The organism is Tsukamurella pseudospumae (assembly GCF_001575205.1).
GTDB lineage: Bacteria > Actinomycetota > Actinomycetes > Mycobacteriales > Mycobacteriaceae > Tsukamurella > Tsukamurella pseudospumae.
The window spans coordinates 1-56,905 of sequence record NZ_LSRE01000005.1 but is presented as its reverse complement, the minus strand read 5'-3'; the positions used below and the strand labels follow the sequence as shown (position 1 = coordinate 56,905).

General features: G+C 70.2%; 55 protein-coding genes. 19 read left to right on the top strand and 36 right to left on the bottom strand.

The genetic code is table 11. The features are described 5' to 3' along the window. Positions 1-45 precede the first annotated feature (45 nt). Genes AXK61_RS04610 through AXK61_RS04600 form a run of 3 tightly spaced genes read left to right on the top strand, consistent with a single transcriptional unit; the run spans position 46 to position 2,128 of the window. A complete protein-coding gene (locus tag AXK61_RS04610; RefSeq protein ID WP_082789220.1) occupies positions 46-777 on the top strand; it encodes an ABC transporter ATP-binding protein in 732 nt (243 codons plus the stop codon). Next, entirely contained in the window at positions 774-1,532 is a 759-nt protein-coding gene (locus tag AXK61_RS04605) for an ABC transporter permease (protein ID WP_068569988.1), read from the top strand. Before AXK61_RS04610 ends, AXK61_RS04605 begins: the two co-directional genes overlap by 4 nt. Further along, positions 1,529-2,128: a TetR/AcrR family transcriptional regulator gene (locus AXK61_RS04600; protein WP_068569989.1), complete on the top strand. Its 600-nt coding sequence runs from the start codon at positions 1,529-1,531 to the stop codon at positions 2,126-2,128. The genes AXK61_RS04605 and AXK61_RS04600 overlap by 4 nt, the downstream gene beginning before the upstream one ends. Positions 2,129-2,186: 58 nt before the next feature. Here the strand turns inward: AXK61_RS04600 and argH are convergent, their stop codons facing one another. The 12 genes from argH to AXK61_RS25860 all read right to left on the bottom strand — a co-directional run bounded on the left by argH (position 2,187) and on the right by AXK61_RS25860 (position 14,545). Further along, a complete protein-coding gene (gene argH / locus AXK61_RS04595; RefSeq protein WP_231855431.1) occupies positions 2,187-3,635 on the bottom strand; it encodes an argininosuccinate lyase in 1,449 nt (482 codons plus the stop codon). A gap of 33 nt (positions 3,636-3,668) precedes the next feature. After that, positions 3,669-5,090 (bottom strand): argininosuccinate synthase, encoded by a 1,422-nt coding sequence (argG, locus tag AXK61_RS04590; RefSeq protein ID WP_068569990.1) that lies wholly within the window; start codon positions 5,088-5,090, stop codon positions 3,669-3,671. A gap of 35 nt (positions 5,091-5,125) precedes the next feature. Further along, a complete protein-coding gene (locus AXK61_RS04585) occupies positions 5,126-5,611 on the bottom strand; it encodes an arginine repressor (protein ID WP_068569991.1) in 486 nt (161 codons plus the stop codon). Between the two features lie 13 nt (positions 5,612-5,624). Further along, positions 5,625-6,575 (bottom strand): ornithine carbamoyltransferase, encoded by a 951-nt coding sequence (gene argF / locus AXK61_RS04580; protein WP_068569992.1) that lies wholly within the window; start codon positions 6,573-6,575, stop codon positions 5,625-5,627. Further along, positions 6,572-7,774 carry an acetylornithine transaminase gene (locus tag AXK61_RS04575; RefSeq protein WP_414929987.1) on the bottom strand — a complete coding sequence of 401 codons (1,203 nt, stop codon included), beginning with the start codon at positions 7,772-7,774 and terminating at the stop codon, positions 6,572-6,574. Before AXK61_RS04575 ends, argF begins: the two co-directional genes overlap by 4 nt. Next, positions 7,771-8,688, bottom strand: coding sequence for an acetylglutamate kinase (argB, locus tag AXK61_RS04570; RefSeq protein WP_068569994.1), 918 nt, complete (start codon positions 8,686-8,688; stop codon positions 7,771-7,773). Before argB ends, AXK61_RS04575 begins: the two co-directional genes overlap by 4 nt. After that, positions 8,685-9,893 (bottom strand): bifunctional glutamate N-acetyltransferase/amino-acid acetyltransferase ArgJ, encoded by a 1,209-nt coding sequence (argJ, locus tag AXK61_RS04565; protein WP_068569995.1) that lies wholly within the window; start codon positions 9,891-9,893, stop codon positions 8,685-8,687. Before argJ ends, argB begins: the two co-directional genes overlap by 4 nt. Next, a complete protein-coding gene (argC, locus tag AXK61_RS04560; protein WP_068569996.1) occupies positions 9,890-10,924 on the bottom strand; it encodes an N-acetyl-gamma-glutamyl-phosphate reductase in 1,035 nt (344 codons plus the stop codon). Before argC ends, argJ begins: the two co-directional genes overlap by 4 nt. A 93-nt stretch (positions 10,925-11,017) precedes the next feature. Continuing rightward, entirely contained in the window at positions 11,018-12,547 is a 1,530-nt protein-coding gene (locus tag AXK61_RS04555) for an SLC13 family permease (RefSeq protein WP_231855430.1), read from the bottom strand. Positions 12,548-12,552: 5 nt separating this feature from the next. Then, positions 12,553-13,227, bottom strand: coding sequence for a GAP family protein (locus AXK61_RS04550; RefSeq protein ID WP_068569997.1), 675 nt, complete (start codon positions 13,225-13,227; stop codon positions 12,553-12,555). Beyond that, a complete protein-coding gene (locus AXK61_RS25865; RefSeq protein ID WP_269451154.1) occupies positions 13,227-13,688 on the bottom strand; it encodes an amidohydrolase family protein in 462 nt (153 codons plus the stop codon). Before AXK61_RS25865 ends, AXK61_RS04550 begins: the two co-directional genes overlap by 1 nt. 11 nt (positions 13,689-13,699) lie before the next feature. Then, positions 13,700-14,545: an amidohydrolase family protein gene (locus tag AXK61_RS25860; protein ID WP_269451153.1), complete on the bottom strand. Its 846-nt coding sequence runs from the start codon at positions 14,543-14,545 to the stop codon at positions 13,700-13,702. Positions 14,546-14,733: 188 nt separating this feature from the next. Here AXK61_RS25860 and AXK61_RS04540 point away from each other — a divergent pair, with 188 nt between their 5' ends. Together AXK61_RS04540 and AXK61_RS04535 are read left to right on the top strand one after the other, a co-directional pair. Further along, on the top strand, positions 14,734-16,269 hold the full coding sequence (locus AXK61_RS04540; protein WP_068569999.1) for a helix-turn-helix domain-containing protein: 1,536 nt from the start codon (positions 14,734-14,736) through the stop codon (positions 16,267-16,269). A gap of 112 nt (positions 16,270-16,381) precedes the next feature. After that, positions 16,382-16,603, top strand: coding sequence for a hypothetical protein (locus AXK61_RS04535; RefSeq protein WP_068744080.1), 222 nt, complete (start codon positions 16,382-16,384; stop codon positions 16,601-16,603). Between the two features lie 27 nt (positions 16,604-16,630). Here the strand turns inward: AXK61_RS04535 and AXK61_RS04530 are convergent, their stop codons facing one another. From AXK61_RS04530 to AXK61_RS04515, 4 genes are all read right to left on the bottom strand, one after another. Beyond that, positions 16,631-17,407 (bottom strand): enoyl-CoA hydratase/isomerase family protein, encoded by a 777-nt coding sequence (locus AXK61_RS04530; RefSeq protein WP_231855429.1) that lies wholly within the window; start codon positions 17,405-17,407, stop codon positions 16,631-16,633. Positions 17,408-17,503: 96 nt separating this feature from the next. After that, positions 17,504-18,178 (bottom strand): PIG-L deacetylase family protein, encoded by a 675-nt coding sequence (locus AXK61_RS04525; protein ID WP_068570001.1) that lies wholly within the window; start codon positions 18,176-18,178, stop codon positions 17,504-17,506. Positions 18,179-18,204: 26 nt separating this feature from the next. After that, positions 18,205-19,407, bottom strand: coding sequence for a helix-turn-helix domain-containing protein (locus AXK61_RS04520; protein WP_231855428.1), 1,203 nt, complete (start codon positions 19,405-19,407; stop codon positions 18,205-18,207). Positions 19,408-19,452: 45 nt separating this feature from the next. Then, positions 19,453-20,241 carry an acetoin reductase gene (locus AXK61_RS04515; RefSeq protein WP_068570003.1) on the bottom strand — a complete coding sequence of 263 codons (789 nt, stop codon included), beginning with the start codon at positions 20,239-20,241 and terminating at the stop codon, positions 19,453-19,455. 164 nt (positions 20,242-20,405) lie between these two features. On the opposite strand from AXK61_RS04515, the gene AXK61_RS04510 reads away from it, so the two are divergent. After that, complete coding sequence (locus tag AXK61_RS04510; RefSeq protein WP_068744078.1) at positions 20,406-21,608, top strand: hypothetical protein; 1,203 nt, start codon at positions 20,406-20,408, stop codon at positions 21,606-21,608. On the opposite strand, the gene AXK61_RS04505 is transcribed toward AXK61_RS04510, so the two are convergent. Continuing rightward, positions 21,550-22,752 (bottom strand): helix-turn-helix domain-containing protein, encoded by a 1,203-nt coding sequence (locus AXK61_RS04505; RefSeq protein ID WP_068570004.1) that lies wholly within the window; start codon positions 22,750-22,752, stop codon positions 21,550-21,552. The genes AXK61_RS04510 and AXK61_RS04505 overlap by 59 nt on opposite strands. A 163-nt stretch (positions 22,753-22,915) precedes the next feature. Between AXK61_RS04505 and AXK61_RS04500 the strand changes: the two genes are divergently transcribed. Next, positions 22,916-24,748 carry an NAD(P)/FAD-dependent oxidoreductase gene (locus AXK61_RS04500; RefSeq protein ID WP_068570005.1) on the top strand — a complete coding sequence of 611 codons (1,833 nt, stop codon included), beginning with the start codon at positions 22,916-22,918 and terminating at the stop codon, positions 24,746-24,748. Between the two features lie 70 nt (positions 24,749-24,818). Here the strand turns inward: AXK61_RS04500 and pheT are convergent, their stop codons facing one another. The 8 genes from pheT to infC form a co-directional block, all read right to left on the bottom strand. After that, complete coding sequence (gene pheT, locus AXK61_RS04495) at positions 24,819-27,287, bottom strand: phenylalanine--tRNA ligase subunit beta (protein WP_068744076.1); 2,469 nt, start codon at positions 27,285-27,287, stop codon at positions 24,819-24,821. Positions 27,288-27,337: 50 nt separating this feature from the next. Beyond that, entirely contained in the window at positions 27,338-28,393 is a 1,056-nt protein-coding gene (gene pheS / locus AXK61_RS04490) for a phenylalanine--tRNA ligase subunit alpha (protein WP_068570007.1), read from the bottom strand. A 103-nt stretch (positions 28,394-28,496) separates the two neighbouring features. Continuing rightward, positions 28,497-28,901: an MmcQ/YjbR family DNA-binding protein gene (locus tag AXK61_RS04485; RefSeq protein WP_068570008.1), complete on the bottom strand. Its 405-nt coding sequence runs from the start codon at positions 28,899-28,901 to the stop codon at positions 28,497-28,499. A 31-nt stretch (positions 28,902-28,932) separates the two neighbouring features. Continuing rightward, positions 28,933-30,282: an acyltransferase family protein gene (locus AXK61_RS04480; RefSeq protein ID WP_068744075.1), complete on the bottom strand. Its 1,350-nt coding sequence runs from the start codon at positions 30,280-30,282 to the stop codon at positions 28,933-28,935. A gap of 35 nt (positions 30,283-30,317) precedes the next feature. Beyond that, entirely contained in the window at positions 30,318-31,136 is an 819-nt protein-coding gene (locus AXK61_RS04475) for a TrmH family RNA methyltransferase (protein WP_068744073.1), read from the bottom strand. 1 nt (position 31,137) lies between these two features. Then, positions 31,138-31,518, bottom strand: a complete 381-nt coding sequence (gene rplT / locus AXK61_RS04470; RefSeq protein WP_068520470.1) for a 50S ribosomal protein L20 — start codon at positions 31,516-31,518, stop codon at positions 31,138-31,140. 55 nt (positions 31,519-31,573) lie between these two features. Beyond that, positions 31,574-31,768 (bottom strand): 50S ribosomal protein L35, encoded by a 195-nt coding sequence (gene rpmI, locus AXK61_RS04465; protein ID WP_068744071.1) that lies wholly within the window; start codon positions 31,766-31,768, stop codon positions 31,574-31,576. Positions 31,769-31,810: 42 nt separating this feature from the next. Then, positions 31,811-32,449, bottom strand: a complete 639-nt coding sequence (infC, locus tag AXK61_RS04460) for a translation initiation factor IF-3 (RefSeq protein WP_082789218.1) — start codon at positions 32,447-32,449, stop codon at positions 31,811-31,813. Positions 32,450-32,729: 280 nt separating this feature from the next. Here infC and AXK61_RS04455 point away from each other — a divergent pair, with 280 nt between their 5' ends. The 7 genes from AXK61_RS04455 to AXK61_RS04420 all read left to right on the top strand — a co-directional run bounded on the left by AXK61_RS04455 (position 32,730) and on the right by AXK61_RS04420 (position 39,092). Beyond that, the gene (locus AXK61_RS04455) at positions 32,730-33,170 is read left to right on the top strand and encodes a recombinase RecA (RefSeq protein WP_414929986.1); all 441 of its coding nucleotides are present in this window, start codon (positions 32,730-32,732) and stop codon (positions 33,168-33,170) included. An 83-nt stretch (positions 33,171-33,253) separates the two neighbouring features. Then, positions 33,254-33,595 carry a hypothetical protein gene (locus tag AXK61_RS04450; protein ID WP_156485569.1) on the top strand — a complete coding sequence of 114 codons (342 nt, stop codon included), beginning with the start codon at positions 33,254-33,256 and terminating at the stop codon, positions 33,593-33,595. A 455-nt stretch (positions 33,596-34,050) separates the two neighbouring features. Further along, complete coding sequence (locus AXK61_RS04440) at positions 34,051-34,797, top strand: hypothetical protein (RefSeq protein WP_068744064.1); 747 nt, start codon at positions 34,051-34,053, stop codon at positions 34,795-34,797. Between the two features lie 281 nt (positions 34,798-35,078). Next, a complete protein-coding gene (locus AXK61_RS04435; RefSeq protein ID WP_082789217.1) occupies positions 35,079-35,483 on the top strand; it encodes a pyridoxamine 5'-phosphate oxidase family protein in 405 nt (134 codons plus the stop codon). A 150-nt stretch (positions 35,484-35,633) separates the two neighbouring features. Then, a complete protein-coding gene (locus tag AXK61_RS04430) occupies positions 35,634-36,542 on the top strand; it encodes a universal stress protein (RefSeq protein ID WP_068744061.1) in 909 nt (302 codons plus the stop codon). Positions 36,543-36,611: 69 nt separating this feature from the next. Beyond that, the gene (locus AXK61_RS04425) at positions 36,612-37,304 is read left to right on the top strand and encodes a response regulator transcription factor (protein ID WP_082789221.1); all 693 of its coding nucleotides are present in this window, start codon (positions 36,612-36,614) and stop codon (positions 37,302-37,304) included. Positions 37,305-37,346: 42 nt separating this feature from the next. After that, entirely contained in the window at positions 37,347-39,092 is a 1,746-nt protein-coding gene (locus tag AXK61_RS04420; RefSeq protein ID WP_068744059.1) for a GAF domain-containing sensor histidine kinase, read from the top strand. 33 nt (positions 39,093-39,125) lie between these two features. On the opposite strand, the gene nrdH is transcribed toward AXK61_RS04420, so the two are convergent. Together nrdH and uvrA are read right to left on the bottom strand one after the other, a co-directional pair. Continuing rightward, complete coding sequence (nrdH, locus tag AXK61_RS04415; RefSeq protein WP_068744057.1) at positions 39,126-39,359, bottom strand: glutaredoxin-like protein NrdH; 234 nt, start codon at positions 39,357-39,359, stop codon at positions 39,126-39,128. Positions 39,360-39,485: 126 nt separating this feature from the next. Further along, positions 39,486-42,344 (bottom strand): excinuclease ABC subunit UvrA, encoded by a 2,859-nt coding sequence (gene uvrA, locus AXK61_RS04410; RefSeq protein ID WP_068744055.1) that lies wholly within the window; start codon positions 42,342-42,344, stop codon positions 39,486-39,488. A gap of 48 nt (positions 42,345-42,392) precedes the next feature. On the opposite strand from uvrA, the gene AXK61_RS04405 reads away from it, so the two are divergent. Beyond that, positions 42,393-43,049 carry an MBL fold metallo-hydrolase gene (locus AXK61_RS04405; protein WP_068744053.1) on the top strand — a complete coding sequence of 219 codons (657 nt, stop codon included), beginning with the start codon at positions 42,393-42,395 and terminating at the stop codon, positions 43,047-43,049. Positions 43,050-43,054: 5 nt separating this feature from the next. On the opposite strand, the gene AXK61_RS24815 is transcribed toward AXK61_RS04405, so the two are convergent. Continuing rightward, complete coding sequence (locus tag AXK61_RS24815; protein WP_156485567.1) at positions 43,055-43,231, bottom strand: hypothetical protein; 177 nt, start codon at positions 43,229-43,231, stop codon at positions 43,055-43,057. Positions 43,232-43,289: 58 nt separating this feature from the next. On the opposite strand from AXK61_RS24815, the gene AXK61_RS04400 reads away from it, so the two are divergent. Continuing rightward, complete coding sequence (locus tag AXK61_RS04400; RefSeq protein ID WP_068744051.1) at positions 43,290-43,784, top strand: MarR family winged helix-turn-helix transcriptional regulator; 495 nt, start codon at positions 43,290-43,292, stop codon at positions 43,782-43,784. A 144-nt stretch (positions 43,785-43,928) separates the two neighbouring features. Here AXK61_RS04400 and AXK61_RS04395 read toward each other — a convergent pair whose 3' ends face one another. Together AXK61_RS04395 and AXK61_RS04390 are read right to left on the bottom strand one after the other, a co-directional pair. Continuing rightward, positions 43,929-44,696, bottom strand: a complete 768-nt coding sequence (locus tag AXK61_RS04395) for an alpha/beta fold hydrolase (protein WP_156485566.1) — start codon at positions 44,694-44,696, stop codon at positions 43,929-43,931. A 202-nt stretch (positions 44,697-44,898) separates the two neighbouring features. Beyond that, positions 44,899-46,035: an AI-2E family transporter gene (locus AXK61_RS04390; protein ID WP_068744047.1), complete on the bottom strand. Its 1,137-nt coding sequence runs from the start codon at positions 46,033-46,035 to the stop codon at positions 44,899-44,901. A 135-nt stretch (positions 46,036-46,170) separates the two neighbouring features. Between AXK61_RS04390 and AXK61_RS04385 the strand changes: the two genes are divergently transcribed. Next, on the top strand, positions 46,171-47,376 hold the full coding sequence (locus tag AXK61_RS04385; RefSeq protein ID WP_068744045.1) for an FAD-dependent monooxygenase: 1,206 nt from the start codon (positions 46,171-46,173) through the stop codon (positions 47,374-47,376). Here the strand turns inward: AXK61_RS04385 and AXK61_RS04380 are convergent. Beyond that, positions 47,344-47,976, bottom strand: coding sequence for a TetR/AcrR family transcriptional regulator (locus tag AXK61_RS04380; protein ID WP_068744044.1), 633 nt, complete (start codon positions 47,974-47,976; stop codon positions 47,344-47,346). The genes AXK61_RS04385 and AXK61_RS04380 overlap by 33 nt on opposite strands. Positions 47,977-48,046: 70 nt before the next feature. Between AXK61_RS04380 and AXK61_RS04375 the strand changes: the two genes are divergently transcribed. Both AXK61_RS04375 and AXK61_RS04370 read left to right on the top strand, forming a co-directional pair. Beyond that, positions 48,047-49,282, top strand: a complete 1,236-nt coding sequence (locus tag AXK61_RS04375) for an alcohol dehydrogenase catalytic domain-containing protein (RefSeq protein WP_082789214.1) — start codon at positions 48,047-48,049, stop codon at positions 49,280-49,282. 222 nt (positions 49,283-49,504) lie between these two features. Beyond that, on the top strand, positions 49,505-51,850 hold the full coding sequence (locus AXK61_RS04370) for a HelD family protein (RefSeq protein ID WP_068744042.1): 2,346 nt from the start codon (positions 49,505-49,507) through the stop codon (positions 51,848-51,850). A gap of 12 nt (positions 51,851-51,862) precedes the next feature. On the opposite strand, the gene AXK61_RS04365 is transcribed toward AXK61_RS04370, so the two are convergent. The 5 genes from AXK61_RS04365 to AXK61_RS04345 form a co-directional block, all read right to left on the bottom strand. Next, complete coding sequence (locus AXK61_RS04365) at positions 51,863-52,309, bottom strand: universal stress protein (protein ID WP_068744040.1); 447 nt, start codon at positions 52,307-52,309, stop codon at positions 51,863-51,865. A 151-nt stretch (positions 52,310-52,460) separates the two neighbouring features. Further along, complete coding sequence (gene uvrB, locus AXK61_RS04360; protein WP_068744038.1) at positions 52,461-54,623, bottom strand: excinuclease ABC subunit UvrB; 2,163 nt, start codon at positions 54,621-54,623, stop codon at positions 52,461-52,463. A gap of 47 nt (positions 54,624-54,670) precedes the next feature. Further along, the gene (locus AXK61_RS04355) at positions 54,671-55,423 is read right to left on the bottom strand and encodes an amino acid ABC transporter ATP-binding protein (protein WP_068744086.1); all 753 of its coding nucleotides are present in this window, start codon (positions 55,421-55,423) and stop codon (positions 54,671-54,673) included. A gap of 32 nt (positions 55,424-55,455) precedes the next feature. Next, a complete protein-coding gene (locus tag AXK61_RS04350) occupies positions 55,456-56,373 on the bottom strand; it encodes an amino acid ABC transporter permease (protein ID WP_068744036.1) in 918 nt (305 codons plus the stop codon). Positions 56,374-56,380: 7 nt separating this feature from the next. Then, a partial coding sequence (locus AXK61_RS04345) for an IS5 family transposase (protein ID WP_156485565.1) occupies positions 56,381-56,905 on the bottom strand: 525 nt, incomplete at its 5' end.

The window sequence follows — 56,905 nt, the reverse complement described above, 5'->3', positions numbered from 1 at the left end:
CACTCATCGATGAATTCATCCATCAGTGAATTACTTGGAGGCTCGATGACCAGCGCGATCACCCTGTCCGGGCTCACCGTGGCCCGCTCGGGCACCACCGTTCTCGACCACCTCGATGCCGAAATCCCCGCGGGCGCCATCACCGGCCTGCTCGGTCCCTCGGGGTCCGGCAAGACCACCCTGATGCGGGTGATCGTGGGCGCACAGCGGATCACCGGCGGCACGGCGACGGTGCTCGGCCGACCCGCGGGAGACCCGGACCTGCGCGCCCGCGTCGGCTACACGACGCAGTCCCCCGCGGTGTACGGCGACCTCACCGTCGCGCAGAACGTCGAGTACTTCGGCGCGCTGTACCCCGGGCGGCGCGCCTCGGCGCGGGCCGACGCGGCGGAGGCCATCGACGCCGTCGGACTCGGCGCGTTCGCCGGCCGTCGGGCCGACGCGCTGTCGGGCGGGCAGCGCTCGCGGGTGAGCATCGCATGCGCGCTGGTCGCGCACCCCGAGCTGCTCATTCTCGACGAGCCCACCGTCGGCCTCGACCCGCTGCTGCGCGCCGAGCTGTGGGAGCGCTTCGCCGTCATGGCCGCTGCCGGCACCACGCTGCTGGTCTCCAGTCATGTCATGGACGAGGCCGCCCACTGCGCCCGCCTGATCCTGCTCCGCGAGGGTCGGCTGGTGGCCGAGCTCGCACCGTCGGACCTGCTGACCCGCACCGGAGCACCCACCCTGGACGACGCCTTCCTCGCGCTCGTCCGCGACCAGGAGGCAGCGGCATGAGCACCGTCCTCAACCCGAGCATCACCCGGGCGACCGCGGTCCGCGTGGTGCGACAGCTGCGCGCGGACCCGCGCACCGTCGCGATGATCGTCGTGGTCCCGACGGCACTGCTGGCGCTGCTCTTCTTCCTCTACCGCGACTCCCCGGGCGGCTCGGCGGTCTTCAGCCGCATCGCTCTAGTGCTCCTCGGCGTGCTCCCCTTCGCGTTGATGTTCATCGTGACCTCGATCGCGATGCAGCGCGAGCGCGTCTCCGGCACGCTCGAGCGTCTGCTCACCACGCCGCTCGCCAAGGCCGATCTGCTGCTGGGCTACGCCGCTGCGTTCTCCCTCGCGGCGACGGCGCAGGCGGCGGTCGCGACGGCGGTCGCGAGGTACCTGCTCGGCATGGACACCGCGGGCAGCGTGTGGCTGGTGGTGCTCATCGCCGTGGTCGACGCCTGGCTCGGCGTCGCGCTCGGGCTGCTGTTCAGCGCGTTCGCGCGCACGGAGTTCCAGGCGGTCCAGTTCATGCCGATCGTCGTGGTGCCGCAACTGTTCCTGTGCGGACTGTTCGTCCCGCACGACGCGATGCCCGGCTGGCTGCAGGGCATCGCCGACGTCCTCCCCATGACCTACGCCGTCAAGGCCCTGCAGGAGGTGGGTGCCCACACGGCCGCGACCGGGACCATGTGGACGTCCCTCGCCGTGGTCGCCGGCTTCGCCGTCGCGGCGCTCGCCCTCGCGGCGGCGACGCTGCAGCGCAGGGTCGCGTGAGCGCGGGCCGCTCGGGGCGACGGTCCGGAAGCCCGGACACCCGCGCGCAGATCCTCGACGCCGCCCGGGCGGGGTTCGCGCGTGGCGGCCTGGCGGGGACGACGGTGCGCTCGATCGCCGAGGCGGCCGGCGTGGATTCCGCGCTGGTGCACCACTACTTCGGCACGAAGCAGCAGCTCTACCTCGCGGCACTGGAGATCCCCGTCGACCCGGAGTTCGTGCGCGCGCCGCTCCGGGACGCGCCGCTCGACGATGCCGCCCGGGCACTGCTGCGCGCCCTGCTGACGATGTGGGACGGGCCCTTGCGCGACGTGGGCGTCGCGGTGATCCGCACCAATCTCGGCAACGGCGGCGACCCCGCGATCGTGCGCGGCTTCCTGCTCGAGATCGCGCTGGCCGAGCTCATCGGCCGCATGGACGCGGGCCCCGGCGACGGGGCCCTCCGCGCGAATCTCGTGGCGGCCCAGGTGTTCGGCCTGCTCGTGGCGCGCTACGTCGTGGGCTTCGAGCCCCTCGCCTCGCTCACCGTCGACGAGGTGGTCGACCTCGCCGCGCCCCCGCTCCAGCAGGTGATCACCGGCCCTCTCCCCAATTGAACACCGTTATGGAGAGAAAACCCGCAGGTCGGATTCTCCATAACGGTGTTCAATTCGATCAGGCGGTGGCCCAGGTACGCAGGGCGGGGAGGGCGGCGGTCACGCGGTCGAGTTGCGCCGCCACGGCCGACGGTGCCGTGCCGCCCCGGGCGCTGCGCGAGGCGACGGAGCCGCGCACCGTCAGGACCTCGCGGACCTGCGGGGTGAGCGCGGGATGGATCGCGGCGAACTCCTCGTCGGTGAGACCGTCGAGACCGACGCCGCGCGACTCGGCGGCGCGGACGCACTCCCCCGCCGCCTCGTGCGCGACACGGAACGGGATGCCCTGCCGCACCATCCACTCCGCGACGTCGGTCGCGAGCGTGAACCCCGCAGGGGCCAGCTGCCCCATGCGGTCCGCGTGGAAGGTGAGCGTGGCGGTGAGCCCGGCGACGGCCGGCAGGAGCTGCCGCAGCTGCTCCACCGAGTCGAACACCGGCTCCTTGTCCTCCTGCAGGTCGCGGTTGTACGCGAGCGGCTGCGCCTTGAGCGTCGCGAGGAGGCCGGACAGGTTGCCGATGAGGCGGCCGGCCTTACCTCGCGAGAGCTCCGCGACGTCCGGGTTCTTCTTCTGCGGCATGATCGAGCTGCCGGTGGACCACGCGTCCGCGAGGGTCACGTAGCCGAACTCGGCGGTGCTCCACAGGATCACGTCCTCCGACCAGCGGGACAGGTCGACGGCGATCTGCGCGAAGACGTACGCCGCCTCGGCCGCGAAATCCCGCGACGCGGTGGCGTCGAGGCTGTTGTCCGCCGCGGAGTCGAAGCCGAGATCGGCCGCGATCGCGTCGGGGTCGAGCCCCAGCGACGATCCGGCGAGCGCACCGGATCCGTACGGCGAGACCGCGATCCGCTTGTCCAGGTCCTGCAGCCGCTGCACGTCCCGCAGCAGCGGGTGCGTGTAGGCGAGCAGGTGGTGGCTGAGCAGGATCGGCTGCGCCGCCTGCAGGTGCGTCTTGCCCGGCAGGATCGTCTCGGGGTTGGCCTGCGCCTGCGCGACGAAGGCGTCCACCACGTCGAGCACGCCGACCGCGACGAGCCGCACCGCGTCGCGCAGCCACATCCGGAACAGCGTGGCCACCTGGTCGTTCCGCGACCGGCCGGCGCGCAGACGCCCGCCGACCTCGGCGCCCGCGCGCTCGATCAGCCCGCGCTCCAGCGCGCCGTGCACGTCCTCATCGGACTCCGCCGGCCCGAATGCGCCGGACGCCACGTCGGCCCCGAGCTGATCCAGTGCCGCGAGCATCGAGGCCAGATCCTCGTCGGACAGCAGTCCGGCGCGGTTCAACACGCGGGCGTGCGCCTTCGAGGCCCGCACGTCGTACGGGGCGAGCGCCCAGTCGAAATGGGTGGACTTGCTCAGCGCGGCCATCGCCTCGGCGGGGCCGGACGCGAACCGTCCGCCCCACAGGCTGCCCTCGTTGGTGCCGTGCTTGATGGCCGGCTCGCCGGCGTGCTTCTCGCTCACTGGCGTTGCACTCTCTTCCGCGGTCTGGGTGGACTAGTCGGTGCCGAGGTCGAACGCGGCGTGGTTGCTGGCCTCGTCGAGAGCCGACGGGATCTGCTCGCCGCCGGAGACGATGGCCTCCGCGCCGCCCCGTTCCAGCTCGCCGACCAGCGCGGCGGTCTCGCCTGCGACGATGCCCTGCGCGGCGTACTGCTCCAGCCGCGAACGGGAATCGGCGATGTCGAGGTTGCGCATGGTGAGCTGGCCGATGCGCTCGTCGGGGCCGAAGGCAGCGTCGCCCACGCGCTCCATCGAGAGCTTCTCCGGGTGGTAGCTCAGGTTGGGTCCGGTGGTGTCGATGATCGAGTAGTCGTCGCCGCGACGCAGGCGCAGCGTGACGGAGCCGGTGACGGCGGACGCGACCCAGCGGATGATGGCCTCGCGCTGCATCAGCGACTGAGGATCGAGCCAACGGCCCTCGTACATCAGGCGGCCCAGGCGGCGGCCCTCGTTGTGGTACGTGGCGATGGTGTCCTCGTTGTGGATCGCGTTCACCAGGCGCTCGTAGGTCGCGTGCAGCAGCGCCATGCCGGGCGCCTCGTAGATGCCGCGCGACTTGGCCTCGATGATGCGGTTCTCGATCTGGTCGGAGATGCCCAGGCCGTGGCGGCCGCCGATGCGGTTCGCCTCGCGGACCAGCTCGACCGGGTCGGAGTACTCCACACCGTTGATCGCGACCGGCACGCCGGCCTCGAAGGTGACGGTGACGTCCTCGGTCGCGATCTCCACCGACTCGTCCCACGGGGCGACGCCCATGATCGGGTCGACGATGAGCACGCCGGTGTTGAGGAACTCCAGGTCCTTGGCCTCGTGCGTGGCGCCCCAGATGTTGGCGTCGGTGGAGTAGGCCTTCTCGGTGGAGTCGCGGTACGGGAAGCCGTGCGCGACGAGCCACTCGCTCATCTCCTTGCGGCCGCCGAGCTCGGTGACGAACTGCGAGTCCAGCCACGGCTTGTAGATCCGCAGCGCGGGGTTCGCCATGAGGCCGTAGCGGTAGAACCGCTCGATGTCGTTGCCCTTGTAGGTGGAGCCGTCGCCCCAGATGTCGACGCCGTCCTCCTTCATGGCCCGCACCAGCATGGTGCCGGTCACGACGCGGCCGATCGGGGTGGTGTTGAAGTAGGTCTTGCCGCCCGAGCGGATGTGGAAGGCGCCGGTCTGCAGGGCGGCGATGCCCTCCTGCACCAACAGCGGCTGCACGTCGACGAGGCGCGCGATCTCGGCGCCGTACTCCTTCGCGCGGTCCGGCACGGCGTCGATGTCCGGCTCGTCGGGCTGGCCGATGTTCGCCGTGTACGTGCAGGGCACGGCGCCCTTGTCGCGCATCCAGGCGACGGCCACGGAGGTGTCGAGGCCGCCGGAGAAGGCGATGCCGACGCGCTCGCCGACGGGCAGGGTGGAGAGGACCTTAGACATGGTCGATAAGCCTATCTGGTGGAGGGTGTTCGGATTCAGGCGAGCGCCACGAGCCGCTCGGCGAGGTCCTTGCCGGTCAGGGGCTCGCGCGCGACGACGAGCACGGTGTCGTCGCCGGCGACGGTGCCCACGACCTCCGGCAGCGACGACCGGTCGAGCGCACTGGCGAGGAAGTTCGCCGCGCCCGGCGGGGTGCGCAGGACGCAGATGTTGCCGCTGTGGTCGGTGGAGACGAGGAGCTCGCCCAGCAGGCGGGAGAGCCGCTCGGTGCCGCCGGACACGCCGCGCACGGGCGAACCGTCCTCGGGGACCACGTACACGCCCGTGCCGCCGTCGGCACCGCGCAGCTTCACGGCGCCGAGCTCGTCGAGGTCGCGCGAGATGGTGGCCTGCGTCGCCTCGTAGCCGCCGCGCACGAGGAGCGCCTGCAGCTCGGCCTGGCTGCGGACCTGGTGGTTGGCGAGGATCTCGACGATGGCCGCCTGCCGCCCCGCGCGCGTGGCCAGCGGCTGATCGGTCATGACGCCGCGCCGGTCACGAGTGCTCCAGCAGCCAGGCGAGCAGCGCCTTCTGGGCGTGCAGGCGGTTCTCGGCCTCGTCGAAGACGGCGGACTGCGGGCCGTCGATCACCTCGTCGGTGATCTCGTCCCCGCGGTGCGCGGGCAGGCAGTGCAGCACGATCGCGTCGGGGTCCGCGTGCGCGAGCAGTTCGGCGTTGATCTGGTACGGCCGGAAGGGCGCGTTGCGGTCGATGCCGTCGTCCTCCTGCCCCATCGACACCCAGGTGTCGGTGACGACCACGTCGACACCCGCCACCGCGAGGACGGGATCGGAGATGACGCTGACCTCGGCCCCCGTCTCCTTGGCCCGGGCCCGGGCCGCCTCCACGAACCTCTCGTCCGGCTGGAAGCCCGACGGTGCGCTGATGGTCACGTCCATCCCGGCGGTCACGCCGCCGAGCATGTAGCTGTGCGCCATGTTGTTCGCGCCGTCGCCGAGGTAGGTCAGCTTCAGGCCGGCGACCGACGCTCCACTGCCATCGGCCCGCGCCTCCCCTTTTCGCTCGGCGATCGTCTGCAGGTCCGCGAGGATCTGGCACGGGTGGAAGTCGTCGGAGAGGGCGTTGACGACGGGCACCGTCGAGTACTCGGCGAGCTCCTCGAGACCCTCCTGCGCGTAGGTGCGCCAGACGATGGCGTCGACGAACCGGGACAGCACCCGGGCGGTGTCCGGGAGGGACTCGTCGCGGCCCATCTGCGTGGACTTGGTGTCGACGACCACGGCGTGGCCACCGAGCTGCGCGACACCCACGTCGAAGCTGAACCGCGTGCGGGTGGAGTTCTTGTCGAACAGCACCGCCACGCCCTTGGGGCCCTCCAGCGGGCGCCGCGAGAACGGCGCCGCCTTCAGCTCGGCGGCCAGCGCGAGCACCTCGCGCTGCTCGGCGGGGCTGAGATCGTCGTCGCGGAGGAAGTGGCGGATCATGAGTTCTCCTGGGCTGCATCGAGAAGCGCGGGAAGCGCGGTGAGGAAGCGGTCCGTCTGCTCGTCGGTGAGGACCAGCGGCGGGGCGAGCCGGATCACGTCGGGCTGCGCGGCGTTGAGCAGGAAGCCCGCGTCGCGGGCGCCGGTCTCGATCGCCTTCGCGACCGGCTCTGCGAGCGTGATCCCCAGCAGCAGACCGGAACCGCGGACCCCGGTCACCAACGGGTGGCCGAATCCCTCGACGGTGGCGGCGATGTGCTTGCCGAGGGCGTCCGCGCGCTCCGCGAGGCCCTCGGACTCGATCACGTCGAGGACGGCGTTCGCCGCTGCGGCCGCGACCGGATTGCCACCGAAGGTGGTGCCGTGCTGGCCCGGGGTGAGCAGCTCGCCCGCGGCGCCGACGGCCACCGTCGCCCCGATCGGCAGCCCGCCGCCGAGCCCCTTGGCGAGCGTGAAGACGTCCGGGGTCACGCCGGCACGCTGGTACGCGAACAGCGTTCCCGTGCGGGCGATCCCGGTCTGCACCTCGTCGAGCACGAGGAGTGCGCCCGCGTCGGTCGCGGCGGCGCGGGCCTCCGCGAGGTAGCCCTCGGGCGGGACCACGACGCCGTACTCCCCCATGATCGGCTCGAGGAAGACCGCGGCCACCTCGCCGCCCTCCGGGGCGGTCGCGGACCGCAGTGCGGCGGCGTCGCCGTAGGGCACGTGCGTCACCGACGCGATGAGCGGTTCGAAGGGCTCCCGCTTCCCGGGCTGGCCGGTCAGTGCCAGCGAACCCATGGTCCGGCCGTGGAAGGCGCCCTCGGCGGCGATCATCCGCGTCCGGCCGGTGCGCCGGCCGATCTTGATGGCGGCCTCGTTGGCCTCGGCGCCCGAGTTGCTGAAGAACACCCGCGTGCCCGGGACGCCCACCGCCTCGGTGAGCCGCTCGGCGAGGCGGACGACGGGCTCGCTGATGTACAGGTTCGAGACGTGCCCCAGGGTCGAGACCTGCTGCGTCACCGCCTCGATGATCTTCGGATGCGCGTGGCCGAGCGCGTTGACGGCGATGCCGCCGAGCAGGTCGACGTACTCCTTGCCGTCGGCGTCGGTCACCGCTGCGCCACGGCCGGACACCAGCGCGACGGGTGGGGTGCCGTAGGTGTTCATCAGCGCGGCGTTCCACCGCTGCTGCATCGTTTCGTTCGTCATGTGTGTCAGATCCAGGTCTTCTCAGGGTGATTCGGGCCGGCCTTCGGAGCGGTCACCATCGTGCCGATGCCCTTGGTCGTGAACAGTTCGAGAAGCACGGAGTGCGGCACCCGCCCGTCGATGACGTGCGCGGTGGGGACGCCCCCGTGCACGGCTCGCAGACACGCCTCCATCTTCGGCACCATTCCGGAGTCGAGGCTCGGCAGCAGGGCGGTCAGCGCGTCGGTGTCGATCTCCGAGGTCAGCGAGGACCGGTCGGGCCAGTTCGTGTACAGGCCCTCGACATCGGTGAGCACCACCAGCTTCTGCGCGCCCAGCGCCTCTGCCACGGCGGCCGCGGCCGTGTCGGCGTTGATGTTGTGCACCACCCCGTCGGCGTCCGGCGCGATCGTCGAGATCACCGGGATGCGGCCGGCGGCGATGAGGTCGTTCACCGCCTCGGGGTTGACCTCCGTGACATCGCCCACGAGCCCGATGTCGGTCGGGGCACCGTCGACCACGACCTCCCGCCGGGTGGCTGTGAACAGGTGCGCGTCCTCGCCGGACATACCGACGGCGAAGGGACCGTGGGAATTGATGAGCCCGACGAGCTCCCGGCCGACCTGGCCGAAGAGCACCATCCGCACGACGTCCATCACCTCGGGCGTGGTCACCCGGAAGCCGCCCCTGAACTCGCCCTCCATGCCGAGCCGCTTCAACATCGCGTTGATCTGCGGGCCGCCGCCGTGCACGACGACGGGGTGCAGGCCGCAGGTGCGCAGGAACACCATGTCCTGGGCGAACGAGCGCTTGAGGTCGTCGTCGACCATGGCGTTGCCGCCGTACTTGACCACCACGGTCTTGCCGTGGAAGTCGAGCAGCCACGGCAGCGCCTCGGCGAGCACGCCCGCCTTGTCGAGCGGGGTGAGATCTGGTGCGCTCATGAGGAGTACGCCGAGTTCTCTTCGACGTACGCGTGCGAGAGGTCGGTGGTGCGGATCGTCGCGGTGCCGCGTCCGAGACCCAGGTCGACGGTGACGTCGATCTCCGGCCCGGAGAGGTCCACCTCGCGCGCACCCGGTACGCCGCAGCCCTTCTCGGCGATGGGCTGCCCGTTGAACGAGACGGTCAGCCGGTCGTGGATCAGCTCGATCGGGGCGATGCCGATCGCCGCCATCACCCGGCCCCAGTTCGGATCGCTGCCGAACAGCGCGGTCTTGACCAGGCTGTCGCGGGCGATGGCCCGGGCACCGATCAGGGCCTCCTCCTCGGAGACGGCGCCGGTCACGGTGATGAGGATCCGCTTGGTCACCCCCTCGGCGTCGCCCTGCAGCTGCGCGGCGAGATCGTCGCAGACCTCACGCACCGCGGCGTTGAGTTCCTCCTGGGTGCAGGTCTTCTCGCTCGCCCCGCTGCTGAGCAGCAGGACGGTGTCGTTGGTGGAGGTGGCACCGTCCACGTCGAGCCGGTCGAAGGTGTAGCCCGTGGCGTACCGGAGGGCCTCGTCGAGCTGCTCCGGCGTGGCGTGCACGTCGGTGGTGAGCACCACCAGCATCGTGGCGAGCGACGGGGCCATCATGCCCGCTCCCTTGGCCATGCCGCCCACGTTCCAGCCACCGGAGTGGTGCAGCGCCGTCTCCTTGGGGACGGTGTCGGTGGTCATGATCGCGTGCGCCGCGTCGGTGCCGCCCGTGAGGCCGCCGCCCATCTCGTGCACGATCTCGGTGACGCCGGCGAGCACCTTGTCCATGGGCAGCCGGTCGCCGATGAGGCCGGTCGAGCAGACCGCCACCTCACCCGCGCCGGTCTCGGTCCCCCAGTGGCTCAGGACCTCCGCGACCTTCTCCGCCGTGGCGTGCGTGTCCTGGAAACCCCCGGGGCCGGTGCAGGCGTTGGCGCCGCCGGAGTTGAGGATCACGGCCCGCAGGTGGCCGTCCCGGAGCACCTGCTCGCTCCACAGCACGGGCGCGGCGCGGACCTTGTTGCGCGTGAAGACGCCCGCCGCGGCGTAGTGCGGGCCCTCGTTGAAGACCAGCGCGAGATCGGGCTTGCCCGACACCTTGATCCCCGCCGCGATGCCCGCGGCCTTGAAGCCCAACGGCGCTGTGACGCCCTGGTTCCGGACGAGTTTGAAGCTCCCAGCGGTCACGGTGCGACTCCTACGATGCTCAGGCCCGCGGTCTCGGGGAAACCGAGCGCGAGGTTCATGGACTGGACGGCAGCGCCGCCGGTGCCCTTCGTGAGGTTGTCGATCGCAGCGGTGGCGATGAGCCGTCCCGCGCGCTCGTCGACCGCCACCTGCACCTGGACGGCATTGCTGCCGAGCACCGACTTCGTCTGCGGCTGCGCCCCTTCGGGGAGCAGGTGCACGAAGGGCTCGTCGGCGTACGCCTTCGCGTAGACCTCCCGGGCCTGCGCGGCGGTCACCGTCGTCGGCGCGGAGACGGTGGCGAGGATGCCCCGCGCCATCGGCACCAGGACCGGTGTGAACGACACGGTGACGGGCGAATCCGCCACGGCCGAGAGGTTCTGGGTGATCTCGGGGGTGTGCCGATGTGTTGTCACGCCGTACGCCCGCGCCGAACCGATCGCCTCGGAGGCGAGAAGGTCCGTCCGCAGGGACTTCCCGGCGCCCGACGTGCCGCTCACGGCGACGACGGTGACCTCGGGCGCCACGATGCCGGCCGCGACGGCGGGCAGGAAGGCGAGGGTGGACACCGTCGGGTAGCAGCCCGGGACGGCGATGCGCGACGCCCCGGAGAGCACCTCCCGGTTGCCCGGGAGCTCCGGCAGGCCGTAGGGCCAGGTTCCGGCGTGCTTGCTGCCGTAGTAGTGCTCCCACTCGCCCGCGTCCTTGAGGCGGTAGTCGGCGCCGCAGTCGATGATGAGGGTCGACGGGGGCAGCGCCTCCGCGATCTCGGCGGACTTGCCGTGCGGCAGGCCGAGGAAGACGACGTCGTGGCCGCGCAGCGTGTCCGGCGTGGTCTCCTGCAGGATGCGGTCGGCGAGCGGCAGCAGGTGCGGGTGGTGCTCGAAGAGCGTGCTGCCGGCGTTGCCGCCGGCGGTGAGCGCACCGATCGTGAGCTCACCGGAGGTGTACTGCGGGTGGCTGCACAGCAGCCGGAGGATCTCTCCCCCGGCGTAGCCGCTGGCACCCGCGATCGCCACGGAAACAGTCATGCGATGATTATGCACCATCATGCAAGCCTATTCATAGAACCGTGCGTATCCGCCACGCCGTGCCGAGGAGGAACGCGCGTCAGAACGGCCAGATCAGCGGAACGAGCCCGATCGCGACGGCGGCGAACAGCACCAGGCACGCAGCCCCAGCCGCCAGAAATCGCCGAACCGGTAGGCACCCGGGTCCTGGACCATGAGGTTACCCGTGGTGGCCACCGGCGTGAGGAAGGCCGCCGCGCCCGCCACCGTGATCGCCATCAGCATCGGCAGCGGCGAGACGTGCGCGGTCTCGGCCACCGAGACCGCGATCGGAGCGACGATCAGCACCGTGGCGAGGTTGCTGATGAACTGCCCCATCGCGAGCACGGTGACCACGATCCCCGCCAGCAGGAGCACCGGTGAGCCGCCGCCGAGCCGTTCCACCAGGGCCCGGGACACGGCGTCGGCGATACCGCTCGACTGGATCGCGGTCGACATCGGCAGCATGCCCGCCACCACCAGCAGCGTCGGCACCGAGATGGACCGCTCCGCCTGCGCCATCGTGATCACCCGCAGCGCGACGAGCGCCGCCGCCGCGACGAGCACCACGATCGCGGGCGGCTGCAGGTCGAGCGCCAGCGCCGCGCACATCAGCGCGAGCACCGCTCCCGCGGCGACGGCACGCGGTCCGGGACGGGCGGGCTGCCGACGCACGCGGTCCGGATCGTCGACGGGGAGCACGCCGGCGCCGGCCCGCCGCTCCAGGGCGTCCCAGGTACCGCGCAGCAGGATGACATCGCCGACCCGCAGGTCCGCGTGCTCGACGGGGCGGTCGGCCCGCCGGACCGCCACGACGATCAGGTCCCCGTCGTCGGTGAGCATGCCCGGGTACACGTGGTCACCGAGGAACGGCGATCGCGGCGGGATCACGAACTCGGTGACCCCGTCGGCGGCGCCCAGCGCCGTCGCCGACTCCTCGATCGCGTACTCCCGTGCCAGCGTCGCGGCGTGCGCGCTGAAGTCGCGCGGAGCACCGTCGGCCGTGCGCTCCGGGAGGACGCGCGGCCCCAGCACCACGGCGAGCGCGACGACGCCGACCACGAGCGGCACGCCGACCAGCGCGAACTCGAGGAACCCGAACGGACGCGCGCCCGCGTCGACGGCGAGCTCGGAGACCAGGACGTTGATCGGCGTGCCCAGCATGGTCAGCATGGACCCCGCGTGCGCGGCGAAGGCGAGCGGGAGCAGGACCTGCGACGGCGCGATCCGCGCCCGCGTCGCCATGATCACCGCGACCGGCACGAGCGCCGCAATGGCGCCGTTCACGCTGATCAAGGCGGTGAGCGCAGCCGAGAGCAGCATGAGAGCCACCACGATCGCGGTGCGGCCACTACCGACCCGCGCCGCGATCAGCTGCCCGATCCACGCGGTCAGGCCGGTGGCGTCGAGCGCCTCGCTGACCACGAACAACCCGGCGAGGTAGATGACGATCGGATCACCGAAGCCCGCGATCGCCTGCGCGAACGTGACCGTGCCCGTGAGGAACAGCGCCAGCGCGACGCCGAGCGCGGTGATCGCGGCCGGTACGGCGTTCCACACGAAGGACACGACCGCGACCAGCAGGATCGTGGCCGTGATCGCCATCGGACTCATCCGAGGACGCCGAGACCCTGGCCGAGGAAGTAGGAGCCCAGCAGCACCAGGACCGTGACCGTGATGGCGCTGAGGTTCGCCTCGAGCCAGTCCCGCGTGCGGGCCAGCGGCTCCGCGAGGCGCGACCCGCCCACGACCGCGACGGTCAGCGGCGCGACGATGCCCGCGCTCGCGACCACGGCGAACACGGCGATCGCACCGATCGCGGCGCCGCCGTGCAGGCCCGCGACGCCGAACCGGACGCCCGCACCGACCGCGAGCGGGATGTTCTTGATCACCACGAATCCCTGCGCCAGGCCCAGGCCGAGGGCGCCGAGCACCCCGATCCCGTCGAGCCGGGCGAGCGTCGCGTTCCGCGGCACGGGCTCCCCCGGCGCGGGGCGCTTGCGCCACGCGAGGACCGCGAGGCCGAGGAACAGCGCGGCGAAAGCGAGCTGGACGAGGTCGACGCCCGTCTCGGTGGCGTCGTGATCGGCCTCGTCCGCGGCCTCGACGACGAGGAACGCGACGGTCGCGATGACGAGGATCGCGACGAACCACCCCAGGCCGAAGGCGGCCGTCTTGACGACCCCGCCGCGTCCCAGCAGCAGGACCACCGCCGTGACCACGGCGAACGGGCTCAGCGCGAGCCCTGTGGCGAGCGGGAGCGAGTCACCCAGTGCGGTCCACATCAGAACTCGTCGAGCAGTGCGTCGATCTCGGGGAAGGTCGTCACCGACGGCGCGTCGATCAGCTCGCCGCGCACCACGACGGCGACGGGGCTCGCGAGGGTCCGGACGTCGTCGAGGGGGTTCGCGGCGGTGACGAGCAGGTCCGCGGACTTGCCGGGCTCGATCGAGCCGGTCTCGCCGTCGATGCCGAGGATGCGGGCGTTGGCCCCCGTCGCCGCGTGCAGCGCTCGCGCGGCCGGGACGCCGCCGTACCGGATCACGAAGTCGATCTCGCGCCAGGTGTTGTAGTGGGTCACGAAGGTCAGCGCCGAGTCGGTCCCCATGCCCAGCTCGATGTCGTGTTCCAGCGCGACGCGGATTCCGGCGAGCATCTCGTCGAGCACCATCACGGCGTTCGCCCGGCTGACCTCGTTGGCGCCCGTCACCGACGGCTCGAGCTTGACCAGGGGCAGGCACGCCATGAGCGTCGGGATCAGGACGAGTGTCCGCGCAGCGAGTTCGGGTTGTCCTTGAACAACGCGATCACCTCCTCGCTCATCGCCGCGCCGTGCTCGATCGTGTCGACACCCGCGCGCAGCGCCGCCAGGATGCCGTCCTCGCTCTGCGCGTGCGCGGCGACGAGGATTCCCGCCGCGTGCGCCTCCTCGCAGACGATGCGCATGTTCGTCTCGGACATCTCGGGCGTTCCGGCGTGGCCGATCGCCTTGGCGTCGGTCACGCCGCCCGTCGCCGAGATCTTCATCGCCCGGACCCCGTTGTCCAGGTTCTGGCGCGTGTTGCGGCGCGTGGCGTCGGCATCGGCGCAGATCAGAGCTATCTGTGGGGCGCCGTGCCCCTCCGGAATCGCCAGCAGCGGCCCCGACGGGATCAGCCGCGGCCCGAGGTAGTCACCGCGCTCGATCGCCGCGGCGGCGCGCACCACCTCGTAGCCGGGCTCGCCGAGGCTGCGGATCGTGGTGACGCCGGTGTTCATCTGGGTCAGGATGGCGCGCTTGGTGCGCCCGTCGAGCCAGCGGTGCCCGAAGGGGCTGTGCGCGAACAGGGCGACGAGCTTCTCGGCGCGCTCGCTGGTGAGGATCTTCGGGATCGGCCGACCGTCCGAGAACAGGTGCGCGTGGGCGTTGATCAGCCCCGGCATGACGAATCGGCCGCGCGCGTCGACGACGCGGGCACCGTCGGGCACGGACGTCTCGACGGCGGGCCCGACGGTGGCGATCCGTCCGTCGACGCCGACGATGACTGTGCGATCGTGAAGGACCGTCCCGTCGCGGTCACCCGTGATCAAAGTTGCGTTCGTGAAGGCGAGCGGCTGGCTCATGGCGAGGAATCCTCCTGTGGTCGAACAGAAGTATGACGCCGCCGGGCATCACGCGCGCAGCCCTTCACCGGTGACATCACCCGCGGTTTCACCCTCCGGTCGATGTCGGGTCGACCGTCCGGCGGGGCCGCGGACTTGCGTTATCGTGAACTCCGATGCCGCCGCGCGCGGCGACGACGAGGGGGGCGATGAAGGCCGAGCAGGACAGCGGCGGACCGTCGGAACTCCTCGCGGAGGCCGTGCGCTCGGGCGACCCGGATCGCATCGCGGCGGTCGCCACCCGACACATCTGGCCGCTCTTCAACACCGCCTACCCCGCGCTGCTCGCCGCGATCACGCCGCTGCCCGGCGGGACGGTCGGCCGGCACCCCGTCCTGCAACTGGTCCACCCGCTCGCGCCGGTGTTCGCGAGGTCGACGAGGCCCTTCACGGTGCACTCCCTCAACCGGTACCGGCGCGTGGGGTACGAGGAGTCGCTCATCCTCACGATGCAGATGATCGGGAGCCGGATGAGCGGCGATATCGGTGCCGCGCTCGGCTACGCGCAGCAGCTGGTCGCCCGCCTGCGCACCGAGGGTCCCTTCGACGTTCCCGCCGCCGACGATCCTTCGTGGTTCTTCCGCCACCAGATCGGCACGACCCACCTCATGGCCGGCCAGACGGTGGCGGCCCTGCGCGAGTTCGGCACGGCGCGCCAGATCGGCGAGGTCATCGGCTCCGCCGACGCCGTCCGGTCGGCCGCCGGCCGGGCAGCTCTCACCCATGCGGTCCGGGGCGCCGTCGACGATGCGCAACGCGCCCTGGACACCGCCACGGCCCTCCCGCTACCCGGCCCCGCCTATGCGGACGCCGCGCTGGGAACGGAGCGGACCGCGGCCGCCCTCATCGACATCGCTCGCATGCGGCCGGAGCGGGACCGCTCCGTCGCACTGCTGGAAGCGCTCGACACCGCGGACGTGGTGTGGCCGTTCGTGATGTACGCAAGGGCGTCCCACGCGCTCGCGGACGGACGCGCGGGCGACGCCCTCGACGCGATCGCGATGAGCACCGTGAGCCACGACGTCCGGGCGGGCACGTTCGCGTCCGACGCGGCGACCGCTCTCCGGATCACGGCGCACCTCGCGCTCGGCGAGGTGAACGCCGCCCGGCGCGCGCTCGAGGCTGCGACGGTACACGGCACGCTCACCAGGACGGCGGAGATCCGCTTGGCCCTGCACGAAGCCGACCCGGTCCGGGCCCACGCCCGCCAGGCCGCGCTGACCGCCGCCGAGCTCAGCCCCGCCCAGTGGGCCGAGGTCACCCTGCTGGCGGCGTGGCGGGAGAGCCTCGCGGGAGACGTGTCCGACGAGCTGGCGCACCGCACGGCCGACCTCGCCGCGAACCCCGGCAACCGACGCGCGTTCACCGGCGTGCCGGTCACCGTCGTGGACGCCGTCCGCGACCGGCTCCCGGAGTCCGCGCGGTCGGCCTTCACGGCTCGGCTCGACGGCCTGCCGCTCGGCGCACCGTCGACGCCGCGGCCGCGACTGACCCCGCGCGAGTACCAGGTCCTCCGCGCGCTGATCGACCACGACAACCGCGCCGACATGGCCGCGGCGCTCGGGGTGTCGACCAACACGGTGAAGACCCAGCTGCGATCGCTCTACCGGAAGTTGGGCGCCACGTCGAAGGACGAGGCCCTCATGTCCGCGGCCCGGCTGGCGCTCCTGCCGCGCGGCCGCTGACGCATCGTCGCTTTCCTTGGAACTCCCACAGGATCCCGCCAGCCCGGGAACAGGCATCGTCGGCATCCTCGGTAGCAGTAACGAACCGCATCGCCGACCCGAAAGACCTCACATGCGCAACGATCACCGGAACGACCCCACGGCCCTGACGCAGCCGCTGTCCCTGCCGCGCCGCCAGGGCGGCGTGCGCGGCACCGTCAACCGCGTCCTCGACGGCTTCGCGCCGCGCGTGGAGAACCGCACCATGCTCGTGAAGATGGGGCGCGGCCGCCCCAGCCTGGTGGGAGACCACCGGCGCGGCAACCACATCACGCAGGCCTTCCACCTCGGCTGAGCCGCGCCCGCCGGGAGCGGGGACGGCTCAGGCGAATCGGGCGAGCCGCGAGGCCGCGGCCTCGGTGCCGCCCATCCGCGCGATGGTCCGCCGCTCGTCGTCGAGCTGGTCCGCGTAGCCCCGGGCGTACGACGCCCGCACCAGCCGCCGCGCCTCACCGAGCCCGGGGTGCGGGCCCGCGAGCATCCGCTCCACCTCCGCGGTCACGGCGGACTCCAGTCCGTCCGCCGGCACCGCCAGGTCGATCAGACCCCAGTCCGCCGCGGTCGCGGCGTCGATCCGGTCGCCGTGCAGGAGCATCCGCATCGCCCGCCGGAAGCCCACGGCCTTCGGCAGCAGCGCCGAGACCCCGCAGTCCGGGCTGAGTCCGACACCGGTGTACGCGGTCGAGAAGTGCGCCGAGTCGGCCGCGATCGCGATGTCGGCAGCGAGTACCAGCCCCAGTCCACCGCCCGCGACCGGTCCCTGGATCGCCGCCACCACGGGCACCGCGAGCCCGTCCAGCACCGCGAGCGACCGATGGATCGTGTCCGCCAGGTGATCGAGCATCGCGGGGCGGTCGTCGGCCGCCACCATCGCCTTGACATCGCCGCCCGCGCAGAAGAACCGCCCCTCGGCGCGCAGCACGACGACCCGCACGTCCGGATCCGCGGCGATCCGCGCGGTCACCGTCACCAGCGCATCGGCGAGGGGCTGGTCCAGCGCGTTCGCGGCGTCCGGTCGCCGCAGCACGATCGTCGCCACCCCGCGCTCGTCGCGCTCGAAGCCCAGGCCCGAGCCGTCACCCACTGCATCGTCGTTCACGCAGAACCTCTTCCACTTCTCGAGCCGGATCACGGACGAGCCTTGCACAGCGCCGGGGCGCACCGGCCACCGCCCGCTGGAGCACGCCCCGCGCACTCAGCCCAGCGGCCGGAAGCCCACCGCGTGCCGGAAACCGCCGCGCGGCTCGGTGGCAGAGGCGACCTGCGCCCGGGCCTGCTCGATGACGGGCGTCGTCGGGTCGAGAACGGACAGGTACTGACGGTGCTCGGCGAGCGACTCCACCGCGCGCTCGACGAAGCCGGACACGTCGACGATCAGCGTGGGCTCCGGTGCGGTCTGGAACGCCCGGACGTCCTTGTCCGCCACCGCTTCCGCCACTGCACGGGTGAACTCCATGTGGTCGGACTGGTTCGGCACGCCGTTGCCCCAGGTGGGGCCGCCCCACAGCGTGATCACGATGTCGGGTGAGTACCGGGTGAGGGACTTCGCGATCGAATCCCGCAGCTCCGAGGTGTTGCGCACCTCCGAATCGGGGTAGCCCCAGAACCGCACCTCGTCGACTCCGACGACCGCGGCGGACCGTCGTTGCTCCTCCTCGCGCACCGGGCCCGCGGTGCCGGGGGACATCCCCTCGATCCCCTCCTCGCCGGACGTGGCGAGGCCGTAGATCACCGTCTTGCCCTGCGAGGTCCACCTCGCGACCGCCGCCGCCATCCCGTACTCCGGGTCGTCGGGGTGCGCCACCAGCACCAGGGCGGTGGACCAGTCCTCGGGGAAGACTTCCGGCTCGGGCGAGGTCGCGTCTGCCATGGCCCCACGGTAGCGGGGGCGTGCGGTCAGCGCAGCAACTCGACGGACACCCCGTCGGCGAAGCGGTACGGCCTCGCGACGATGAGTCCCGCCACGCTCCGGCGCAGGCGCGAGATCTCCGCCCGGACCGTCACGACGCGGCCGGGATCGCCGAAGAGGGCCTCGGAGATCTGCGCGGCCGAGCGCCCCTCGCCCGCACGCGCGATCAGCGCCAGGATCTGGGCGTGCCGAGGCGGGAGAAGGCGGCGCCACGTCCCGGTGGAACCGGTGACCACGACCTCGGGGTCCCTCCCCGGGCGCACGTCGATGACGACGCGGACCCCGGCACTCGACACGACGCGCTCCCCGCCCGGCTGGATCAGCCAACCACCGGGGAACCGGTCGACGACACATTCCCCCAGCTCGGGGAGCCACACCGAGGGACCCGTGATCGGTTGGGGCAAGGTGATCCGTGATCGGGGCGCGAGGTCGCCGACCGCCACGACCCAGCCCTCGGCGTCGACCGCGAGACGCGGACCCGACATCGCGGCGATCATCGGCGCCGCCACCGTCCGCAGCCTGTCGAGCTTGAGGAGGTGGTCCGCACGCAGACGGGACTCCGCGAGCCCGGCGACGGCGGCGACCAGCGCGAGGGTCGTCGGGTGCACCGTCGCCGCGGGTCCCGACACGTCCACCACCCCGAGGATGTGCCCGGTGCGCGGGTCGCGGATCGGCGCGCCCGTGCAGGTCCATCCGTGGTGGCTCCGTGCGTAGTGCTCCGCGGAGAAGATCTGGACGGGTCCGCGCGCGGCGAGCGCGGTGCCGATCGCATTCGTGCCGACCTCCTTCTCACCCCACTGCGCCCCCTGGACGAACCCGAGACGGTCGGCATGGGAGAGCACTCGCGACGAACCGCTGCGCCAGAGCACCGTGCCGTCCCGATCGGCGATCACGAGGATGTTGTCGCCGTCGGCCGTCAGTGACGAGAGCCCCGCGGCCAGGTCGTCGACGACGGCGCGGAGGCCCGAAGCCTCGCGTCGCCGCTCGACGGCGAGAGTGTCGAGCACGCTCCTCGGGCCGTCCGCGTCGGGCACGACGCCCGCAGCACGGACCCGCAGCCACGATTCGCCGACCACGTCCCGCGGACGTGCCGGCGGCCGCGATCCCGACATCGTGGCGTCGTAGACCGCGGCGAGGAGCCGGGCGTACTGCCGCGGATCCTCGCCGAAGGCCATTGCGGGCTCAGACACGACGACGTGTCCGGGGTGCACGCCCGCGCGTCAGCGTCGTCGATGTCACCGGAACACGAGCCCGCCATCGATGAGGCCCGCCTGGCCCGTCATGTAGTCGGAATCGGGGCCGGCCAGGTAGGAGACGAACGCCGCGACGTCGTCCGGGGTCTGCGCCCGGCCGAGCGCGATGCCGCCGACGAACTTGTCGTAGGTCTCGCCGACCGCGGCGCCGGTCAGTTCCGCGAACCTGCGGTCGATCTCGACCCACATGTCGGTGCCGACCACGCCCGGACAGTACGCGTTGACGGTGATGCCCTCGCTCGCCAGTTCTCGGGCCGCCGCCTGCGTGAGCGCGCGGACGGCGAACTTGGTCGCGCTGTACGGGCCCAGCATGGCGAAACCGTCGTGTCCGGCGATCGACGAGGCGTTGATGATCTTCCGTACCCGCCCCTCGGTCCGATCCTGCGCGCGGAACGCCGCGGTCGCCGCCTGGATGCCCCAGAGGACGCCGTTGACGTTGACCGACCACAGCCGCGCGACCTCGGCCTCCGTGGCCTCGGCGATGGTGCCCACGAGCGCGATTCCGGCGTTGTTCACCACCACGTCGAGGCCGCCGAGCTCTGCCGCCGCGGCATCGACGGCGGCGAAGACGGCAGCACGGTCCGTGACATCGGCGGTGACGGTGACGGCGCGGCGGCCCGCGTCCCGGATCTCGCTCGCCACGGCGTCGATCCCGTCGGCGGTCAGGTCCACGAGGGCCAGATCGAATCCGTCCGCGGCCAACCGCCGGGCGATCCCCGCGCCGATCCCCCTGCCGGCCCCCGTCACCAGCGCCACACGCACGTCGTTCATCCCACGCTCCTTCGATACCCGTTTTCGGCGGAGTCCCGCCACACCCCGGTATATGTGACTCAGGTCACGTCGACCAAGGTTGCCGACGGTTGCATCCGCCCGGGAACGACACCAACCGGACGCAACCTCTCGCCCCAGCCGCGTGACGGAGTGACCTGAAGCGCATGACGACAACCGACCCCACACCACGCACTCCACGCCGATCCGACCCGGCCGGGCCACCCCGCACAGCACTGTTCGGCGTCGCGAACCTCGTGGTGGTGACGTGCCTCGCACTCGCCTCCTGGTACCTGTTGGCCGATCCGACCACGAGTCCGTGGCACTTCTACCCACTCCCGTTCAACGCGGCACTGTTCTGGGGGATCCTGTTCATCGTTTTCGCGGGATTCGTCTGCGAGTTCACGGGATTCGACCGACTGCGCCGGCCTGCGCGCGGACTGGCGCTGCTGGCCGCAACCTTCCTCTTCGGCATCGCCGTGACGGCGGTGCTGGCGCTGGGCCTCGGCGCGCGGAACGCCGACTTCGCCGCGGACCGGCCCGGCGGACTCGGATACTTCGCCGGAGCCCTGTTCGTGCTCTTCGGCTTCGGGACGTGGGTCATGTCGGTGCTGAACTGGCGGCACTGGCCGTGGCCGCAGCTGGGACTGCGGCAACCGCTGGCCGGCCTGTGCGAGATCGTGGTGATCGCGATACCGACTCTCGCGCTCTACCTCGTGATCGGCCTGCCCGCCTTCTCGACCACGGCGCACGACCCGCTGATGTCCGGTGACACGGTGCTCGGTTGGTTCTATTCGATCGTGGTCATCGTGATCCTCACCGGACAGTGTCTGGACAACCAGCCGTGGCAGTTCCTGGGCGGCGACCGACCGGGCCGGGTCGCCGCGATCTCCACCGTCGGGAACGTGCTCGCGGGCACGGCCCTCTACTACGCCTTCCTCCCGCTGACGAAACTCCTCATCGGCTCCGCCGCGACGGCCGAACTCGGGCCGGCGATCCACCAGTTCCCGGCGCAGCTCGGTGTCTGTTGGGCGTTCTGGATGATCTTCTGGGCGAACGCGTTCGCGAATCTGCCCACATCACTGGGCACGGTGGCGAATCACGCCGCGCGCACGGCGATCACGTTCGCCCTCGCCGTCGCGACCTTCCTGCTCTACTACCGATTCGCCGCCCAGAACGTCCTGCACGAACCCGCCGCAGCGACCGGGATCCACGGCAACGCGCTGGGCTTCCTCGACTGGATGGTGCTGTGGACGCTGCTCTACGTGGTCGGCTTCGAATCGATCGGACTGCGGAGGTGGTCGACGGAGGTCAGCGCAGCACCTCGACCGACACCCCGTCGGCGAAGCGGTAGGGCTGCGCGGCGATGAGTCCGGACAGCACGCGACGCAGCCGCGAGATCTCCGCGCGCACCGTCACCACCCGCGAGCCGTCGCCGAAGAGCGAGGACGCGAGCTGCGCCGCGGTGTGCCCCGCGCCGTCGGCCAGGAGTTCGAGGATCTGCGCGTGCCGGGGCGTGAGCTGGTGCCGCCACTGCCCACCGGAGCCCACGACGCTGACCTCCGGCGACCGATCGGCGCGCAGGTCGACGGTGACCCGGGTGCGCTCCGGGCCGGCCGCCCTGTCGACGGGCCGCAGCAGCCACCCGCCGGGGAGCGGCTCGACGGCGCACTCCCCCAGCTCCGGCAGCCACAGGTGCGAGCCGTCCATCACGTCGGGCAGGGTGACCCGCGCCCGCGGCGAGAGCTGCCCGACGGCGGCGACCCAGCCGTGCGGATCCACGACGAGGCCAGGCCCGGGCATCCCGGCGAGCAGCGGGGCCGCGACGGTGCGCAGCTGATCCAGCCCCGCGAGATGGGATTCGTGCAGGCGGGACTCGGCCAGCCGCGCGACGGTGGCCACCAGGGCCAGGGTGGTCGGGTGCACCGTGGACGCCGGGCCGCTCACGTCGACGACGCCGAGCAGCTTGCCGGTGCGCCGGTCGCGGATCGGCGCCGCTGAGCAGGTCCACGGGTGCTGGCTGCGGGCGAAGTGCTCCGCGGAGAAGGTCTGGACGGCGCTGCGCGCCGCGAGGGCGGTGCCGATCGCGTTCGTCCCGACGTCGCTCTCGGACCACGCCGCGCCCTCGATGAAACCGAGGTTGTCGGCCTGGCGCAGTACGCGCGACGGTCCGCCGCGCCACAGGATGGTGCCCTCGGCGTCGGCCACCACGAGGATGCTCGAGCCGGCCTCGGTGAGCGGGGCGAGCCCGCTGGTGAATTCCTCGATCATTCCGGCGAGGCCGGACTCGCGGCGCAATCGGGCCAGGTCGGCGGCGTGGATCGCCGGTCCGGCGTCGTCGTCGGGCCGCAGGCCCGCGGCCCGCACCCGATCCCACGAGTCACCGATCACCTCGCGCGGGCGGGCGGGCGGACGCTCGCCCGACATCGTCGCGTCGTAGACCTGGGCGAGCAGCCGCGCATAGCTGCGCGGATCGTCGCCGAGAGCCACCGCGGGCTCGACCGTCTGTCCCACCCCTCGATTGTGCCTCAACTCACACTTCGCGACGGCCACGCCCCCACATTCGTCGCCCGCGTCGTCACATCTGCAACGGCACGCAACCCTTGCCGCACCCCTTGCGCCGGGCGTGTGATTCACACCACAGCACGACCTCCAGTCCCGACTCGAAGGAGCAGACATGACCGCTATCGCGGATGCCGAACAGACCACCGCCGCCGATCCCCAGCAGCGGATCGACGCCTGGCTGCAGCGGTTCGAGGCCGCGCTCACGGCGCGCGACGTCGACGCCGTCACCGAGCTGTTCGAGCCCGGCGCCTTCTGGCGCGACCTGGTGTCCTTCACCTGGAACCTGAACACCAGTGAGGGACGCGACCAGATCCGCGCGATGCTCTCCGCACGGCTCGACGACGCGGCGCCCAGCGGCTTCGTCGCCACGGACCCGGCGTCCGGCGACGAGGTCGCGGAGGCCTTCATCGGCTTCGAGACCGGCGTCGGCCGGGGCAAGGGCCACCTGCGGATCCGGGAGGGCGAGGACGGCGTCGACCGCGCCTGGACGCTGCTCACCACCCTGCGCGAGCTCAAGGGCCACGAGGAGTCCTTCGGCGTGCGCCGCCCGATGGGCGCCGTCCACGGTGCCCATGTGGAGGCACCCACCTGGGCCGAGCGCCGCGAGCGCGAGGATGCCGAGCTGGGCCGCACCGTCCAGCCCGACACCCTCGTCATCGGCGGCGGCCAGGGCGGCATCGCCCTCGGCGCCCGCCTGCGCCAGCTCGGCGTGCCCGCGCTCGTGGTCGACAAGTACGACCGCCCCGGCGATCAGTGGCGCGGCCGCTACAAGTCGCTCTGCCTGCACGACCCGGTCTGGTACGACCACCTCCCCTACCTGCCCTTCCCGGCCAACTGGCCCGTCTTCGCGCCCAAGGACAAGATCGGCGACTGGCTCGAGATGTACACGCGCGTCATGGAGGTGCCGTACTGGTCGCGCACCGAGGCGCTGTCCGCGTCGTACGACGAGGCGAAGGGCGAGTGGACCGTCGAGGTGAACAAGGACGGCGAGAAGCTGACCCTGCACCCGAAGCAGCTCGTGCTCGCGACCGGCATGTCGGGCAAGCCGAACATCCCCGACTTCCCGGGTATGGACGTCTTCCAGGGCGAGCAGCACCACTCGAGCAAGCACCCGGGTCCCGATGCCTACGCGGGCAAGAAGGTCGTGATCATCGGCGCGAACAACTCCGCGCTCGACATCAGCAAGGCCCTCATCGAGGCCGGCGCCGAGGTCACCATGGTGCAGCGCAGCTCGACGCACATCATCAAGTCCGAGTCGCTCATGGAGCACGGCCTGGGCGACCTGTACAGCGAGCGCGCGGTCGCGAACGGCGTGACCACCGACAAGGCCGACATGATCTTCGCCTCGCTGCCCTACAAGATCATGAACGAGTTCCAGAAGCCGATCTACGACAAGGTCCGGGAGATCGACGCCGACTTCTACAAGGGCCTCGAGGCCGCCGGCTACGAGCTGGACTTCGGCGACGACGACTCGGGCCTGTTCATGAAGTACCTGCGCCGCGGCTCGGGCTACTACATCGACGTCGGCGCGGCCGGGCTCATCATCGACGGCTCGATCAAGCTGGCCAAGGGGCAGGTCGACCGCCTGACCGAGAACAGCGTCGTGCTCAAGGACGGCACCGAGCTCCCCGCCGACCTCGTCGTCTACGCCACGGGCTACGGCTCGATGAACGGCTGGGCCGCCGACCTCATGGGCCAGGACACGGCCGACAAGCTGGGCAAGTGCTGGGGACTCGGTTCCGCCACCACCAAGGACCCGGGCCCGTGGGAGGGCGAGCAGCGCAACATGTGGAAGCCCACCCAGGTGCCCGGCCTCTGGATGATGGGCGGCAACCTGCATCAGTCGCGGCACTACTCGCTGTACCTGGCCCTGCAGCTCAAGGCCCGCTACGAGGGCATCGACACCCCCGTGTACCAGCTGGCCGAGGTCCATCACACCAGCTAGTCACCTCAGATACTCCGGCCCCGGCGGTAGCACGTGCACCGCCGGGGCCGGTTCCATGTCCGGGTGAGGATCAGCGCAGGACGGCGCCCACCGCGTCGGCCGCGCGCGCGACCGCGGCGTCGCGGGCGGCGGACGCCTCGTCCTCGGTGAGCGTGCGGTCGCCCGCGCGGAAGCGCAGCGAGAAGGCCATCGACTTGCGGCCCTCGCCCACCTGCGCGCCGGTGAAGACGTCGAACAGCGAGATCGCCTCGAGGAGTTCGCCGGCACCGTCGGCCAGGGCGGACCGCACGGCCTCCGCCGGGACCGCCGCATCGACGACCACGGCCACGTCCTGCAGCACCGCCGGGAACGGCGAGACGACGGGGGCCGGCAGGTTCTCCACGAGCGGGATCGCGTCCAGGTCGAGCTCGACGGCGCAGGTGCGCGCCGGGAGCCCGGCGCGCTCGAGCACCGCGGGGTGCAGCTCGCCCGCGTGGCCCACGACCGTGTCGCCGACGAGGACCTCGGCGCACCGTCCGGGGTGGAAGGGCGCGAACTGCGCGGCCCGCAGGGTCAGCTCGACATTGCTCGCGCGGCCGATCTCGCGGACGGCCTCGAACGCGTCGGTGGCGTCCGCGGGCCGCGCGGCGCCCCAGGGGCCGGACGTGCCGCGGAGCCCGGTGAAGACGAGCGCGATGTGCTCGGGCTGGACCGGCAGCGAGCCGTCCAGCTCCGCCACCTGTTCCGGTGTGGGCCGCCGGTCGACGGGGATCGGGTCGACCGCCACCGTGTTGTCGGTGGGCAGCACGACCTCGGCGATCGTGTACAGCGCGAGGTCGCGCTGGCCGCGGGAGACGTTGCGCGCCAGGATCTCCAGCAGGCCCGGGAGCAGCGTCGTCGCGAGTGCCGGTCGGTCCGACTCCAGCGGGTTGAGCACCTTCGTCGTGTTCCGGCGCGGATCGCCGGCGTCGAGCCCCCACGTGTCGAAGACGTCGGCCGGCAGGAACGGACTGGTCAGCACCTCGACGTGGCCGGTGTGCGCGAGCGAGCGGCTCACGACGCGGCGGCGACGCTGGCGCGCGCTGAGCCCGCGCCCGCCCGGCGCGGCGGGGAGCACCGGCGGGATCTGCTCCAATCCCTCGAGGCGCAGCACCTCCTCGACCAGGTCGGCGACCATGTTCAGGTCGGGGCGCCAGGTGGGCGGGGTCACCGTCAGGCTGCTCTCGCCCTGGACGGTACAGCCGATCTGGGTGAGGCGGCGCACCGTCGTGCCCGGGGCGTACGTGATGCCGGCGACCCGGTCCGGACGGTCCGCGGCGATGGTGATCTGCGGGCGCTCGTCGTAGGAGCCCAGGTCCGTGATCTCCCCGACGACGGTGCCGCCGGCGATCTCGGTCAGCAGGCGCGCGGCCTCCCGGACGGTCCACACGGAGATCGCGGGGTCGACGGTGCGCTCGTACCGCTTGGCGGCGTCCGAGCTGAGCTTGTGCCGCTTGCCGGTGCGGAACACCTTGACCGGGTTCCAGACCGCGCCCTCGAGGATGACGTTCACGGTCTCGTCGCCGACCTCGGTGGTCGCGCCGCCCATCACGCCCGCGAGGGAGACCGGCCCGGAGTCGTCGACGATGACCGCGTCCTCCGGATCGAGCTTGCGGGTCACGTGGTCGATGGTCTCGAGGGTCTCGCCCGGGCGCGACGCGCGCACCGTCAGGCCGCCCCGGACGAGGTCCGCGTCGAAGGCGTGCAGCGGCTGCCCGGTGAGCAGCATCAGGTAGTTGGTCACGTCGACCGCGGCGCTGATCGGACGCACGCCGGAGGTGAGCAGGCGACGCTGCAGCCACCACGGGCTCACGGCCTTCGGGTCGATGCCCTCAACGCGCAGCGCGGTGAAACGGGTGCAACCCGACTCGGGCTCGACGGTGATGTCGACCCCGCCCCGCCCGGTCCCGGACTCCGCCGACGGGGTGGTGATGTCGGTGAACGGCAGGTCGTAGCCGCAGGCGAGCTCGCGGGCGAGGCCGCGGACGGAGAAGGCGTAGCCGCGGTCGGGCGTCACGTTGAGCTCGATGACGGTGTCGTCCATGCCGAGGACGGCCTTGGCGTCGTCGCCGGGCTGCGCGGTGCCCGCGGGCAGCACGAGGATGCCGGAGTGGTCGCTGCCGAGGCCGAGCTCGGAGACCGAGCAGATCATGCCGTCGGAGGTGTGGTCGTAGGTCTGGCGGGTGGCGATCGCGAAGCCGCCCGGCAGCACGGCACCGGGCAGCGCCGCGACGATGAGATCGCCCTCGGCGAAGTTGCGGGCGCCGCAGACGATGTCGCGCGGCTCGGCCTCGCCCACGTCGACCTGGCAGAACCGGATGGGCTTGCGGAAGTTCGTGAGCTCCTCGATGTGCGCGACGCGACCGATCTTCAGCGGGCCCGTCACGGTGTCGAGCGAGTCGAGCTCCTCGACCTCGAAGCCGACGCGCACGAACCCCGCGTCCAGCTCGTCGGCCGTGACGCCCCACTCGGGGGTGTCGCGGCGGAGGATCTCGGTGAGCCATGACTGTGCAACGCGCACGGTGGAAGTCCTTCTCCTGGGTGAGTCTGGTGAGCGGGGCTGGTCCGGCGCTAGCCGCGGACGCCGAAGGGCAGGGTGAAGCGGACGTCGCCCTCGACGATGTCGCGCATGTCGGACAGACCGGTGCGGAACTGCAGGGTGCGCTCGAGGCCCATGCCGAAGGCGAAGCCCGAGTACTCCTCGGGGTCGATCCCGCAGGCCCGCAGCACGTTCGGGTTGACCATGCCGCAGCCGCCCCACTCGATCCAGCCGGCGCCGCCCTTCTTGTTCGGGAACCACACGTCCACCTCGGCCGACGGTTCCGTGAACGGGAAGTAGTTCGGCCGCATGCGGGTGGTGGTCTCGGGGCCGAACATCGCCTTGGCGAACGCCTCGAGGGTACCGCGCAGGTGCGCCATCGTCAGGCCCTTGTCAACCGCGAGGCCCTCGACCTGGCTGAACACCGGGGTGTGGGTGGCGTCCAGCTCGTCGGTGCGGAAGGTCCTGCCGGGGCACGCGACGTAGATCGGGACGTCACGGGTGAGCATCGAGCGCACCTGCACCGGGGAGGTGTGGGTCCGCAGCACCTGCCGCGAGCCCTCGGGCGCCACGTAGAAGGTGTCCTGCATGGACCGCGCCGGGTGATCGGGCAGGAAGTTGAGCGCGTCGAAGTTGAAGTGCTCGGTCTCGACCTCGGGCCCCTCGGCGATCTCCCAGCCGATGCCCACGAAGAAGTCCGCGACCTCGTCCGCGATGATGCTGACGGGGTGCCGGGCACCCTGCGGCGCGCGGGCCGAGGGCAGCGTCACGTCGATCGACTCGGAGACGAGGACCGCCGCATCGCGCTCGGCGTCGAGCACCGTCTTGCGCTGCTCGTAGGCGGCGCGAGCGCGGCCCTGTGCGACGTTGACCCGCTTGCCGGCGTCCTTGCGGTCCTCCTTGGGAATGGACCCGAGCGCCCGCTTGCTCAGCGCGAGCGGTGACTTCTCGCCCAGGTGCGCGAGCCGAGCGGCGCCCAGGGCCTCGAGATCGGACGCCGCGTCGAACGCCCGCGCGGCCTCGTCGGCGAAGGCGTCGAGCGCCGCTTCGCTGAGGTCATCGACAGGGGCGAGCTGGTCTTCCGACACTTCTCTGGGCTCCTCGCTGGGGGTGGGACGGTACCCGCCCAGAGTAGTCGACGGTGTTTCGGGATAGGAATCGCATTACCGCTGGTCCGCGCACAGCGCGTGGTCAGGCGTCGCGTTCGGCGAGCCACGCCCGGACGACCGTCGTGGGCGCGCACGCGGACCACGCGTCCTCGATGACCTCCCGCAGCTCGTCGCGCGAGATCTCTCCGAGCCGCGAGGCCCGGATCAGGACGGCGTTGTAGCCGTCGAAGTGCGGCGTGGTGAAGAACGGCCCGTCGGCCTGGACCAGCGCGAGCTTGTCGGACTCGTCGGGCGTCCGGATGAGGATCACGCCCTCGAGGCGCGCGCCGTTCTCGTCGACGGCGTCGGGCCGCGGCGATCGGTTGCCGCAGAACACCTTCTTGCTCACCTGCCACGCGGGCCTGCCGCCCCACCCGGCGATCTCGACGACCCGCGGCAGGGCCAGCGCGATCGCCGCCACGTCTGCGATCCGCGCCGCCCTCGCCATGGGGCTGACGCTACGCCGGGAGTGCACCCGTCTACCGTCGAACTGCCGTGGAATCGCGGTCGGTTTCCTGCGGAATCCGTGGCTCTCCGACCGCACTCGGGGTGGCGGCGCCCCGCGCACCGGCGAGGGCGCCGACGAACACGGCCGCGGCCCACCATCCCGGCGACGACCCGAGCCCCTCCTTCGCCATGAGCAACACCGCGACCCCGGCGACGCACACCAGCCCGCCGACCACCGCGCCGCGGGCGCCGCGAGCGGTCACCCCTGCGTCCCACCACGGCAGACGACGGTGCTCCAGCGGCGAGAGCAGCAGGAACAGCGCGAACATCACCACCGCGAAGACGGCGGCCCGCAGCGCCATCAGCCCCCAGAACCCCGACTGCTGCGGGTCGACGGCGTCGATGCCCAGGTAGTGCAGCCCGACGGCCGCGACCGCGATGGCGGGGATGTGCCAGAGGTAGAGCGTCATCGCTCCCCCGTTGCCGACCGCCACGGCGTACCAGACCCGAGGGCGGCGCGCCCACCGCCCGATCGCCGGCGCCGCGACGACGAAGAGCAGGCTCACCCACACGCAGTGCAGGCCGAGGAGCAGCGTCGGCGGGGTGGTGTTCGAGAAGGTCTCGGCGCCGGTGACCACGAGCGGCACGTCGTAGGGCCCCGCCACCACGGCGGCCACGGCACCCGCGAAGGCGAGCGCCGCCACCGCCAGCGCCACCCGGGCCGGGATCAGCCGCCGCGCGTACGCGACGCCGATCACCACGGGAATCAGCCACACGACCAGGAAGTTCGGGAAGCCCCACTCGATCGACCCGGAGGCGAGGCGCGCACCGTCGAACCCGGCGGACGCGACGAGCAGGCACACCGCGACCACGGCCAGAGCGACCCGACCGCAGCGCATCAGCAGTGGGACGAACGCCAGCACCAGCAGGTACACGCCGACGAACCACAGCAGCGCGACGCTCTCCTGCCCGAGCCGGCTCGCGCTGGACTCCCCCGCGACCGCGCGCACGGCGAGCAGCGTCACCGACCAGAAGGCCAGGTACCAGAACGCCGGTCGCGCGAGCCGCTGTGCGCGCCCCAGCAGCCACCCGCCCCACGGCGTGCCCGGCTTCGACCCGTAGGCGCTACTGGCTGCGCCTGCGAGGAAGAACAACGGCATGACCTGCAGGATCCAGGTGATCGGCTGCAGTGCGGGTTGCGCGCCGAGGGTGTTGCCGACCCACACGCCCGACGGGGTGATGGTCGCGAGCAGGAGCACGCAGTGGCCGAACATCACGACGAGCAGGCTCACGATGCGGGCGACGTCGAGGGCACGGTCGCGGGTGTCCGGCGTGCCGTCGACGACAGCGGTGCGGGAGGGCAGCAATCTCATGTCCACCATGCTTCCGGCCCGCGGGGCCTCGCGGATGAGTAGTCCTACCCGGAATCGGTAGGGCTCTCTCCCCGATTCTGCACGCGGGAGCTCGCGTACAGGCAGATCGACGCGGCGGTGGCGAGGTTCAGAGACTCGGCGCGGCCCCGGATGGGGATGGCGACGCGGTGGTCGGCGAGGGCCTGCAGCTCACGCGGCAGCCCGTGGGCCTCGTTGCCGAACAGCCAGGCGGTGGGCCCGGCGAGCAGATCGTCGGCGTCGTCGAGCGACACCTCGCCGTCGGCGGCGGTGGCGAGCACGGTCAGGCCGGCTTCCTTGAGCTGTGCGATCGCGACCTCCGGGTCGCGTTCCTGCGCCACGGGAAGGTGGAAGACGGAGCCGGCGGACGCCCGCACGACCTTCCCGTTCATCGGGTCGACGGTGTCGCCGGCGAGCACGACCGCGTCGGCGCCGACGGCGTCCGCGACCCGGATGACGGTGCCGGCGTTGCCCGGCTCGGAGACGTCGACGGGGACGGCGACCAGCCGCGCACCGTCGGGCATGCGGGCCTCGGGCAGGGCCCGGCAGACCGCCACGATCCCGGGCGGGGTGACGGTGTCCGACAGCCCACGCATGGCACGCTCGGTCACGTACGCCTCACGTCCCGTGAGCAGCCCGGGGTACCGCTCGGCGCCCTCCTCCGTGACGTAGAGCTCGACGACGAGGCCCGCCTCGAGCGCGGAGGTCACGGCATTGGCGCCCTCCGCGAGGAACAGGCCCGCCTTCCGGCGGCCGGCGGAGCGCAGGAGCTTGGATGCAGCAACGACCCGCGGGGTCCGCTCCGTGAAGAGCTGGTCCGCGGGTCGTTGCGAATGCTGAGCCAAATTACGCGACGGGCGCGTTCACGTCGGCCGGGAGCGCCTTGCGGGCGACCTCGACGAGCGCGGTGAAGGCGGCCGGATCGGAGACGGCGATCTCGGCGAGGTTCTTACGGTCCACCTCGACGCCGGCCAGGTTCAGGCCCTGGATCAGACGGTTGTAGGTGAGGTCGTTGGCCCGCGCAGCGGCGTTGATGCGGGTGATCCACAGCTTGCGGAAATCGCCCTTGCGCGCACGGCGGTCGCGGTACGCGTACGTGAGCGAGTGGAGCTGCTGCTCCTTGGCCTTGCGGTACAGGCGCGACCGCTGACCGCGGTAGCCCTTCGAGGCCTCGAGGATGGAACGACGCTTCTTCTGAGCGTTCACTGCGCGCTTGACGCGAGCCATAGGTCTTCGTCCTTACGTGATCAAAAAGTTCTAGCGGGTACTACGGGACTTCGGCTTACTTGCCGAGCAGCTTCTTGATGCGACGCACGTCGGCGGGGGCCACCTCGGTCACACCGTCGAGGCGACGGGTCACGCGCGAGCTCTTGTGCTCCAGGAGGTGGCGACGGCCGGCCTTCTGGCGCAGCACCTTGCCGCTGCCCGAGATCTTGAAGCGCTTCGCGGTACCGCTGTGGGTCTTGTTCTTCGGCATGTTCGTCTCTTTTCGTTGTTCGTGGCCGGTGGCGATGAATCGCTACTGGGCCGGAGCCTCGGGTGCGGCGGGCCGTGCCACCGGGGCGTCCTTGTCCTGCTGCGCCTTGGCGCGGGTCTTCGCACCCTTGTGCGGGGCGAGGACCATGGTCATGTTGCGGCCGTCCTGCTTCGCAGACGTCTCGATGAAGCCGTGCTCGGCCACATCGGCGCCCAGGCGCTGCAGGAGCCGGTAACCCAGCTCCGGACGCGACTGTTCGCGACCGCGGAACATGATCGTGACCTTCACCTTGGAGCCCTGCTCCAGGAAGCGGACGACGTGACCCTTCTTGGTCTCGTAGTCGTGGTCATCGATCTTCGGGCGGAGCTTCTGCTCCTTGATCACGGTCATCTGCTGGTTCTTGCGGGACTCGCGCAGCTTCTGCGCGGCCTCGTACTTGAACTTGCCGTAATCCATGATCTTGCACACGGGCGGACGCGCGTTGGGTGCTACCTCGACCAGGTCGAGGTCCGCCTCGTACGCCAGCTTGAGCGCATCCTCAACGCGCACGATCCCGACCTGCTCTCCGGCGGGACCGACAAGCCGGACCTCGGGAACGCGGATCTGACCGTTGGTGCGTGTCTCAGTGCTGATGGGGCCTCCTAAAGTAGGTGCTCGTGTCTCGTTGCGAGCGGTCTTCACTCGTAGACCGCCGCGCAGCGATAAGGCCCTCTTCCCACCACAGCGAAAAGGCCCCGACCAGACGATTCACGCCTGGCGGGGCCCACACCGACCGGTTCGGGCCGTCACGGCGTACGCCAACGATCGACCCCTCCTGCAACGAGGAGACCGCAAGCGGTATTCCCAGGTGGGAACCGCTGCGGCGACCGGACCAGCCGACCTGAAGTCGGCGTGGTGGGAGTGGACTCCACTTGCTGCCCCGGCCAAGGCCGGAGCGGTCGCACATGACAGTGTAGCAGTCGTGAGTGAGATTCCGAATTCGTCGCCGGCGCCGTCCGAACCGGACGCCGCGCAGGCCGTCCAGCCCGACACGCTGGAACGATTGGTCGCCGAATCGCCGTCGATCGAGGTGATTTCGAGCGCGTGGATGCTGCTGATGAGCGCCGCGGCCGAGAAGCTCGGCCTGACCGGCGGCGACGAAGTCGCCGAGGACACCGCGAGCGGCGATGCCGGCGCGTTCGACCCGCGCCGGAGCCCGCATTTCGACCTCGACGAGGCGCGCCGGTTGATCACCGCGCTCGCCGGCCTGACGACCGCGTCAGTCGAGTACCTGGGCCCGCATGCGGGCCCGTATCGGGACGGATTGAAGTCCCTCCAATTGGCCTTCCGCGAATACAGCAGTTACCCGGATGAACCGGGCCGTGGTCCAGGCGAGAAGTACACGGGACCGGTGTACAGCTAAGCTTCAGGGTTAACCCCCAAATACACCCCTACCTGTGTAAATACATCTAGTGTTCGACGCCACATTCGGCGTACCGTCCTGGCATGAACACAGTGAAGAGGCTCGCGGCCGGCGTAATGGTCGCTGCAGGTGTAATGGCACCGCTCGGGATCGCCACCGCCGCCACCGCGGCCGCGGCGCCCACCCCGGCGGTGGAGCGGCCAGGACCCGGATGGTGCGAACCCGGGCACTGGGTGGGCGGCTACTGGACCCAGGGCCGTTGGCACCCGGGCTGGTGGGAGGGCGGCTACTGGCGTCCCGGCTGGGGCGACCGGTGGGGCTGGCACCCCGGCTACTACGTGCAGCCGCGCTGGCACAACGGGTGGTTCGAGCAGGGACGCTGGGTTCCGGGCAGGTACGTCCCCGGTTGGTGCCACGGCCGCTGACCCCCGGCCGACACGAACGGGCGTTCAGTCGCATCCCCGCGACTGAAGGCCCGTTCGTCGTCTTCGGCAGCGCCGAGCCTCTTGCAGCGTCGATGACGCATCCGGCACGAGTGGCTGGCGCTGTTCGACGAGTACGAAGTGGTCCTCGTTCTCGGCGGCCACGAGCACCACTACGAGCGTTCGCGCCCGGTCCGCGGAACCCTCGGCAACGAGCCGTCGACGCCGCGCCCCGTCGACCCCGGTACGAGCGGCGGGCGGACGACCATGAAGCGCACGTACCACGCGGTGACGCCGGCGGGAATGCAGTCGGCGGACTCGTTCCTCCTGACGCGGCCGCGTCGAAGCCGACACCCGCCTGCGCAACTGGTCGCCCCTGTTCCCTGATTTCCCGACAAGAGGTGTAACCACCTCGCGCGGACTCCACGCGGACACCGTCGAGCGAGCACACTGAAGCCGTGAACACCCCGGACGACAGGCGCGATCACCCGCCCACCGCGCGCCCAGGACTCGACGAGGAACTCGCGCACCTCGGCCGTGCCGAGCACATCCCGGCATGGCTCCGCCCCACCGGACCGGAGAATCGCCTTCCCGTGGCGGCCGCGATCCTCGTCGCCGTCGCGCTTCAGCTCACCCTGCCCGACAAGTACGGACTGCACCCGCGGTGGCTGATGCCGGGCCTCGAGCTGGTGCTGCTCGTCGTGCTCACCGCGATCAACCCGATCCGGCTCACGCGCACCACGAAAGTCGGAAGGTACGCGAGCCTGACGCTGGTCGCCGCCATCACCGTCGACAACTCCTGCTCCGCGGGCTTCCTCAACTACGACATCCTCACCGCCAAGGCGAGCGGCGATGCGCTGGGCCTGATGGCAAGCGGTGCGGCGATCTACTTCACCAACATCATCGCGTTCGGGATCTGGTACTGGGAATACGACCGGGGCGGCCCGTTCATCCGCGCCGCGGGCACCGTCCCGCACCCCGACTTCCTCTTCCCCCAGATGGCCACCGCGCATGTCGCGCCGCCCGATTGGGAGCCGAGGTTCCTCGACTACCTGTACGTCAGCTTCACCAATGTGATGGCGTTCTCCCCCACGGACACGATGCCGCTGTCGCGGTGGGCGAAGACGCTCATGGCGTTCCAGAGCGCCATCGCGCTCTCTACCGTCGCCCTCGTGATCGCCCGCGCGGTCAACGTCCTCAAATGAGCGCCCGGCTGTGCCCCGCCGGGCCGGCGCACGGTCAGGGACCTTTGTCATACGACGACGGGGCGTCGGACCCTACCGGCACACCCCGACGCGGACGCATGCTGAAGGCGTTCAACGATTCATCCACTCCCGGGTGAGCGGTTCCGATTCAGCGAAGTGGTGATCAGCGTGCTTCCCATCGATGTCATGCGGCTTCTGGGGGCAGGGTCGCTGCTCCTCGCTGTGCTCGTGGCCGTTGGTCCCCTCCCACACCTCACCTCCCCCGCAACGGCGGCGCTACGATGACCGCCCGGTCGCGCGTGTTACCCGCCTACGAAGCGTGGAAGCACCTCCGCGGTACGACGATCGGACGGATCGTCACGACCGCGCCGGACGGCACCGTCGACGTCTTCCCCGTGAGCTACACCGTCCACGACGGCGAGATCCTCATCCCGACGAGGCTCGGGACCAAACTGCGTGATCTCGCCACTCACCCGGAGACCGTGTTCGAGGCGGACGGGAGTGATCCCACCGCTCAATGCGTGTGGAGCGTGGTCGTGCGAGCTCGTGCTCGGATCCACCCGAACCCTGCAGAGCTCCGCCACGCAGAGAAGGTGCACCTGGAACCCCTCGTGGACCTCTCGGCGAACCAGTTGGTCGTCCTGGTCCCGACCAGTGTGTCCGGCCGCGAGTACCGCACGCGGTGACCTGATCCGACGGGGCCGCCCGCCCCTCCGACCGTGGTGACGATCGTCCACCGAACCCGGGACCTTCGGCCGCTGTACATCCCCCGCGGTTTTCATACCGTGAATACAAGCAGGTGAGACCGACTCACCCGTGACGATCGGAGAAGCACCATGACGAAGACACACCTGGATCCCTACATCCTCGTCGGAGTCGACGGCTCGGCAGCGGCGAACAAAGCTGTGCGGTGGGCCGCCGCCGAGGCGGACCGGCGATCGAAGACGTTGCTGATCGCAAACATCACCGACGTCGTCGGCTTCGGTCACGTCCCGGAAGCGACGCTCCCGGGGACGAGCTTCTTCGAGCGTGTCGATTCGGCCGGACGGGACGCCCTGAGCGCCGCCGAACAGCGAGTGGCCAAGCACTTCCCTTCCGTCCGCACAACAACCATCCAAACCTCGGGCGCACCTGTCGCGGAGCTGATCAGACTCAGCGGCGATGCGTACCTGACCGTCGTCGGCGCCAGCGGATCCGGCGGGGTCAGCTCCCTGCTCCTCGGCAGCGTCGCGATGGCATTGGTCACCGACGGGCACAGCCCGGTCGCGGTTATCCGGGGGTCCGAGAACGATGGAATAGTCCCGACCAGTGGCCCGGTCCTGCTGGGCGTGGACGCCGGGCGGACCAGCGAGTCGGCGATCGCGTGGGCCTTCGACGAGGCGTCACACCGCAACACCGATCTCGTCGCCCTCCACGCATGGACCGCCTACCTCGACGTGTACGCGCACGTCTACGGGCTGACCGCGGGCGTGGACCTGGACGCGGAGGCGGAGGGGGAGAAGGCGGCTGTGGCCGAGCGGCTGGCCGGTTGGCAGGAGAAGTATCCCGATGTCGCCGTCACGAACATCCTCCGTACCGGTAAGCCCGGCCCGACCCTCCTCGCCGATTCCGCGAACGCACAGCTCGTCGTGGTCGGAAGCCGTGGCCACGGCGACGCGACCGGAGTGTTGTTCGGCTCCGTGAGCCGCGCCCTGATCCACCACGCCCCCTGCCCCGTCCTAGTCGCTCGGAACAGGGATCACTGATCCGCCGGCGCTCCGCGGAGCGTCCCGCTCCCCGTGCGACACTGGGAGTCCGACGTCTGGGAGGACGCGATGATCGAAGTGTTTCTCGTCGACGATCACGAGGTGGTCCGGCGCGGCGTCGCAGACCTCCTCGACGCGGAGGACGACCTGGTCGTCGTTGGGCAGGCCGGGACCGTGGAGGAGGCTCTCGTGCGGATCCCCGCTCAGTCACCGGACATCGCCATCCTCGACGTCCGGCTGCCCGACGGCAACGGAGTCGAGCTGTGTCGCGACCTGAAATCAGCGTCGCCCCAACTCAATTGCCTCATGCTCACCTCGTACACCGATGAGCAGGCCATGCTGGACGCCATCATGGCCGGGGCTGGAGGCTACGCCATCAAGGACATCCGTGGCCTCGAACTGGTCGAGGCCGTCCGCACCGTCGGACGAGGCGGTTCGCTCCTCGACACCCGGGCGGCGGCGGCCGTCATGAAGCGCCTTCGCGAACCCGCGCCGGCGTCGCCGCTGGACGTACTCACCGATCAGGAGAAGGTCCTCCTCGGACTGATCGGCGAGGGCATGACCAATCGGCAGATCGCGCAGCAGATGTGCCTCGCGGAGAAAACCATCAAGAACTACGTCTCTCGGCTCCTGTCGAAACTCGACCTCGAGCGCCGAACGCAGGCGGCATCGCTGGCCACCCGACTGAGCCACCCGGGCCCGACCGGTCGACTCCGGCGTCGGATGCCGGAATCCCAAGCGAACGAACGGGATCGCTACTGAGCCGCTATTGAGCGGAGGCTTCATGTGTGCCACGCTCTCCCTATGCCCGTCGAACCCACCGACGACGCGTCCCCGTGGTCAGCGGTGACCCGCGACCTCGAGCTCCTCGGTATCGACGAGTTGCTGACCGAGATCCGAGGACGCATCGGCGGCATCGTGGCCGGGACCCGCAGCCGGGTCGATTCCCTACTCGACGCCGTCCTCGCCGTCAGCGCGGGCCTCGACCTCGACGCGACCCTGCTCCGGATCGTCCGCGCGGCCCGCGACCTCGTCGATGCCGAGTACGGCGCCCTCGGTGTCCTGGGGACCGACGGAATGCTCACCGAGTTCGTCTACGACGGCATCGACGATGCGACGCGAGCCGAGATCGGCCCGCTTCCGACCGGCCACGGGGTGCTCGGCGTGGTGATCACCGAGGCGATGCCCCTGCGGCTGGCGGACATCTCCCGCCACCCGTCGTCGACCGGTTTCCCTGAGCATCACCCCGCGATGAAGACCTTCCTCGGGGTGCCGGTCAAAGTCCGCGACGAGGTCTTCGGCCGCCTCTACCTCACTGAGAAGGCCGGCGGTCGCGAGTTCACCGCGGACGACGAGATCGTCGTGTCGGCACTGGCCAGCGCCGCGGGAATCGCCATCGACAACGCGCGCCTGTACCAGCAGGCGAACCTGCGGCAGCGGTGGCTCGAAGCCGCGAGCGAGGTCCGGACCAGCCTACTCATCGGCGACGACCCGAACGAGGCGCTGCAGATGGTGACGGATCACGCCGCTGAACTCGTCGACGCCGATATCGCGCTGATCGCGGTGCCCTATCCGGGCGGAACAGAGCCTGATTCGCTGCGCATCACCACCGGGGTCGGGCCCGGCGTCGACCGGCTGATCGGCACCACCATGCCCGCCGGTGCGGTGGGGTACGGCGAGGAGTCCGATACCGGAACAACCACGTTCGGTCCGGAGCGGGCCCACGCGATCGTTCCCCACCTGCAAGAGCCCCTGGGGACGGCGCTCATCCTCCCCCTCCGAGCACGGACCGCGGTACTCGGCGTTCTGATCCTCGGTCGAGTCGTGGGCCGTCGCCCCTTCGATGACGAACAGCGAATCCCCGCTGCATCCTTCGCCGACCAGGCCGCCTTGGCCCTCGAGCAGGCCGAGGCCCGATCGACGCATGTGGAGTTGGAACTGATGGCCGATCGCGACCGCATTGCGCGCGATCTGCACGATCACGTGATCCAGCGACTGTTCGCGGTAGGGCTCGCGATGCAGGCGACCCACCGGCGTGCCGCGGATGCGCCGGAGATCGCGGCGCGCATCGACAACCACATCGACCAACTGCACGAGGTCGTTCAGGAGATCCGGACTGCGATCTTCGACCTGCACCGCTTCGAGCCGGACGGCGCCTCCCTGCGGACCGCACTGCGCGAAGTCCTGTCCGAGCTCACCGCCGACTCGGGTCTCCGGACCGCGATCCGGACGTCGGGCCCGATCGACGTCGTCCCGCCCGAGGTCGCCCACCACGCCGAGGCCGTGGTGCGGGAGACCGTGAGCAACGCGGTGCGCCATGCGCACGCGCATGCGCTCATCGTGACCGCGTCGGTGGCGGACGACCTGATCATCGAGGTGACGGACGACGGCGTCGGCATTCCGGACATCGCCGCGCACAGTGGACTCGCAGGCCTCAGTGAGCGCGCCGCAGCACTCGGCGGGCGATTGGACATCGTCCGTCCCCCGAACGGGGGCACTCGCATCGTCTGGTCCGTACCGCTCCCGCCCGGGAACACCCGAGCCGGGTGAACGGTCGAACGGGTCGCCGGTTCCCCAGTCGCCTCAGGCGGCCTGCAGCGCCTTGATCCGGTCCGGCCGGAAGCCGGACCAGTGGTCGGCACCGTCGATCACGACGACCGGCGCCTGGAGGTAGCCGAGCGCGAGGACGTACTCCCGCGCGTCCTCGTCGACGCTGATGTCGACCAGGGTGTAGTCGATGCCCGCCTTGTCGAGCGCGCGGTAGGTCGCGGTGCACTGGACGCACGCGGGCTTGGTGTAGACGGTCACGTTGCTCATGTCTTCAACACTACATCTAGTGTCACATACGTGCAATTCACACAAGATGCTGTGGATTGCGTTCCACAGGCGTCCACAATCGCTCCACCGCGCATCCACAGGACCATCCCCAAGCGGGCGGCGTCCCTACGTGGCCAGAACCTCTTTCAGGAAGGTGCCTGTGTAGGAATCAGGAGCCGCGGCCACGTCCTCGGGTGTGCCCTGCGCGACGACGGTGCCTCCCCCGCTGCCGCCCTCGGGGCCCATGTCGATGATCCAGTCGGCGGTCTTGATCACGTCCAGGTTGTGCTCGATCACGATCACCGAGTTGCCCTTGTCCACCAGCCCGTCGATCACCAGGAGCAGCTTCGCGATGTCCTCGAAGTGCAGGCCCGTCGTGGGCTCGTCCAGGATGTAGACGGTGCGCCCGTTGGACCGCTTCTGCAGCTCCGCGGCCAACTTCACGCGCTGGGCCTCTCCGCCGGACAGTGTGGTGGCGGGCTGACCGAGCCGCACGTAGCCGAGCCCCACCTCGACCAGCGTCTTGAGGTAGCGATGGATCGACGTGACCGCCTCGAAGAAATCGGCCGCCTCCTCGATCGGCATGTCCAGCACCTCGGCGATGTTCTTTCCCTTGTAGTGCACCTCGAGCGTCTCGCGGTTGTACCGCGCGCCGTGGCACACCTCGCACGGTACGTACACGTCCGGCAGGAAGTTCATCTCGATCTTGATCGTGCCGTCGCCCGTGCAAGCCTCGCACCGGCCGCCCTTGACGTTGAACGAGAACCGTCCCGGCTGATAGCCGCGGACCTTCGCCTCGGTGGTGGCCGCGAACAGCGTCCGGACCTTGTCGAACACGCCGGTGTACGTGGCCGGGTTGGACCGCGGCGTGCGCCCGATGGGCGACTGGTCGACGCGCACCAGCTTGTCCAGATCGTCGAGACCGGTCACCCGGCTGTGCCGTCCCGGCACCTGCCGGGCACCGTTGAGCTTGTTCGCCAGAACGGTGGCCAGGATGTCGTTGACCAGCGTGGACTTGCCCGAACCCGAGACGCCGGTGACCGCGGTCAGCACGCCCAGTGGAAACGCCACGTCGATGTTCTGCAGGTTGTGCTCGCGCGCGCCCACCACCTTGATCTGCCGCTTCTTGTCGATCGGCCGGCGCACCGCGGGAACCGGCAGCGCCCGGCGCCCCGCCAGGTACGCGCCGGTGATCGACTCCTTGTTCTTGAGCAGCGCCTTGTACGTGCCGCTGTGCACCACCTTGCCGCCGTGCTCGCCGGCGTACGGACCGATGTCGACCACCCAGTCGGCCATGCGGATGGTGTCCTCGTCGTGCTCGACGACGATCAGCGTGTTGCCCAGGTCGCGCAGGCGTATCAGGGTGTCGATGAGGCGGCGGTTGTCGCGCTGGTGCAGGCCGATCGACGGCTCGTCGAGCACGTACAGCACGCCCGCGAGGCCCGATCCGATCTGCGTGGCCAGCCGGATGCGCTGCGCCTCGCCTCCGGACAGTGAGCCCGCGGCCCGCGACAGCGACAGGTATTCCAGGCCCACGTCCAGCAGGAACGCGATGCGGGCCTGCACCTCCTTGAGCACGCGGCCCGCGATCGCGGCCTCGCGCGCCCCGAGCTTCAGGTCGGACAGGTAGTCCGCGCAGTCCCCCACCGACATCGACGCGACATCGGAGATGGACTTCTCCCCGAACCGGGGGTGGTCCAGCGTGACCGCCAGGATCTCGGGCCGCAGCCGGGCGCCCGAACACGCCGGACACGGCACGTCCCGCATGTAGCCCTCGTACCGCTCCTTCATCTGCTCCGACTCGGTGGACTCCAGGCGGCGGTGCAGGAAGGGCATCACGCCCTCGAACTCGGCGTAGTACGAGCGGGTGCGGCCGTACCGGTTGCGGTACTTCACGTGCACCTGGTGCTCGGACCCCTCGAGCACCGCCTTGCGCGCCTTGGCCGGCAGGTCCTTCCAGGGGGTGTCGAGGTCGAAGCCCATCGCGTCACCCAGCCCGGACAGCAGACGCAGGAAGTACTCGGCGCTCTGCCCCACGGACCACGGCGCGATCGCACCCTCGGCGAGCGTCATCGTGGGGTCCTGGATCACCAGCTCCGGATCGACCTCCTTGCGCACGCCGAGGCCGTCGCACTCCGGGCAGGCGCCGTACGGCGAGTTGAACGAGAACGACCGGGGCTCGAGATCGTCCACCGCGATCGGGTGGCCGTTCGGGCACGCCATCTTCTCGGAGAAGCGCCGCTCCCGCTCCTCGTCGTTCTCCTCCCGGTCCACGAAATCGAGCACGACGATGCCGTCGGCCAACCGCAGGGCCGTCTCGATCGAATCGGTGAGCCGCTGCTTGGCCGTGGACTTGACCGCGAGCCGATCGACCACGACCTCGATGTCGTGCTTCTCCTGCTTCTTCAGCTTCGGCGGCTCGCTGAGCTGGTACACCACCCCGTCGATCCGGGCACGCGAGTAGCCCTGCAGCTGCAGCTGGTTGAACAGGTCCACGAATTCGCCCTTGCGGGTACGGACCACAGGCGCGAGCACCTGGAACCGCGTGCCCTGCTCCATCTCCAGCACCTGGTCCACGATCTGCTGCGGGGTCTGCCGCGCGATCACCGAGCCGCACTCGGGACAGTGCGGCGTGCCGGCGCGCGCGTAGAGAAGTCGCAGGTAGTCGTACACCTCGGTGATGGTGCCCACGGTCGACCGCGGGTTGCGGTTCGTGGACTTCTGGTCGATCGACACCGCGGGCGAGAGCCCCTCGATGAAATCGACATCGGGCTTGTCCATCTGACCCAGGAACTGCCGCGCGTACGCGGACAGCGACTCGACGTAGCGCCGCTGCCCCTCCGCGAAGATCGTGTCGAACGCGAGGCTCGACTTGCCCGAGCCGGAGAGGCCCGTGAACACGATCAGGCTGTCGCGCGGGAGATCCACATCGATACCCCGCAGGTTGTGTTCGCGCGCGCCGCGCACGATCAGGCGATCAGCCACCGTCGTCCTTCCGTTCGAGCTTGCAGGCCCACAGACGGGCCCCGATCAATGCTATGCAAGCCCACTGACAAGTTTTTCGCGCACGGTAACGTGAGGCCCGTGACCACCACGATCAATCAGATTTCCGTCGGCGGTATGGACAACAACGTGTACCTGGTGAGTGATTCCGCCGGGCGCGCTCTCCTGGTCGACGCGGCCAACGAGGCCGATCGGATCCTCGACTTCGCGCGGGATACCGGCGCGGTCGAGCTGATCGTCACCACCCACCGCCACCTGGACCATTGGTACGCGCTCGCAGAGGTCCGCGAGGGGCTGGGAGTGCCCGCGGTAGCCGGCGTCAACGACGCCGCGGGCATCGACGCCCCCACCGACCGCACACTGTCCGACGGCGAGGTGCTTACCGTGGGCCGGCTCGTCTTCGACGTGATCGAGCTCGTCGGGCACACGCCCGGGTCGATCGCCCTCGCCCTGCGCCCCGAGTTCGACGGTGCCCCCGTCCACCTGTTCACGGGCGACAGCCTGTTCCCCGGCGGCGTGGGCAAGACCGGCTCCCCCGAGGACTTCGGCAGCCTCCTCACCGACGTGACCGCCAAGCTGTTCGACCGGTACGACGACGACACAGTCGTCCATCCCGGGCACGGCAAGGGCACCACCCTGGGGGCCGAGCGCCCGCATCTTCAGGAGTGGCGCGAACGCGGCTGGTGACCCGCCTACTCGGCGGTCTTGTCCTTCTTTCCACCGCGCCCGGTGACCCAGGAGATCAATTCCCCGAGGGCACCGTCGAGCGCGGATCGCCCGCGCTTCACGGAGTCCCTGCCCGTGATCCAGGACAGGCCGCCACCCAGGGCGGAATCGACGGCGGACCGCTGCTCGTCGCGTGCAGTCATGGTGTTCTCCTCGATTAGTCGACTTCATTGTTTGATAGTCAAACACTACACTGATCGAATGACACCTGTCGAGGACGAGCGCTCGGAGCGCGAACGAGCGATCGGCCGCTGCATGGCCGACCTGCAGGCGGCGATCGACGCCGACGATCAGGCCCTCGCAGACCACCTGGGCATCGGGCGAACGGACCTCCGCTGTCTCGACACGGTGTTCCGCCGAGGGCCGCAGCCCGTCCGACAGCTGGCGCGGATCCTGGGCCTCACTCCCGGTTCGGTCACGACGATGACGGACCGCCTCGTCGCCGCCGGGTACGTCCACCGCGTGCCGGATCCGACGCACGGGCGGCGGGTGCTGGTAACCCCCACCTCCCGCGCCGTCGAGATCGTCACCGAGCTGTTCGAGGACAGGGTCGCTGAGGCGCACACCGCCCTCGAACGGTTCGACGATGCCCAGCTCGCCGCGATCCACGAATTCCTCGCGCAGAGCGTCGCACGGCACGAGACGTCGGCGACCGAGTTGCGCAGCAGGGCACCCCTGCGCCCTCCAGACAACTGAATACCCGAACCGCAGCGGGCGACATCGACGGATGCGCATGAACGAACACATGCACGCATCCACCGGCATTCTTTCGAATCGCATGGGCAGTTCGACAGGGTTCGCAATCGGCTCCGTGTCCGGGCAACTGGTGACCGGCGAGCGTCAGCCCGCGCAGAGAAACGTCAGGGCCGGTTCGTAGAAGCGTTCATCGACGTCGAGATGCCCCGCACCGTCGTGCACCGTCACGGTGATCCGCTCTGCGGAGTCGGGCTCGCGCGCGGCCAGCGCGGCCCGGAACGCCATCGCGTCGTCGGCGGGCACGTGCCGGTCGGCGCTGCCGTTGTGAAAGGCGATGGCGAGGTCGCGGCGCAGGTACCGATCGAGATTCGCCCTCGGATTGAGCGCGTCGCAGAACCACTGGGCGTAGCTGTCGGCGTGTCCTTGATCAAGGAGTCGAGTGGGGTCGTCGAGCAGACGCATGTGCGGTCGCGTCCAGTCCGGCGTGGACGCCAGGGCACACACTCTCCGGACACGGGGATCGATACCGGCCAGCGCGACCGCAACATCGCCACCCATCGACACGCCGCCTGCGACGACCGGACCGTCGGCACCCGACCGCTGCAGGGCCCAGTCGACGACTCGCAGTGCTTCCAACGTCGTGCTTCCGAGCAGCGGCCACATCCGGGTACGAAACGAGTCCAACACCGATCGGGCGAACCCCCACGGATCACCGCCCCCTCGCCGGCCGTGCGCCGGAGGGTCGAAGCTCACCGCGAACATTCCCGCGTCAGCCAGGCGTTCGAGCTGCGGAGAGGTCTTCTCAGCGGATCCGCCGAGATGGCTGAGCCACAGGGCGACCCCAGTGGGATCCCCTGATGGCGCCGCCGCCAGTACCGGAATGCCCTCGACCTCGTCTTCGCGCGGGCTCACGACTGGCCCGCTGCGCGCTGCCGAGTGCACAGGGCCACCTGCTGAACGCGGGAGTCGATGAGCCGTCGGTACATCTGCTCGAGCTGGTTGTCGTCCATTGTGCGAATCTCCTCAAGGTCGACGGTGTCCGTGGTGCGCATCGGCGCGCTGAGCCGTCGGCGACGATCAGCTACGACGTGCGTTGATCGCGGCGTACGCCGGACTATTCGTCCGGATCGAGCACGCCTTCCTCTTCGAGCTCCTCCTCGATCTCGTGCGAGTCGCCGGTCAGCGCGCGAATGGCGGTGTTGAGCACGGCGACCAGAGGGACCGCGAGGAGCGCTCCGATGATCCCGCCCAGGACCAGCCCGGCCGCGATGGCGAGAACGACGGCGAGCGGGTGCAGTCGCACCGCCCTCCCCAGCAGGAGCGGCTGCAGGACGTGCCCCTCGAGCTGCATGACCGCGACGATGATGCCCAACGCGATGAGCGCGTAGACGGGCCCCTTCGCCACCAGCGCGACGAGGACCGCGATGGTGCCGGTCGCGAACGCACCGATGATCGGCACGAACGCGCCGACGAAGACCAGCGAGCCCAGCGGCAGCGCGAGCGGTACCCCCATGATCGCGAGGCCGATCCCGATGCACAGACCGTCGACCGCGGCGACGGCCACCGTCGCCCGGACGTACCCCACGAGCGAGGCGAAACCGAGACGGCCGGCCTCGCGCACCTTCTCCCGACTGCCGCGAGGGATGACCCGTGTCACGAACCGCCAGATCCCCGTGCCGTCGTAGAGGAAGAAGATGAGCGTGAACAGCATCAGCAGGCCGCCGGTGACGATCTCGCCGGCGGTGGTGGCGGTGGTCAGTGCGCCTGATGTCAAGGCCGACTGATTCTTGTGCACCGCCTCCACCAGCGAATTCGAGATGGAGTCGATCTGGTTCTGCCGCAGGTGCAACGGGCCGTCCGTGATCCAGCCCTGGATCTGTTTGATCGACGCGGCGACCTGGTCGGTCAACAGTGGCACGCCCTGGACGACCCGGTCGATGACGAACGTGAGGATCCCCGCGACCATGCCGATCGCGAGGATCAACGACAGGGCGACGGCGAGGGACCGCGGAACGCCCAGCCCCTCCAGCTTGTCCACGAGCGGCCGCAGGAGCGCGGCCCCGAGCAGCGCGAGGGCGCACGGGATCACCACGGATTGCAGCCGTTCGGCCACCATGAGCAGCGCGTACAGCGCGAACCCGATCACCACGAGCCGCCACGACCAGGACGCGGCCGCCCGAACCGACGGCGGCACGGTGTCGGAACCGGTCCCGGGCCGCGACTGATCCGTCGCCGGAGACTTCGCGGTCATCGTCGACCGCGGGGAGTTCTGATCTGCGCCATGGCCATCTCTGAAGCCTAGCTGCACGTGGCCCGCCCACCGGAATACGGAAGTACGATCCGGCAATGATCCGGCAGCGATCCGGACGAGCGAGCAGGGGGCGGTATGAGCGGTGTCAGGGTGTTGATCGCCGGCGCGAGCATCGCCGGACCGGCACTGGCGCACTGGCTGGCCGAGCGCGGCGCCGAGGTCACCGTCGTCGAACGCTCCCCCGGACTACGGCCGGGCGGTCAGGCCGTGGACGCCCGCGGGGTGGCCAAGGAGGTCATCCGGCGGATGGGGCTCGACGATCCCGTCCGCGCGGCCCGCACCCCCACGGCGGGCGCGCACTACGTCGACGCCGATGGCAACGTGCTGGAGACCTTCCGTGCCGATGACGACGGCGGCGACGGCTTCATCGCGGAGATCGAGATCCTCCGCGGCGACCTGTCGCAGGTGCTCCACGACGCGACCCGCGACCGCGTCGAGTACCTCTTCGACGACCGGATCGCGGAGCTCACCCAGGATGCGACCGGCGTCGACGTGACCTTCGCCGGCGGAGACCGCCGCCGGTTCGACCTGGTGATCGGCGCCGACGGCCTGCACTCGTCCCTGCGCGCCCTGGTGTTCGGCCCGCACGAGCGGTTCCTCCGCCACCTCGGCCACGTCCTCGCGTTCTACACGGTGCCCAACGAGTTCGGGCTGGACGAGTGGCTGATCGAGTATCAGGAAGCCGGACGGTCCGCCGGCCTGCGGCCCATCCACGACGCCACCCGGGCGATGGCGATGTTCTCCTTCCCCGCCGAGGATTTCGACGTCGACCACCGCGACATCGCCGCCCAGAAGAACCTGCTGCACGAGCGGATGGCTGGCCACGGCTGGCTCACCCCGCAGATCCTCGCGCACGCCGACGACTCCCCCGATTTCTACCTCGACCAGGTGGCCCAGGTGGTGATGGACCGCTGGTCGAACGGGCGGGTGGCGCTGCTCGGCGACGCTGCGTTCAGCTCGTCGCCGCTGTCCGGTCAGGGCACCGGCCTGGCGCTCGTCGGCGCGTACGTCCTGGCCGGCGAGCTCGCTACCGCCAAGTGGAATCCGGACACCGCGTTCGCCCGGTACGAGCAGCGGATGCGTCCGTTCGTCGAGGCGAACCAGGAGATCGCCCGGCTCAACGCGGCGAGCCGCGACCCCGACGCGCCGGCCGTGCAGCCCGAGGACTGGGACATGTCGCTGATCGAGCGCGCGATCAACGGCATCGACCTGCCCGAATACACCGGGACCTGCCCGGTGAGCACAGATTCAGCTCCGCGGCAGTCGCTCCAAGACGGCTGACACGAGCACGAAGGACGACTCCACCAGATCGCGCTGATCACCCGCGCGATCGGTGAGCAACCATTGCCGCGCAATGGTCGTCACCGCACCGACGATCCCCGCCGCGAGGAGGCGAAGGGTGGCGGCCGAGAGCGACGATTGGGCGAAGCTCGTCCACGCGAGCGCCTCGACCGACGCCGCGAACACATCGGTCTGTTCCGAGTACGCCGCATCGATCGCCGGCCCGACACCGAGGATCTCGAGCAGGGTGATTCGGGCCCGCCTCGGATCGTCCGCGATAGCCCCGAAGTAGCCGACGAGCGCGGCGCGCAGTCGCGCATCAATGGATTCGTCCGCGCCCGATGCGGCGCGGACCATCGCGTCGTGGATCTCGCCGGCGCAACGCTCGTAACAGGCCAACAGCAGCATCTCTCGGTCGACGAACGACTCGTAGAAGTACCGCTTGGACAACGACGCGGCGGCACACACGGCGTCGACGGTGGCGGACCGGTAGCCGACGGTGCCGAACACCTCGACCGCGGCATCGAGGATCCGGGTACGCCGGTCGTGCACGCGCAGATGTCTCGGCTCGCCTCGATAGTTCCTGGAAGTGTCCGCCATGAAGACATCTTGACACGCGACAGTTCCTAATTCATTCTGAAACCACGCCGTCTCAGAATGAGGTTCGACCATGGAGTCACCCCAAGCCACCGACCGGCCGATCCGCGCGCGCACCGCGATCGGGCACTACGCGAGGATGCTCACGCCCGATGCGACTGAGCTGACCCGTCTGGGCCTCGAACGCGGGCGCGAGCAGCGTCAGGAACGCGTCATCCAGTCGATCCGAGGCCTGCGACGCCGGAAGACGATGCGCGCCTTGGTCGCGCGCCCCGGCGGCAATCTCGCCTGGGAATCGGCGCCCGCGCCACAGCCGCCAGATCCGGCCGCTGCAGTGGTTCGCCCCGTCGCTGTGGCCACCTGCGACCTCGACCGTGCAATGATGCTGGGTCGCACCCCGTTCCCGCTACCGATGCAGATGGGTCACGAGTGCGTCGCGGAGGTCGTCGAAGCAGGTGGCGACGTTTCCTCAGTCGCTCCGGGCGACCTGGTCGTCGTCCCCTTCCAGATCAGCTGTGGGAAGTGCACCCCCTGCGCGTCGGGGCGACCAGCCAGTTGCCTGACGGTGCCGCCGGGATCGATGTACGGGTTCGGGTTCGGAGGCGGCCTGTACGGCGGCGCGCTCGCCGATCTGATGACCGTCCCCTTCGCGGACGCGATGTTGGTGCCGCTGCCCCCCGGGGTCGAACCCGCCATCGCCGCGAGCGCCGCGGACAATCTGTGCGATGCGTACCGACAAGTGGCGCCGTACGTACCCGGCATCATCGCGGAGGACGCGGACGCCGACGTTCTCATAGTGGCGAGGCTGAGCCGACGCGATCCGTTCACCGCGAAGACCCCGCTCTACGCCGCCATGATCGCGCGCGCCCTGGGCGCGCGCCGGATCGGCATCGTCGACGCGCGTCCCGCGGTCCAAGATCTCGCCCAGACACTCGGATTCAACGCACTCGACCCGAAGGACCCACGATCGTGGCCCGAGGCGCCCCTGGCGATCGACGCGACGGGAAGCCCGTCCGGTCTACGGAAGGTGATGCGACGCACCGCTCCCGACGGAACATGTGTGTGCACCTATTCGCTTCACCGGCGCGTGTCTCTACCTCTTTCCGCGTCCTACGCCCGGAACATCACCCTGCGGGTGGGACGCACACACGTGCGCACGCTCCTCCCCGATGTATTGGCCCTCATCTCGTCCGGAAGCATCGACCCGTCGGCCGTCACCACCGCGACCGGTACCTTCGACGAGGCGCCCGCGGCACTCCGCGCACACTGCTCCCCGAGCGCCGTGAAAACGGTCTTGACGGTGTCGTGACCACGTCCTCACCCGTCCGTGGACTCGACAACGCCCCGACCCTCCAGCATCACTTCACGCCAGCGGGATGCCGCACGCCTGTGCCGAACGCCACCCGATCGGGTGGGCCGCGCCGCCCGCAGTGTGTGATTCGCGACTGGTGGTGGCCTCCGACGAGATGTCGTGGAGAATGGTTGGTCTGATTTCCCCGCGACTGACTTCACGACGCCTACGAGGAGCACCGTGCCGACCGACTCCGTCGATTCCCTGCTCTCCGAGGAGCAGGAACACCTCGATCGCGTGTACGCCCGGATCGACGCGATGCGCACCACCGCCAACCGCCGCCGGGCCGACAACCTGCAGGAAGTCGGCGAGAACCCGCAGGAGATCTCCGAGCGCGACTCCTACCACCAGCTCTACACCGACGACATCGCCAAGTACGACGCCGCCGAGCAGAACCTCTACTTCGGTCGCCTCGACATGAACGAGGCGGACGAGGCGGACGGCGCCCAGGACACGATCCGCCGGATCGGCCGCATCGGCGTCCTCGACGACGACGAGGACCTCTCGACCCTCCTGCTCGACTGGCGCGCGCCGCTCGCGCGCCCCTTCTACCTCGCCACGCCAGCGCAGCCGGAGGGCGTGAAGGTCCGCCGGCACGTCCGCACCCGCGGCCGCGACCTCACGAACGTCGTCGCCGAGCGGCTCACCCTCACGGGCGACCCTCACGATGCCGGGCCCGACGGTGCCGCCCCCGCCGGCCGGGGCCTGGGTTCGAACGTCGCGGGCGAGTCCGCTCTGGTCGAGGCCCTGAACCGGGCCCGCACGGGGCAGATGGCCGACATCGTCGAGACGATCCAGCGCGAGCAGGACGCGATCATCCGCTCCGAGCACCGCGGCGTTCTCGTCGTGCAGGGCGGGCCCGGCACGGGCAAGACCGCCGTCGCGCTGCACCGCGCGGCCTACCTGCTGTATACGTACCGCCAGAACCTCTCGCGCACGGGCGTTCTCATCGTCGGCCCGAACGAGACCTTCCTCAACTACATCAGCCAGGTGCTGCCCAGCCTGGGCGAGACGGGCGTGCTGCTCAGCACCGTCGGGGACCTGTACCCGGGCGTCGTCGCCACCCTGGAGGACTCGGCGGCCGCGACGCGCCTCAAGGGCTCGCCCGCCATGCCCGAGGTGTGCAAGCAGGCGGTGCGCGGCTGGCAGACGGTGCCCGATGAGCCGATCGTCCTGAAGTTCGACGGCTACCCGCTGACCCTGGACAAGAAGATCGTGACCCGGGCGCGTGGCCGCGCCCGCTCCTCGCGGCGGCCGCACAACACCGCCCGCGCGATCTTCCGGCAGTCCGCCCTGGACGCGCTCGCGGCGCAGCACGCCGCCACCATCGGATCGTCGGTGGTGGACAACACGATGCTGCTCTCGCGCACCGACATCTCGGACATCCGCGACGAGCTCGCCCAGGACCGGGAGGTGCTCGGCGCCCTCGACCAACTGTGGCCGGCGCTCACCCCGCAGCGCGTCCTGACGGAGCTGTGGCGGGACGCGGACCGTCTGGCCGAGGCCGCGCCCGACCTCACCGACGCCGAACGCGCCGAACTACTCCGCGAGCCGACCACCGGCCCGAACGGCAAGCCGGCGTTCTCCCCCGCCGATGCGCCCCTGCTCGATGAGATCGCGGAGCACCTGGGCGATGACGACGTCGACGCGGACGAGGCCGAGCGCCTGTGGCGGCAGCGGCTCGAGGAGGCACAGGAGGCCCTCGACATCCTGACCGGTTCAGCGCCACAGGATCTGGACGACGAGTTCGACGCCGAGATCCTGATGGCGTACGACCTGATCGACGCCGAGCAGCTGGCCCAGCGCCAGACGGTCCGGGAGTTCAACACCACCGCCGATCGCGCTCGCGATGACCGCACCTGGACGTTCGGGCACGTCATCGTCGATGAGGCGCAGGAACTTTCGGCCATGGCATGGCGAATGCTGATGCGGCGCAGCCCGAACCGATGGATGACCCTGGTGGGCGACACCGCCCAGACCGGCGACGCCGCGGGCACCACCAGCTGGGGCGGGGCGCTCGACCCGTACGTGCCCGGCCGGTTCACCGTCGCCGAGCTCACCGTGAACTACCGCACACCCAAGGAGATCATGGATCTCGCCGCCGTCGTCCTGGCCGAGATCGACCCCACGCTGGCCCCGCCCACCTCGGTCCGGTCCGGTGCCGAGCCGCCGCACCTCGTCAGGGTCGACGGTGCCGACACCGCCGACCTGATCGAGGCCGTCCGCGACGCGATCCCCGACGACCCCGACCGCCTGACGGCGGTGCTGGCACCGTCGACCCTGGTGGCACCGCTGCGCCGCCTGACGGCCCCGAACGTGCGAGTGATGGGGGTGCGGGATTCGAAGGGCCTCGAGTTCGACCACGTAATCGTGGTGGAGCCGGGCTTGATCGTGGGCGAGCCCGCCGAGGTGGAGTTCGACCGCGGCATGCGCGATCTGTACGTGGCCCTGACACGAGCGACCCAGACGCTGACCGTGGTCACGTCCGGGTCGCTACCGCGCGCTCTGCGCGCCCTGGAGGCCTGACGCCTCCGCTTGTTACGTCGTGTGAACGATCAGGATGTCCACCGAGGTCTTGCGGGCGGCGTCCGACGGCACCGAGCCGAGCAGGCGACCGGTGAGCGAGTTCATGCCCTTGTTGCCCACGACCAGCAGGGCAGGCTCGGGCAGCGACTTCACCAGGTCCAGCAGCGCCTCGACGGGCTGGCCCTTGATGGCCCGCTTGTCGACGTTCTTCGCGCCCGCTCCGACAGCACGGCCCTCGGCCGTGCGCAGCATGTCGTTGACCGGGTTCGCGCCCTGCAACTGGTACGCCTCGTCACCCAGGATGTCGGCGGCGGCGGGATCGGCCGCCTCGCTCGGCAGGTATGCGCAGGCGATCACGAGCTGGGTGCTGTCGCTGGACAGCGCGGCGGCGCGCTCCACGGCGCGCAGCGACGACTCCGAGCCATCAGTGCCGACGACGATCGTGCTGTAGCCACTCATCGAGTCTCCTCTTTCTCTAGATTTCTCTAGCGGATCTCACCGGGTTGGAAGACCCGGCACACTTCTCCGACACAATATCCCGATCCCGTCCCGGAACAGGCCTTTTGCGGCGGGGAACACACCGGGTGGTGCAAATCACCGACTTAGCTGGTCATTGCAAGCCTGCCGCGTCCATTCCGCGGAGCTCCTTCTTCAGATCGGCGATCTCGTCCCGAATCCGGCCCGCCAGCTCGAATTGCAGCTCCCTGGCGGCATTCATCATCTGGTCGGTGAGCTCCGAGATGAGGTCGGCGAGCTCAGCGCGCGGCATCGACTTCACGTCCTCGCCCTCGTACATCCCTGCACTGACCGCGGACACGGACCGGAGCTCGCCCTGCGCCCGCCGCCCGCGCGAGGCGTTGCGGCCGGACCCGCCGATCGCCTGCTCCGTATCGTCCGCCTCCGTGTACACCTGATCCAGGATGTCGGCGATCTTCTTGCGCAACGGCTTCGGGTCGACCCCCATCCTGGTGTTGTACGCGACCTGCTTCTCGCGGCGGCGCTCCGTCTCCTCGATGGCGGTCCGCATCGAGTCGGTCACCTTGTCGGCGTACATGTGCACCTCGCCCGAGACGTTGCGGGCCGCGCGCCCGATCGTCTGGATGAGCGAGGTCGTGGAACGCAGGAAGCCCTCCTTGTCGGCGTCCAGGATGGCCACCAGCGACACCTCGGGCAGGTCGAGACCCTCGCGCAGCAGGTTGATGCCCACCAGCACGTCGTACTCGCCGAGCCTCAGCTGCCGCAGGAGCTCCACACGCCGCAGCGTGTCGATGTCGCTGTGCAGGTAGCGGACCCGGATACCGGCGTCGAGCAGGTAGTCGGTGAGGTCCTCCGCCATCTTCTTGGTGAGGGTGGTCACCAGGACGCGCTCGTCCTTCTCGGAACGCTCGCGGATCTCGTGGATCAGGTCGTCGATCTGCCCCTTGGTGGGCTTGATCACCACCTGCGGGTCCACGAGGCCGGTGGGGCGGATGACCTGCTCGACGAACTCACCCCCCGTCTGGCCGAGCTCGTACTGGCCCGGCGTCGCGGAGAGGTAGACAGTCTGCCCGATCCGCTCCGTGAACTCCTCCCAGGTGAGGGGGCGGTTGTCCACCGCGGACGGCAGCCGGAAGCCGAAGTCCACGAGGTTGCGCTTGCGCGACTGGTCGCCCTCGAACATGGCGCCGATCTGCGGGACGGTCACGTGCGACTCGTCGATCACCAGGAGGAAGTCCTCCGGGAAGTAGTCGATCAGCGTGGCCGGCGCCGAGCCGGCCGCGCGTCCGTCGATGTGCCGGCTGTAGTTCTCGATGCCGGAACAGAAGCCCACCTGCCGCATCATCTCCACGTCGTACTGGGTGCGCATCCGCAGCCGCTGCGCCTCGAGCAGCTTGCCCTGCCTCTCGAACTCCGCGAGCCGCTCCTCGAGTTCGTTCTCGATTCCCTCGATCGCGCGGGACATGCGCTCCGGTCCCGCGACGTAGTGCGTGGCCGGGAAGATGCGCAGGTTGTCGACCTGCCGCACCACGTCACCTGTGAGGGGGTGGAGGTAGTACAGCGCCTCCACCTCATCACCGAAGAACTCGATGCGGATGGCCAGTTCCTCGTACGACGGGATGATCTCCACCGTGTCACCCCGGACGCGGAACGAGCCGCGCGTGAAGGCGGTGTCGTTCCGGCTGTACTGGACGTCCACCAGGAGCCGCAGCAACGCGTCCCTGTCCACCTCCATCCCGACGTCCAGCTGGACCGACCGGTCGAGATAGCTCTGCGGGGTGCCGAGGCCGTAGATGCACGACACCGAGGCGACCACCACCACGTCTCTCCGGGACAGCAGAGACGAGGTGGCGGAGTGCCGCAGGCGCTCCACGTCGTCGTTGATCGAGCTGTCCTTCTCGATGTACGTATCGGTCTGCGCGATGTACGCCTCTGGCTGGTAGTAGTCGTAGTACGAGACGAAGTACTCGACGGCGTTGTTCGGCAGCATGTCCCGAAGCTCGTTCGCGAGCTGGGCGGCCAGGGTCTTGTTCGGCGCCATGATCAACGTGGGCCGCTGCACCTTCTCGATCAGCCACGCCGTGGTGGCCGATTTGCCCGTGCCCGTGGCGCCGAGGAGCACCACGTCCCGTTCGCCCCGCCTGAGGCGACGCTCGAGGTCGGCGATGGCCGTCGGCTGATCGCCCGCCGGCTCGTACTCACTGACCACCGTGAACTCCGACCACGCCCGCTCGATCTCCCCGATCGGACGGTGCTCGGAGTGCGCCACCACCGGTTGCTCTGCCGCGAATGCCATGAGTCCAGCGTAAGCCGAGCCACTGACAAGTTCTTCGGTCCGGCCGCTCAGAGCAGCTTCGAGAGGAAGCTCCTGGTCCGCTCGTGCTGCGGGTTCCCCAACACCTCCGCCGGAACCCCCGACTCCACGACCACGCCGCCGTCCATGAACACCAACTGGTCGGCCACTTCGCGAGCGAACCCCATCTCGTGCGTCACCACCACCATCGTCATCCCGGACGCCGCCAGTTCCCGCATCACGCCGAGGACCTCCCCGACCAGCTCCGGATCGAGCGCCGATGTCGGCTCATCGAACAGCATCAGCTTCGGATCCATGGCCAGTGCGCGGGCGATCGCCACGCGTTGCTGCTGTCCGCCGGAGAGCTGCGCCGGGTACGCGTTCGCCTTGTCCCCGAGGCCCACCCGATCGAGCAGTTCCTTCGCCCGGGCCACGGCGTGCTCCCGCTTCTGTCCCTTCACCTGGATCGGGGCCTCGACGATGTTCTCGAGAGCCGTGCGGTGCGGGAACAGGTTGAAGTGCTGGAACACCATGCCGATGTCGCGGCGTTGCTTCGCGGCGTCCTTGGGACTGAGCTCGTAGAGCTTGTCCCCGTGCTCCCGGTACCCGATGAGGTCACCGTCGACGTACAAACGCCCCGCGTTGACCACCTCCAGGTGATTGACGCAGCGAAGGAACGTGGACTTGCCCGAACCGGACGGCCCGATCAGGCACAGCACTTCACCGCGCCCCACTTCGAGCGATACGCCCTTGAGCACGTGCAGCGACCCGAAACTCTTACACACCTTGTCGGCGACGACCATCGACTCGTTCGTGGTCGACCTCACGTGATCGGTCACAGCTTCCCCTCCGTGGCGCCGGCGGCCTGCGCGTCGGCCAGCGATTGGAGTTGACGTGCAGTGAGCTGCCTCGACACTCCCCTCGAGTAGTGCCGCTCGAGGTAGTACTGGCCCACCATCAGGACGCTCGTCGCCACCAGGTACCACGTGGACGCGACCAACAGGAGCGGGATCGGCTGGAAGTTCACACCCGAGATGTCTCTGGCGCGGCCGTACAGTTCCAGGCTGAACGGGACCGCCGCCACCAGGCTGGTGGTCTTCAGCATACTGATCAGCTCGTTGCCCGTGGGTGGGATGATCACGCGCATCGCCTGCGGCAGCACAGTGCGACGCATCGTCTGGCTCCAGGACATTCCGAGGGCGATCGACGCCTCGGTCTGCCCCTCACCCACGGATGACACACCCGCACGAACGATCTCAGCCATGTAGGCGGCCTCGTTGAGGGCGAGACCGATCACCGCGAACACGAACGCGGCGTTCCACGCCTGGATGTCGAAATGCGCGAACTGCACCACGAACGGGATTCCCAGATCGATGCGCTTGTAGATCGACGGGAACAGTCCCCAGAACACCAGCTGGACGTACACCGGAGTGCCGCGGAAGATCCAGAGGTACACCCAGGCCGTCCAGCGCAGCACGCGATTCGGAGACAGGCGCATGACGGCGAGGGCCACGCCCAGAACGACCGCGATCGCCATGGCGAGCACCGTCAGCGCGAGGGTGTACCCGAGGCCGGACATGATCCGGGTGTCGAACAGGTACTTCGCGTACGTGCCCCAGGCGTACGCGTCGTTGGTGGCAGCGCCGTAGACGAACAGCGCCACCAGAACGATCACGACGACCGCCGCAACCCACTGACCCGGATGCCGCAGGGGGACGGCCTTGATGGGGGCCGGATCGGAATCGACGCTCACGGATCAGCTAGGGCGTGTCTCCCAATAGTCGTGACCATCGCAAGCATGCTTGGAGCACGACCCCGGCCCGGTAGGTGATGGCGAGTTTGTCGTAGCGGGTGGCCAGTCCGCGCCATTGCTTGGTGTCGTTGAATGATCTCTCAACTACGTTGCGGCCCTTGTAGGTATCGGTGTCGAATGTCGGTGGCCGACCACCCGCGGCGCCCTTGCGGCGGCGGGCGTCGATCTCGGTGACCTTCTGCGGAATGACTGCCTTGATACCCCGGCCGGCGAGCATCCGCCGGTTCACGCCACTGGTGTAGGCCCGGTCGGCGACGACCGCGTCCGGGCGAGTGCGGGGACGCCCAGCCCCGCATCTCGGTACCCGAATATCGGCGAGGACCTCGGTGAGCATGGCGCCGTCGTTGCGCTGTCCGCCGGTGACGACCACCGCGAGCGGACGCCCCTGACCGTCGACTGCTGCGTGGATCTTGGTGGTCAGGCCTCCCCGCGAACGGCCGATCCCGTGGCCGGCCGGTTCACGATCACCGCC

Bases quoted from the DNA above. Each gene is read 5' to 3' on its own strand.
- AXK61_RS04610 (WP_082789220.1), top strand. From the start codon at position 46: ATGACCAGCGCGATCACCCTGTCCGGGCTCACCGTGGCCCGCTCGGGC.
- AXK61_RS04605 (WP_068569988.1), top strand. From the start codon at position 774: ATGAGCACCGTCCTCAACCCGAGCATCACCCGGGCGACCGCGGTCCGC.
- argG (WP_068569990.1), bottom strand. From the start codon at position 5,090: ATGTCTAAGGTCCTCTCCACCCTGCCCGTCGGCGAGCGCGTCGGCATC.
- AXK61_RS04585 (WP_068569991.1), bottom strand. From the start codon at position 5,611: ATGACCGATCAGCCGCTGGCCACGCGCGCGGGGCGGCAGGCGGCCATC.
- argF (WP_068569992.1), bottom strand. From the start codon at position 6,575: ATGATCCGCCACTTCCTCCGCGACGACGATCTCAGCCCCGCCGAGCAG.
- argB (WP_068569994.1), bottom strand. From the start codon at position 8,688: ATGAGCGCACCAGATCTCACCCCGCTCGACAAGGCGGGCGTGCTCGCC.
- argC (WP_068569996.1), bottom strand. From the start codon at position 10,924: ATGACTGTTTCCGTGGCGATCGCGGGTGCCAGCGGCTACGCCGGGGGA.
- AXK61_RS04555 (WP_231855430.1), bottom strand. From the start codon at position 12,547: ATGGCGATCACGGCCACGATCCTGCTGGTCGCGGTCGTGTCCTTCGTG.
- AXK61_RS04550 (WP_068569997.1), bottom strand. From the start codon at position 13,227: ATGTGGACCGCACTGGGTGACTCGCTCCCGCTCGCCACAGGGCTCGCG.
- AXK61_RS25865 (WP_269451154.1), bottom strand. From the start codon at position 13,688: ATGGCGTGCCTGCCCCTGGTCAAGCTCGAGCCGTCGGTGACGGGCGCC.
- AXK61_RS25860 (WP_269451153.1), bottom strand. From the start codon at position 14,545: ATGAGCCAGCCGCTCGCCTTCACGAACGCAACTTTGATCACGGGTGAC.
- AXK61_RS04540 (WP_068569999.1), top strand. From the start codon at position 14,734: ATGAAGGCCGAGCAGGACAGCGGCGGACCGTCGGAACTCCTCGCGGAG.
- AXK61_RS04535 (WP_068744080.1), top strand. From the start codon at position 16,382: ATGCGCAACGATCACCGGAACGACCCCACGGCCCTGACGCAGCCGCTG.
- AXK61_RS04525 (WP_068570001.1), bottom strand. From the start codon at position 18,178: ATGGCAGACGCGACCTCGCCCGAGCCGGAAGTCTTCCCCGAGGACTGG.
- AXK61_RS04515 (WP_068570003.1), bottom strand. From the start codon at position 20,241: ATGAACGACGTGCGTGTGGCGCTGGTGACGGGGGCCGGCAGGGGGATC.
- AXK61_RS04510 (WP_068744078.1), top strand. From the start codon at position 20,406: ATGACGACAACCGACCCCACACCACGCACTCCACGCCGATCCGACCCG.
- AXK61_RS04500 (WP_068570005.1), top strand. From the start codon at position 22,916: ATGACCGCTATCGCGGATGCCGAACAGACCACCGCCGCCGATCCCCAG.
- AXK61_RS04485 (WP_068570008.1), bottom strand. From the start codon at position 28,901: ATGGCGAGGGCGGCGCGGATCGCAGACGTGGCGGCGATCGCGCTGGCC.
- AXK61_RS04480 (WP_068744075.1), bottom strand. From the start codon at position 30,282: ATGGTGGACATGAGATTGCTGCCCTCCCGCACCGCTGTCGTCGACGGC.
- rplT (WP_068520470.1), bottom strand. From the start codon at position 31,518: ATGGCTCGCGTCAAGCGCGCAGTGAACGCTCAGAAGAAGCGTCGTTCC.
- rpmI (WP_068744071.1), bottom strand. From the start codon at position 31,768: ATGCCGAAGAACAAGACCCACAGCGGTACCGCGAAGCGCTTCAAGATC.
- AXK61_RS04450 (WP_156485569.1), top strand. From the start codon at position 33,254: ATGAACACAGTGAAGAGGCTCGCGGCCGGCGTAATGGTCGCTGCAGGT.
- AXK61_RS04435 (WP_082789217.1), top strand. From the start codon at position 35,079: ATGACCGCCCGGTCGCGCGTGTTACCCGCCTACGAAGCGTGGAAGCAC.
- AXK61_RS04430 (WP_068744061.1), top strand. From the start codon at position 35,634: ATGACGAAGACACACCTGGATCCCTACATCCTCGTCGGAGTCGACGGC.
- AXK61_RS04425 (WP_082789221.1), top strand. From the start codon at position 36,612: ATGATCGAAGTGTTTCTCGTCGACGATCACGAGGTGGTCCGGCGCGGC.
- AXK61_RS04420 (WP_068744059.1), top strand. From the start codon at position 37,347: ATGCCCGTCGAACCCACCGACGACGCGTCCCCGTGGTCAGCGGTGACC.
- nrdH (WP_068744057.1), bottom strand. From the start codon at position 39,359: ATGAGCAACGTGACCGTCTACACCAAGCCCGCGTGCGTCCAGTGCACC.
- AXK61_RS04405 (WP_068744053.1), top strand. From the start codon at position 42,393: ATGCTATGCAAGCCCACTGACAAGTTTTTCGCGCACGGTAACGTGAGG.
- AXK61_RS24815 (WP_156485567.1), bottom strand. From the start codon at position 43,231: ATGACTGCACGCGACGAGCAGCGGTCCGCCGTCGATTCCGCCCTGGGT.
- AXK61_RS04400 (WP_068744051.1), top strand. From the start codon at position 43,290: ATGACACCTGTCGAGGACGAGCGCTCGGAGCGCGAACGAGCGATCGGC.
- AXK61_RS04390 (WP_068744047.1), bottom strand. From the start codon at position 46,035: ATGACCGCGAAGTCTCCGGCGACGGATCAGTCGCGGCCCGGGACCGGT.
- AXK61_RS04385 (WP_068744045.1), top strand. From the start codon at position 46,171: ATGAGCGGTGTCAGGGTGTTGATCGCCGGCGCGAGCATCGCCGGACCG.
- AXK61_RS04380 (WP_068744044.1), bottom strand. From the start codon at position 47,976: ATGGCGGACACTTCCAGGAACTATCGAGGCGAGCCGAGACATCTGCGC.
- AXK61_RS04375 (WP_082789214.1), top strand. From the start codon at position 48,047: ATGGAGTCACCCCAAGCCACCGACCGGCCGATCCGCGCGCGCACCGCG.
- AXK61_RS04365 (WP_068744040.1), bottom strand. From the start codon at position 52,309: ATGAGTGGCTACAGCACGATCGTCGTCGGCACTGATGGCTCGGAGTCG.
- uvrB (WP_068744038.1), bottom strand. From the start codon at position 54,623: ATGGCATTCGCGGCAGAGCAACCGGTGGTGGCGCACTCCGAGCACCGT.
- AXK61_RS04355 (WP_068744086.1), bottom strand. From the start codon at position 55,423: ATGGTCGTCGCCGACAAGGTGTGTAAGAGTTTCGGGTCGCTGCACGTG.